Source organism: Ancylomarina sp. 16SWW S1-10-2, from assembly GCF_009669305.1.
Lineage (GTDB): Bacteria > Bacteroidota > Bacteroidia > Bacteroidales > Marinifilaceae > Ancylomarina.
Genome location: NZ_SADB01000007.1, coordinates 173,015 through 230,685, shown reverse-complemented (window position 1 = coordinate 230,685; position 57,671 = coordinate 173,015). Strand labels below are relative to the sequence as shown.

General features: G+C 33.6%; 52 protein-coding genes (2 of these 52 running past the window's edge). 33 read left to right on the top strand and 19 right to left on the bottom strand.

Going from position 1 to position 57,671, the window contains the following annotated elements:
• The 3 genes from EMN46_RS07965 to EMN46_RS07955 form a co-directional block, all read right to left on the bottom strand.
• On the bottom strand, nucleotides 1-1,289 hold the 5' portion of the coding sequence (locus EMN46_RS07965) for a TonB-dependent receptor (RefSeq protein WP_195715216.1). 1,096 nt of this gene lie to the left of the window's left edge; 1,289 of the gene's 2,385 nt are visible here — the first part of the coding sequence; its start codon is at nucleotides 1,287-1,289; its stop codon lies off the left edge, out of view.
• A 226-nt stretch (nucleotides 1,290-1,515) separates the two neighbouring features.
• Nucleotides 1,516-2,463: a phosphoribosylaminoimidazolesuccinocarboxamide synthase gene (locus tag EMN46_RS07960; protein ID WP_154200267.1), complete on the bottom strand. Its 948-nt coding sequence runs from the start codon at nucleotides 2,461-2,463 to the stop codon at nucleotides 1,516-1,518.
• 85 nt (nucleotides 2,464-2,548) lie between these two features.
• Nucleotides 2,549-3,523, bottom strand: a complete 975-nt coding sequence (locus EMN46_RS07955; protein WP_154200266.1) for a PhoH family protein — start codon at nucleotides 3,521-3,523, stop codon at nucleotides 2,549-2,551.
• 162 nt (nucleotides 3,524-3,685) lie between these two features.
• Here EMN46_RS07955 and EMN46_RS07950 point away from each other — a divergent pair, with 162 nt between their 5' ends.
• Genes EMN46_RS07950 through EMN46_RS07935 form a run of 4 tightly spaced genes read left to right on the top strand, consistent with a single transcriptional unit; the run spans nucleotide 3,686 to nucleotide 6,958 of the window.
• The gene (locus EMN46_RS07950; protein ID WP_154200265.1) at nucleotides 3,686-4,474 is read left to right on the top strand and encodes an S-adenosyl-l-methionine hydroxide adenosyltransferase family protein; all 789 of its coding nucleotides are present in this window, start codon (nucleotides 3,686-3,688) and stop codon (nucleotides 4,472-4,474) included.
• Nucleotides 4,464-4,745, top strand: coding sequence for a putative quinol monooxygenase (locus tag EMN46_RS07945; protein WP_154200264.1), 282 nt, complete (start codon nucleotides 4,464-4,466; stop codon nucleotides 4,743-4,745). Before EMN46_RS07950 ends, EMN46_RS07945 begins: the two co-directional genes overlap by 11 nt.
• A 33-nt stretch (nucleotides 4,746-4,778) precedes the next feature.
• Nucleotides 4,779-5,558, top strand: a complete 780-nt coding sequence (gene mazG / locus EMN46_RS07940) for a nucleoside triphosphate pyrophosphohydrolase (RefSeq protein ID WP_154200263.1) — start codon at nucleotides 4,779-4,781, stop codon at nucleotides 5,556-5,558.
• Between the two features lie 47 nt (nucleotides 5,559-5,605).
• Nucleotides 5,606-6,958, top strand: a complete 1,353-nt coding sequence (locus EMN46_RS07935; RefSeq protein WP_154200262.1) for a peroxiredoxin — start codon at nucleotides 5,606-5,608, stop codon at nucleotides 6,956-6,958.
• Here EMN46_RS07935 and EMN46_RS07930 read toward each other — a convergent pair.
• The 5 genes from EMN46_RS07930 to EMN46_RS07910 form a co-directional block, all read right to left on the bottom strand.
• The gene (locus EMN46_RS07930) at nucleotides 6,955-7,464 is read right to left on the bottom strand and encodes a hypothetical protein (protein WP_154200261.1); all 510 of its coding nucleotides are present in this window, start codon (nucleotides 7,462-7,464) and stop codon (nucleotides 6,955-6,957) included. The genes EMN46_RS07935 and EMN46_RS07930 overlap by 4 nt on opposite strands.
• A 35-nt stretch (nucleotides 7,465-7,499) precedes the next feature.
• Nucleotides 7,500-8,405: a hypothetical protein gene (locus EMN46_RS07925; protein ID WP_154200260.1), complete on the bottom strand. Its 906-nt coding sequence runs from the start codon at nucleotides 8,403-8,405 to the stop codon at nucleotides 7,500-7,502.
• 44 nt (nucleotides 8,406-8,449) lie between these two features.
• Complete coding sequence (locus EMN46_RS07920) at nucleotides 8,450-9,391, bottom strand: pyridoxal-phosphate dependent enzyme (RefSeq protein WP_154200259.1); 942 nt, start codon at nucleotides 9,389-9,391, stop codon at nucleotides 8,450-8,452.
• Nucleotides 9,392-10,169: 778 nt separating this feature from the next.
• On the bottom strand, nucleotides 10,170-11,465 hold the full coding sequence (gene hemL, locus EMN46_RS07915) for a glutamate-1-semialdehyde 2,1-aminomutase (RefSeq protein WP_154200258.1): 1,296 nt from the start codon (nucleotides 11,463-11,465) through the stop codon (nucleotides 10,170-10,172).
• 12 nt (nucleotides 11,466-11,477) lie between these two features.
• Nucleotides 11,478-12,179 (bottom strand): uroporphyrinogen-III synthase, encoded by a 702-nt coding sequence (locus EMN46_RS07910; RefSeq protein WP_154200257.1) that lies wholly within the window; start codon nucleotides 12,177-12,179, stop codon nucleotides 11,478-11,480.
• Between the two features lie 295 nt (nucleotides 12,180-12,474).
• Here EMN46_RS07910 and EMN46_RS07905 point away from each other — a divergent pair, with 295 nt between their 5' ends.
• Nucleotides 12,475-14,667 (top strand): bifunctional (p)ppGpp synthetase/guanosine-3',5'-bis(diphosphate) 3'-pyrophosphohydrolase, encoded by a 2,193-nt coding sequence (locus tag EMN46_RS07905; protein ID WP_154200256.1) that lies wholly within the window; start codon nucleotides 12,475-12,477, stop codon nucleotides 14,665-14,667.
• Nucleotides 14,668-15,395: 728 nt separating this feature from the next.
• Here EMN46_RS07905 and EMN46_RS07900 read toward each other — a convergent pair.
• Nucleotides 15,396-17,009, bottom strand: a complete 1,614-nt coding sequence (locus EMN46_RS07900; protein ID WP_154200255.1) for a dipeptidase — start codon at nucleotides 17,007-17,009, stop codon at nucleotides 15,396-15,398.
• Nucleotides 17,010-17,335: 326 nt separating this feature from the next.
• On the opposite strand from EMN46_RS07900, the gene EMN46_RS07895 reads away from it, so the two are divergent.
• Both EMN46_RS07895 and EMN46_RS07890 read left to right on the top strand, forming a co-directional pair.
• On the top strand, nucleotides 17,336-18,496 hold the full coding sequence (locus EMN46_RS07895; RefSeq protein WP_154200254.1) for an iron-containing alcohol dehydrogenase: 1,161 nt from the start codon (nucleotides 17,336-17,338) through the stop codon (nucleotides 18,494-18,496).
• A 74-nt stretch (nucleotides 18,497-18,570) separates the two neighbouring features.
• Nucleotides 18,571-18,996 (top strand): DUF3592 domain-containing protein, encoded by a 426-nt coding sequence (locus EMN46_RS07890; RefSeq protein WP_154200253.1) that lies wholly within the window; start codon nucleotides 18,571-18,573, stop codon nucleotides 18,994-18,996.
• 32 nt (nucleotides 18,997-19,028) lie between these two features.
• Here the strand turns inward: EMN46_RS07890 and EMN46_RS07885 are convergent, their stop codons facing one another.
• The gene (locus EMN46_RS07885; protein ID WP_195715215.1) at nucleotides 19,029-19,298 is read right to left on the bottom strand and encodes a transporter suffix domain-containing protein; all 270 of its coding nucleotides are present in this window, start codon (nucleotides 19,296-19,298) and stop codon (nucleotides 19,029-19,031) included.
• Nucleotides 19,299-19,483: 185 nt separating this feature from the next.
• On the bottom strand, nucleotides 19,484-20,695 hold the full coding sequence (locus EMN46_RS07880; protein ID WP_154200251.1) for an L-serine ammonia-lyase, iron-sulfur-dependent, subunit alpha: 1,212 nt from the start codon (nucleotides 20,693-20,695) through the stop codon (nucleotides 19,484-19,486).
• Nucleotides 20,696-21,369: 674 nt separating this feature from the next.
• On the opposite strand from EMN46_RS07880, the gene tnpA reads away from it, so the two are divergent.
• The 3 genes from tnpA to EMN46_RS07865 all read left to right on the top strand — a co-directional run bounded on the left by tnpA (nucleotide 21,370) and on the right by EMN46_RS07865 (nucleotide 26,433).
• Complete coding sequence (gene tnpA, locus EMN46_RS07875) at nucleotides 21,370-21,705, top strand: IS200/IS605 family transposase (protein ID WP_229130306.1); 336 nt, start codon at nucleotides 21,370-21,372, stop codon at nucleotides 21,703-21,705.
• A gap of 482 nt (nucleotides 21,706-22,187) precedes the next feature.
• On the top strand, nucleotides 22,188-23,960 hold the full coding sequence (locus EMN46_RS07870; RefSeq protein WP_154200250.1) for a DNA polymerase III subunit gamma/tau: 1,773 nt from the start codon (nucleotides 22,188-22,190) through the stop codon (nucleotides 23,958-23,960).
• 241 nt (nucleotides 23,961-24,201) lie between these two features.
• Entirely contained in the window at nucleotides 24,202-26,433 is a 2,232-nt protein-coding gene (locus tag EMN46_RS07865; RefSeq protein WP_154200249.1) for an NADP-dependent isocitrate dehydrogenase, read from the top strand.
• A gap of 136 nt (nucleotides 26,434-26,569) precedes the next feature.
• On the opposite strand, the gene EMN46_RS07860 is transcribed toward EMN46_RS07865, so the two are convergent.
• Complete coding sequence (locus tag EMN46_RS07860) at nucleotides 26,570-26,914, bottom strand: P-II family nitrogen regulator (protein WP_154200248.1); 345 nt, start codon at nucleotides 26,912-26,914, stop codon at nucleotides 26,570-26,572.
• 189 nt (nucleotides 26,915-27,103) lie between these two features.
• On the bottom strand, nucleotides 27,104-28,423 hold the full coding sequence (locus EMN46_RS07855; protein ID WP_154200247.1) for an ammonium transporter: 1,320 nt from the start codon (nucleotides 28,421-28,423) through the stop codon (nucleotides 27,104-27,106).
• A gap of 336 nt (nucleotides 28,424-28,759) precedes the next feature.
• Between EMN46_RS07855 and EMN46_RS07850 the strand changes: the two genes are divergently transcribed.
• Together EMN46_RS07850 and EMN46_RS07845 are read left to right on the top strand one after the other, a co-directional pair.
• Nucleotides 28,760-29,797: a rhodanese-related sulfurtransferase gene (locus tag EMN46_RS07850; RefSeq protein WP_154200246.1), complete on the top strand. Its 1,038-nt coding sequence runs from the start codon at nucleotides 28,760-28,762 to the stop codon at nucleotides 29,795-29,797.
• 238 nt (nucleotides 29,798-30,035) lie between these two features.
• The gene (locus EMN46_RS07845; RefSeq protein ID WP_154200245.1) at nucleotides 30,036-30,251 is read left to right on the top strand and encodes a DUF2007 domain-containing protein; all 216 of its coding nucleotides are present in this window, start codon (nucleotides 30,036-30,038) and stop codon (nucleotides 30,249-30,251) included.
• Nucleotides 30,252-30,339: 88 nt separating this feature from the next.
• Here EMN46_RS07845 and tpiA read toward each other — a convergent pair whose 3' ends face one another.
• The 3 genes from tpiA to EMN46_RS07830 are packed head-to-tail and all read right to left on the bottom strand — an operon-like array spanning nucleotide 30,340 to nucleotide 32,962.
• On the bottom strand, nucleotides 30,340-31,095 hold the full coding sequence (tpiA, locus tag EMN46_RS07840; RefSeq protein WP_154200244.1) for a triose-phosphate isomerase: 756 nt from the start codon (nucleotides 31,093-31,095) through the stop codon (nucleotides 30,340-30,342).
• A 5-nt stretch (nucleotides 31,096-31,100) separates the two neighbouring features.
• Nucleotides 31,101-32,345: a BT_3928 family protein gene (locus EMN46_RS07835; RefSeq protein ID WP_154200243.1), complete on the bottom strand. Its 1,245-nt coding sequence runs from the start codon at nucleotides 32,343-32,345 to the stop codon at nucleotides 31,101-31,103.
• Between the two features lie 47 nt (nucleotides 32,346-32,392).
• A complete protein-coding gene (locus EMN46_RS07830) occupies nucleotides 32,393-32,962 on the bottom strand; it encodes a DUF1599 domain-containing protein (protein ID WP_229130305.1) in 570 nt (189 codons plus the stop codon).
• Between the two features lie 179 nt (nucleotides 32,963-33,141).
• On the opposite strand from EMN46_RS07830, the gene folP reads away from it, so the two are divergent.
• The 3 genes from folP to EMN46_RS07815 all read left to right on the top strand — a co-directional run bounded on the left by folP (nucleotide 33,142) and on the right by EMN46_RS07815 (nucleotide 35,503).
• A complete protein-coding gene (gene folP / locus EMN46_RS07825; RefSeq protein ID WP_229130304.1) occupies nucleotides 33,142-34,011 on the top strand; it encodes a dihydropteroate synthase in 870 nt (289 codons plus the stop codon).
• A gap of 116 nt (nucleotides 34,012-34,127) precedes the next feature.
• Nucleotides 34,128-34,919 carry a diadenylate cyclase CdaA gene (gene cdaA / locus EMN46_RS07820; RefSeq protein WP_154200242.1) on the top strand — a complete coding sequence of 264 codons (792 nt, stop codon included), beginning with the start codon at nucleotides 34,128-34,130 and terminating at the stop codon, nucleotides 34,917-34,919.
• 203 nt (nucleotides 34,920-35,122) lie between these two features.
• The gene (locus tag EMN46_RS07815) at nucleotides 35,123-35,503 is read left to right on the top strand and encodes a hypothetical protein (RefSeq protein WP_154200241.1); all 381 of its coding nucleotides are present in this window, start codon (nucleotides 35,123-35,125) and stop codon (nucleotides 35,501-35,503) included.
• A gap of 398 nt (nucleotides 35,504-35,901) precedes the next feature.
• Here the strand turns inward: EMN46_RS07815 and EMN46_RS07810 are convergent, their stop codons facing one another.
• The gene (locus EMN46_RS07810; protein ID WP_154200240.1) at nucleotides 35,902-37,380 is read right to left on the bottom strand and encodes a sulfatase; all 1,479 of its coding nucleotides are present in this window, start codon (nucleotides 37,378-37,380) and stop codon (nucleotides 35,902-35,904) included.
• A gap of 1,489 nt (nucleotides 37,381-38,869) precedes the next feature.
• On the opposite strand from EMN46_RS07810, the gene tssD reads away from it, so the two are divergent.
• The 10 genes from tssD (at nucleotide 38,870) to EMN46_RS20415 (ending at nucleotide 47,161) form a co-directional block, all read left to right on the top strand.
• Nucleotides 38,870-39,562 (top strand): type VI secretion system tube protein TssD, encoded by a 693-nt coding sequence (gene tssD / locus EMN46_RS07805; RefSeq protein ID WP_154200239.1) that lies wholly within the window; start codon nucleotides 38,870-38,872, stop codon nucleotides 39,560-39,562.
• On the top strand, nucleotides 39,562-41,535 hold the full coding sequence (locus EMN46_RS07800) for a hypothetical protein (protein WP_154200238.1): 1,974 nt from the start codon (nucleotides 39,562-39,564) through the stop codon (nucleotides 41,533-41,535). The genes tssD and EMN46_RS07800 overlap by 1 nt, the downstream gene beginning before the upstream one ends.
• Nucleotides 41,525-42,268, top strand: coding sequence for a tetratricopeptide repeat protein (locus tag EMN46_RS07795; RefSeq protein WP_154200237.1), 744 nt, complete (start codon nucleotides 41,525-41,527; stop codon nucleotides 42,266-42,268). The genes EMN46_RS07800 and EMN46_RS07795 overlap by 11 nt, the downstream gene beginning before the upstream one ends.
• Nucleotides 42,265-42,987 (top strand): hypothetical protein, encoded by a 723-nt coding sequence (locus EMN46_RS07790; protein ID WP_154200236.1) that lies wholly within the window; start codon nucleotides 42,265-42,267, stop codon nucleotides 42,985-42,987. Before EMN46_RS07795 ends, EMN46_RS07790 begins: the two co-directional genes overlap by 4 nt.
• 114 nt (nucleotides 42,988-43,101) lie before the next feature.
• On the top strand, nucleotides 43,102-43,629 hold the full coding sequence (locus EMN46_RS07785) for a hypothetical protein (RefSeq protein ID WP_154200235.1): 528 nt from the start codon (nucleotides 43,102-43,104) through the stop codon (nucleotides 43,627-43,629).
• A gap of 114 nt (nucleotides 43,630-43,743) precedes the next feature.
• Entirely contained in the window at nucleotides 43,744-44,385 is a 642-nt protein-coding gene (locus EMN46_RS07780; RefSeq protein WP_154200234.1) for a hypothetical protein, read from the top strand.
• Complete coding sequence (locus EMN46_RS07775; protein WP_154200233.1) at nucleotides 44,386-44,919, top strand: hypothetical protein; 534 nt, start codon at nucleotides 44,386-44,388, stop codon at nucleotides 44,917-44,919. It begins immediately after the preceding gene.
• 574 nt (nucleotides 44,920-45,493) lie between these two features.
• A complete protein-coding gene (locus EMN46_RS07770) occupies nucleotides 45,494-46,144 on the top strand; it encodes a DKNYY domain-containing protein (RefSeq protein ID WP_195715214.1) in 651 nt (216 codons plus the stop codon).
• A 3-nt stretch (nucleotides 46,145-46,147) separates the two neighbouring features.
• Complete coding sequence (locus EMN46_RS07765) at nucleotides 46,148-46,657, top strand: hypothetical protein (protein WP_154200231.1); 510 nt, start codon at nucleotides 46,148-46,150, stop codon at nucleotides 46,655-46,657.
• A 312-nt stretch (nucleotides 46,658-46,969) separates the two neighbouring features.
• Nucleotides 46,970-47,161, top strand: a complete 192-nt coding sequence (locus EMN46_RS20415) for a transposase (RefSeq protein WP_368667508.1) — start codon at nucleotides 46,970-46,972, stop codon at nucleotides 47,159-47,161.
• Between the two features lie 89 nt (nucleotides 47,162-47,250).
• On the opposite strand, the gene EMN46_RS07755 is transcribed toward EMN46_RS20415, so the two are convergent.
• The gene (locus EMN46_RS07755; protein WP_154200229.1) at nucleotides 47,251-47,496 is read right to left on the bottom strand and encodes a hypothetical protein; all 246 of its coding nucleotides are present in this window, start codon (nucleotides 47,494-47,496) and stop codon (nucleotides 47,251-47,253) included.
• Between the two features lie 424 nt (nucleotides 47,497-47,920).
• Between EMN46_RS07755 and EMN46_RS07750 the strand changes: the two genes are divergently transcribed.
• The 8 genes from EMN46_RS07750 to EMN46_RS07715 all read left to right on the top strand — a co-directional run bounded on the left by EMN46_RS07750 (nucleotide 47,921) and on the right by EMN46_RS07715 (nucleotide 56,745).
• Complete coding sequence (locus EMN46_RS07750) at nucleotides 47,921-49,252, top strand: TolC family protein (RefSeq protein WP_195715213.1); 1,332 nt, start codon at nucleotides 47,921-47,923, stop codon at nucleotides 49,250-49,252.
• Between the two features lie 63 nt (nucleotides 49,253-49,315).
• Nucleotides 49,316-50,599 carry an efflux RND transporter periplasmic adaptor subunit gene (locus EMN46_RS07745; RefSeq protein ID WP_154200227.1) on the top strand — a complete coding sequence of 428 codons (1,284 nt, stop codon included), beginning with the start codon at nucleotides 49,316-49,318 and terminating at the stop codon, nucleotides 50,597-50,599.
• Between the two features lie 115 nt (nucleotides 50,600-50,714).
• Nucleotides 50,715-51,473: an ABC transporter ATP-binding protein gene (locus tag EMN46_RS07740; protein WP_154200226.1), complete on the top strand. Its 759-nt coding sequence runs from the start codon at nucleotides 50,715-50,717 to the stop codon at nucleotides 51,471-51,473.
• Nucleotides 51,474-51,496: 23 nt separating this feature from the next.
• Nucleotides 51,497-52,717 carry an ABC transporter permease gene (locus tag EMN46_RS07735; protein ID WP_154200225.1) on the top strand — a complete coding sequence of 407 codons (1,221 nt, stop codon included), beginning with the start codon at nucleotides 51,497-51,499 and terminating at the stop codon, nucleotides 52,715-52,717.
• Nucleotides 52,718-52,758: 41 nt separating this feature from the next.
• Entirely contained in the window at nucleotides 52,759-53,088 is a 330-nt protein-coding gene (locus EMN46_RS07730) for a hypothetical protein (protein WP_154200224.1), read from the top strand.
• A gap of 163 nt (nucleotides 53,089-53,251) precedes the next feature.
• Complete coding sequence (locus EMN46_RS07725; protein ID WP_154200223.1) at nucleotides 53,252-54,310, top strand: sensor histidine kinase; 1,059 nt, start codon at nucleotides 53,252-53,254, stop codon at nucleotides 54,308-54,310.
• Nucleotides 54,311-54,476: 166 nt separating this feature from the next.
• On the top strand, nucleotides 54,477-55,211 hold the full coding sequence (locus tag EMN46_RS07720; protein WP_154200222.1) for a LytTR family DNA-binding domain-containing protein: 735 nt from the start codon (nucleotides 54,477-54,479) through the stop codon (nucleotides 55,209-55,211).
• 376 nt (nucleotides 55,212-55,587) lie between these two features.
• Nucleotides 55,588-56,745, top strand: a complete 1,158-nt coding sequence (locus EMN46_RS07715; protein WP_154200221.1) for a DUF6051 family protein — start codon at nucleotides 55,588-55,590, stop codon at nucleotides 56,743-56,745.
• Nucleotides 56,746-57,031: 286 nt separating this feature from the next.
• Here the strand turns inward: EMN46_RS07715 and EMN46_RS07710 are convergent, their stop codons facing one another.
• Nucleotides 57,032-57,671: the 3' portion of an AraC family transcriptional regulator gene (locus EMN46_RS07710; RefSeq protein ID WP_154200220.1), read on the bottom strand. Its footprint extends 266 nt past the window's final position; 640 of the gene's 906 nt are visible here — the last part of the coding sequence; its start codon lies beyond the right edge, outside the window; the stop codon is at nucleotides 57,032-57,034.

The following is a 57,671-nucleotide window of genomic DNA, read 5'->3' as shown; positions in this document are numbered from 1 at the left end:
CTTATTACAACACCGTGAGCATCTTCTGAAAAAGTTGATAGGAATTGATTTGTGTCTTCATCAGCTTTTGTATTGATACTCGTTTGATCACTGTCGTATTGACGGTTTGTGTAATCAATAAATGTATTAAGTTGATGTCCTTTCTTACTGAATTTTTTTAGGTAATTAAAAGTTGTTACGAAGTAATTATTTTTGCTGTCTTTCTTTTCCAATCCATTTTCAAAAGAATGACTGTCTCCTTGCACATATTTATCATACTCTAAATCATTATTACTGTCGAAGAGTTCATTTCCATATTGACTTGTAATACTAATCGAATTAAAAGGATTTATTTCTAAATCGTAAGCACCAGAAATTTTAAGTGTTTTGTTTTTACGATCCATATCTCCAAAGGCATCTAAATGACTTGTAGGGTCAGTGTTTAAAAGTGTTTTGTAGATTTTTCTTTTTCCACCAAGAGCATTAATGTTGTAATTAGCTCCAAAATTTAAATTGCTCTTTTTTTTCTTTAAATTAAACATGGCATCGCTAGAAAAATTCTCATGACTTGCAGGACTCAAGCTAAGAATACCACTAACACCTTTTAGATTGAACTTTTTACTAATGATATTTATAATACCTGCATCTCCTTCGGAGTTATATTTTGCAGAAGGATTGGTAATGATTTCAATGTTTTCTATTTGATCAGTCATAATGCTATTTAAAACTTCTTGAGAGCTTCTAAAAGTAGGGCGACCATCAATTAATACCGTAAAGCCAGTACTTCCTCTAAGGCTTACATTACCATTAACATCAACGCTAACCGATGGAACTGTTTCAAGTACATCAATTGCTGTACCGCCAGCAGCAGAAAGTTGATGATTAACGGGTATTATCTTTTTATCAATTTTATACTCAATATCGTTATTATTAGAGTTAACTACAACTTCTCCTAATGTTTCACATGAATGACTTAATCTTATGATATTTAGATTTGCATCTCTTCGATAACTGCGTATAACAATGTTTGGGATGATTTTTTTCTCATAGCCTATGAACGAAACTTCTATGTAATAATTACCAGCTTTTAGTTTTTTGATTTCAAAAAAACCATTCTCATTTGTAATGGTCCCATCTATCAGTTTTGACTTCTCTTTATTATAAACAGATATTGTTGCGTACTCAATAGCTTTGTCTGTATTGATATCTTTAATTATACCATGAATAATACCAATTTTAGGTGTTGAGTTAAGGGCATAAATAGGCGAGCCTATTAAAAGGAATAAGAGTAGGTAGCTTAGGTGTTTCATAGAATTTCTTGTTGACGAATACATAAATAGCTTATGCAAAATATCAAATTAGTTAGTTAAACGGTTAAATAATGGTCAATACAAATATAAGTTTGTTATTTTAAAACCGAAACATAACTGATGGTTTTTTACATAAAATATTATTATTGTTTAAGGTAATAAGAAAATAAAAAGGCTATTCCCTGTAATTAAGGAATAGCCTTTAAAATATGACAATTAAAATGAATTACATGCTTTTAAGGCAATTTGCAATACCACTTTCAATTCTAGAATTAATGTTATTTGTGTCAGCTTTAACAAACTTTTCTCCAATAATTTGCTCATAAAGCTCAATATATCGTTCAGAAATTTGGTTGATACGATCTGTGGTCATTTCAGGAATTTGTTGTCCATCCTTACCTTGAAAACCGTTATCCATTAACCATTCGCGAACAAACTCCTTAGAAAGTTGTTTTTGAGGCTCATTTCGGTTAATTTTTTCTTCATAGCCTTCAGCATAGAAATAACGAGATGAATCTGGTGTATGAATTTCGTCTATTAAATAGATTTTACCATCTTTTTTACCAAACTCATATTTAGTGTCAACTAAGATTAAATTTTTCTTAGCAGATATCTCAGTTCCTCTTTGGAAAAGAGCAAATGTGTATTCTTCAAGTTTTTCGTAATCTTCTTTGCTAACAATATTTTGAGCAAGAATCTCTTCTTTTGAAATATCTTCATCATGACCTTCCATTGCTTTTGTAGTAGGCGTGATGATTGGTTTCTCAAATTTTTGATTTTCAACCATTCCATCAGGCATTGGCATTCCGCAAAGTGTGCGTTTCCCAGCCTTATATTCTCTCCAAGCATGACCTGTTAAATAGCCACGAATCACCATTTCTACCATAAAAGGTTCAGCAAGGTGACCAATAGTAACCATTGGATCTGGTGTTGCAATTTTCCAATTAGGAACAATATCAGCAGTTGCATCTAAAAATCTTGTGGCAATTTGGTTGAGAACTTGTCCTTTAAAAGGAATACCTTCAGGAAGAACGACATCGAAAGCTGAAATTCTATCAGAAACGACCATAGCAAGGTATTCGTCGTTGATATTATAAACGTCACGAACTTTTCCTACGTATAAGTTCTTTTGTTTTGGAAAGTTAAAATCTGTTTTTACAATTGCTTTGTTCATCTGTACAGATAGATTTATAATTTATAAAATGGTAATTTTTAATAAGTGGGCATCTATAAATGCTCCATTTGCAAATTTATAAGTTTTATTCTTTTTTTTTCCATTTTTCAGCTTCCTTTTCTTCATCAATTTCATATGCGCTCACAATTTTCTTAACAAGTTGATGTCGAACAATATCCGAAGTATCAAATTCTACCATTGCAATATCTTTAATATCTTTTAAAATTCGAAAGGCTTGTACCAAACCCGATTGTTGTCTTCTTGGTAAATCGATTTGAGTAATATCACCCGTAATCATAAATTTACCACTAGTTCCCATACGTGTTAGAAACATTTTTAGTTGCTTGCTTGTTGTATTTTGTGCTTCGTCTAATATTACAAAGGCATCGTTGAGCGTTCGTCCACGCATGTAGGCAAGTGGAGCTATTTGAATAACGTCTGCTTCAAGGTATGCCGCTAATTTATTAGGCGGAATCATATCGAGCAGTGCATCGTAAAGTGGTTGCAAGTAGGGATCAATCTTTTCTTTTAAATCACCAGGTAAAAACCCTAGATTTTCGCCAGCTTCAACAGCAGGGCGACTTAGTATAATACGTTTAACCTCATTGTTTCGTAAGGCTTTTACTGCAAGTGCTACGGCGGTGTATGTTTTTCCCGAACCCGCAGGTCCAATGGCAAAAATCATATCGTTATTTGCTGATTTTTGAACGAGTTTACGTTGATTGGGGGTTCTTGAACGAATTATTTTTCCATTGTTTCCAAAAACGATTATATTTTTTGGATCTTCAGGATCTTCAATTTCTTTGGTGTTTTCAAGTACAATTCTTTTCAGGTTTGCAGCTGTAAGCACATTATACTGATTGTAATGTTGAAGAATAAGATTAATCTTATTTTCAAACAGATCTAAGGATTTTTGTTCACCCTTTACAATTAATTCACTGCCTCTACCCACTATCTGTAGTTTTGGAAAAAGGTCCTTAAGAATCTCGAGTTTGTTATTGTTTATTCCATAAAAATCGAGAGGGTCGATTGAACCTATAGATATATATCTTTCTATCATAAATGTTGTTCAATATTTATTACTTTTGAAATCACAAATTAGTTATTTTTTTTGATTGAATCAGCTTAGTTAGCGTCGATTTGTATGCTTTTTTTTAATATGAAAATGATAAGCAGTTATTTTTGATCATGAAATAAAAATCAATTTATAAAAAATTACTTTATGGGAGTTATTACAATATGTAGCGATTGGAATGATCGCGATTATTATTTAGCAGCATTAAAAGGACGTTTGCTTTCTCTTTGTAAAGATGTTCAAATAGTAGATTTGAGTTCTAATATTGAATCTTATAATATATCTCAGGCTGCTTTTATCGTTAAAAACGCTTATCATTATTATCCCAAAGGGAGTATTCATATAATAACTGTTGCTTCCGAGGCTAGTGCGAAACATCCGCATGTTGTCGTTTACAATAAAGGACATTATTTTATTGGCACAGATAATGGTATGTTTAATCTCATATTTCGAGATCAACCTGAAGCGATTATACAGTTACCGGCAAATGATGAAGAGCCTAACTTGTTGAATTTTCCAGAATTAGCTGTGTTTGCACCGGCTGCTGCGTATTTATATAATAAGGGTAAGATGCCAGAATTGGGTAATAAAGTTGATACTTTATATAATATGCTACCTATACGGGCTCTTATTCAGGAAGATACAATGACGGGTAAAGTGATTTTTATTGATTCATTTAGTAATGCAATCATAAATATTTCAAAAGATCGTTTTTATTCAAGTTTAGAAGGTAGGGATTTCGAAATATTAGTACAGAGTAATCAGCATCTAATTACAAAAATTAGTCATCATTATAATGATGTAGGTGAGGGTGATATTCTTGCTCTATTTAATTCTGCTAATTTGCTTGAGATAGCTATGAATAAAGGAGAGTTGTGTAAATTGTTAGAAATAGATACAAATTCAGATATAAGAGTTAAATTTCATGATTGTTAGATTTGTAAAGTTGAAATTGCAAAGTCAGCATATAGCCGATTTTAAAAAGTTTACAGAAGGAGAGAAGAAAGATATTATTGCTTTTGATGGTTGTTCCTTTTTAGAAATACTACAGGATATTAATAATAAAAACCTTTTTTTCTCGTATAGTCATTGGGAATCAGAAGAAGCATTGAATAGATATAGAGATTCTGCTTTTTTTAAAGGAAATTGGAAACAGGTAAAGCAGTGGTTTGCTGCAAAAGCTGAGGCTTGGAGTCTACAGCGATAAAGAGTGAAAAGAACTGTTATTAAAATTGAAGAAATGAATGAGAATTTGAAGGCTTTTGAAGAGTTACTAAATATAATGGATGAGTTGCGTTTGAAATGCCCTTGGGATAAAAAACAAACCTTCGATAGTTTAAGAACTTTAACAATTGAAGAAACTTATGAATTGACTGATGCTATTTTAAAGAATGATAAAGTAGAGATTAAGAAGGAATTGGGTGATTTGTTGATGCATATTGTTTTTTATTCAATAATTGGTTCTGAAACAAATGACTTTAATATTGCAGATGTATGTAAAGGCGTTAGCGAGAAACTAGTTTATCGTCATCCTCATATTTTTTCTGATGTGAAAGTTGCCAACGCTCGCGAAGTAGAAGAAAATTGGGAACAATTAAAACTTAAGGAAAAAGGTGGTAATCGCACCGTTTTACAAGGTGTGCCTAAATCTTTACCAGCAATGATAAAGGCTACTCGCATTCAAGATAAGGTGAGAGGTGTTGGTTTCGATTGGGAAGAAAAAGAGCAGGTTTGGGATAAGGTTAAAGAAGAAATTTCAGAACTGGAAGTTGAAATGAAGTCGGGTAATCAAAATAATATAGAGCAAGAATTTGGTGATTTATTCTTTTCTATGATTAATACAGCTCGTTTATATGGTGTGAATCCTGAAAATGCGCTTGAAAGAACCAATCAAAAATTTACCAAACGATTTAATTATCTTGAAAGTCATACAATGGGAATTGGCAAAAAATTAAAGGATATGAGCTTAGAAGAGATGGATGTCATTTGGGAAGAAGCGAAACAATTTGATGATAATTAGCCCTTTTATAAATACTGATTATTCTAGAAACATACTTCATTTATTTTATGAGAATATTACTATTAATTTTCCTTTTTATTAGCTTTTCTGCTGTTTCGCAAAAGCAAATGAACTTATCATTAAAAGCCACAGATTATATCTCTGAGCAATTCTATTTGCAAAAGGGAAACGATATGGGAATTGTTACGATCGATAGTTCACGTGTAAAAGCTTCGGGAATTTTAATATTTAGTTGGGAAGGTGCACCAGGTATTTATAGGTTGTCTAATGATGATGGTTGCCTTATCGATTTTAGAATGGATAAATCGGATATGTCTTTTGATATAAAAGGGAAATTTGCCGAAAGGGAGCTCATTTTTGAGCGTGGAGATAAGAACAGTCAATTTCAATATTATATATCCGAATTTGAATATTATAAAACAGAAGCTAAGCGAATTAGTAAAAGTTACGAAAATGTAAATGGAACTGATAAAAAGGAAATTCTAAAAAAATATAAAGATATTCAGAAGGAATATAAGGAATTAGCAAAGGACTTGTGGTCGAAAAAAGATGATGATTGGTCTTTGCAACTAGCTTTAACTTATGCCGATAAAGTGCCTGATTTAAACCAAAAAGATATGGGGCGCTTTTTTGTGGAGCAGTATTTTCAGCATTTCGATTTTTCTGATAGTTTAATATTAGGAACACCCTGTTTTTATTGTAAACTAGATCGTTTTTTTAAGACTAACGAGATTCAATCATTGCTTAAGCGTAATGTTTCGAAAGAGATTGAGATGATGGTGCAGCAAATTTTTTGGCATTCGGAGGTCAATAAATATGCTCAAGAATGCTTAACTAATTATCTCATGACTAATTATCCTAAAGCTAAGTTTCCAAATTTATATGCATCTGTTCTTAATACCTATAAGTTGGCCAACTCCTGTGAATATGTAATGGGAAGTAAGAGTATGAGATCTCGAATTGAAAACGATAAAATTTTTACACCTGGATCGAAAGTCCCTGATTTTGTTTTAAAAAATTGTACGAATATCAATCTAGAATCGTTATCTAGAGTAAATAGTGATTTGACTTTGTTGATTGCGTGGTCGGCACATTGTGAAGTTTCTATTGAGCTTTTGGATAAAATAGAGAAGCTTTATAAGACCTATAATGAAAAGGGCTTTGAGGTTGTTGCAGTCTCCATTGATAATAGTGTGGGATCATGGGAAAACTTCGTTAACGAGCGTGTATATACATGGGTAAATGCTTGTGATAATGCAGGGTTGAAAGGCGAGTTTGCTAAAGCGTATAATATTACGGCAACACCAAGTATGTTTCTTATTTCATCCGATTTAGTACTAGTTGATAAGCCTCTAACTTTTTATCAACTTAAAAATGGCGTGAAAAACTATCTTCATTAAGCTTGTAGTTTCTTAAGCAATTTTCTAGCTCTAGCATTAAATCCAGTTGTGCCATCTATCATACATTCTTCAATAACCAAAGCCAATTCATTTTTGAGATCAGGTTCTTGTTTAGCAAAGTTGAATAGAATTTGCATGGCGTGAACTTTTACTGCAACAGCTGTTGAACTCGATATTAAATAGTCGAAACAACAATTAATGAACTTGCCAGATACATTCTTTGGTAGGGAATCACAGCTGATAAGCTTCAATAGTTGACGCTGCTTACTTTCACATTTTAAGCTAGGAATAAGCTCTATCATTTTTGATATATATGGTCTAATAAGCTCTGGTTCTTCATCATAAACCTTATCCATCAACCATGTTGCTCGCCAAGCTCTTTCGTGCTCGCCTGTAGCAAATTCCCATAACTTGGGCATATGCTTCGGCTCTCTAGCTATTTCTTTAGCTATAAGAACAGCGGCTTCTTTACCCGGGAATGTTGATAGGATTGCTTCGAAGTCCATGTTTAGTTTATTATTAATAAAAAATTTTCTAAACCTTAATTATTAGTTTTGGATATTAAGTCCTGTCTGATAGGATGTTTTCCTTCTTTGATTATAGAATGTAAAATATGCTTGAAATCTGTTTTGTCTCTTATTAAAAGTACTTTCAATTCTTTTGAGACCAGTTGTATTAAAAACAGATTAAAACCGCATAGAAGAAATATTTTCCATTTTATATGTCGACAAAGATATTTTTGATCTCTTAAATTATGTGTTATTCTTGTATAAAAACTTTCATATTTTAGATATAGGAGAAATAGGTAGACAAAAGGTATATATAGGAGTGTAAATAGAGGGCTAAGTAGAAACGATTTTAAATTCCGTATTTTTGCAAAATTATCAAAATCAATAATGACATTGTAGATTGAAAATACCATAACAGTAGTTCCATAGATCATTAATGCTATGTCGAATAATTTTTTAACCTTTTGATATTCAGTTCTTGATTCAGAAAACCCACTTACGATACCAATAAAAAATAATATTGGTATTGTAATTAATTCTGTAACTAAATTGAAAACATATAAATTAGAAACAAACTGCAATATTACAATTAATTTCAAATTATTGTAAAATATGTGTTTAAAGGAACGTTGAGTATTTGTAGACTTACTCATCGACACAAGAAGTATAAATGCAACACCAAAAGTCCAGAAAATAGTTTCCTTTAAAAATGTATAATCCCAAAGGTTCAGTATGATAAATAGAATTACTATTAATTCAATATAGATGATCATCAGATTAACCATTGTAAGGATTTGTCTTACAACGAAATGTTTAACCAAATCGAAAATAGATTCTCTAGTTCCTTTGTTTATTATAAGCCAGGTGATTCCTATGATTACCCAAAATAGAATTGAAATTTCACGGTTATTGAAGATTTTTGTAATCGTATCGTACATTCTGATTTTTTAATTGGAAGAAGGTTTTGAGTTGTCGTAAAATACTAAAAAGGCAAGTTCCCCAAATCTACATTACCTCCCGAGAGGATAATCCCGATCTTTTTACCTTTGTATTTTTCTTTCTCTTTAAGGATGGCTGCGAGAGCTACAGCACTCGATGGTTCCACGACTATTTTCATGCGTTCCCAAATGAGTCGCATGGCTGCAACGATTTCACCTTCCTCAACGCGAACAATTTTCTCAACTAAATCTCGAATAATAGGGTAGGTTTTGTCTCCTAGAGATGTTAGGAGCCCGTCTGCGATTGTCTGAGGATTGGTTTGTGGAATTAGTTCGCTTTTTTCCATAGATTGCCAAGCATCGTCGGCGCCCATAGGTTCACCAGCTATAACTTTTGTTTTTGGCGATAAATAATGAGTAGCAAGAGCTGTTCCCGAAATCAAACCGCCACCACCAACGGGAGCAACAATATAATCCAAGTCTGCATGTTCTTCGATTAGTTCCATTGCAGCTGTTCCTTGTCCTGCAATAACCTGATAATCGTTGTAGGGGTGAAGGAATTTGGCGCCTGTTTCAGCGACTACTTTATTTAAAGTTGTTTCTCTAGCTTCAAGGTTTGATTTACATTCTATAATTTTACCACCGTAACCTTTTACCGCTTTTTTCTTAACCTCAGGTGCATTTTCAGGCATGACGATATAAGCCTTGATATGTTGCATTTTTGCTGATAAAGCAAGGGCTTGAGCGAAATTACCCGACGAATGTGTTGCTACGCCACACTTCTTTTGCTCTTCGCTTAATTGGAGGACTGCATTTAGTGCGCCACGCATTTTGAAGGCACCCATTTTCTGAAAATTTTCACACTTAAAATAGATCTCTGCACCAACTATTTCGTTGATCAAACTGGAACTTAAAACTGGTGTTCTATGAATAAATGGTTTAATTCTTTTGTGAGTTTCTTGTAGGTCTTTCAGTTTAATATGCATGTCGATATTTTTTGTGTGTAGGTGATTGATTTGTTAGATTGGTGAATTTACAAAAATTGTAGAAGAGTTAATTTAATATGGTAAATATTCTAATTAATGTTTAGGTTTTGAAATTTAGTATCCCGCAGATTGTAAAGATTTCCGCAGATTAATTTTTGTTTGCTGTCATGCTATGACTAAAAGTATGTATTGAGAGCCTCAACAAAAAAAGTGAGACTCTCAAATTCCTATTCCGTCATGCTCTGACTATAAGCAAGCTGTAAATGTCAGGGTATGACTAAAAGTATGTATTGTGGTTCTTAAAAAAAAAGAGACAATTTAATATCCCGCAGATTGTAAAGATTTCCGCAGATTAATTTTTGTTTGATGTCATGCTATGACTAAAAGCATGTATTGAGAGCCTCAACAAAAAAGTGAGAACCTCAAATTCCTATTCCGTCATGCTCTGACTATAAGCAAGCTGTAAATGTCAGGGTATGACTATGAATTTCAAATTATATTTGATTCCAACTTTCGAAACCTAAAAGAGTGAGACCCTCAAAGATTGTATTTCGCTAACGAAATAAATAAAACGAGTTGCGAGAACCTTTTTTCAACGGAATAGGAGTCATAATTTTCTATAAGAACTTTTTAATCTGCCTGTTTGCAATTGAATGACGCTTTTAATAGACTTTCAAAATCATATTTAATCAGCGTCTAAAACTGTTCAAATATAAATCGAAAAAAAATCCCAATCTCATTATCTGAAATTGGGATTATATTTAAGGGTTTTAGTTTCTTAAGCTTTCATTGCTTCTAAAGATTCTTTAGCTGCCTGAATCGTTTTGTCAAGCATCTCATAAGTTAGTGTATTCGATAAAAAGTAGCTTTCGAATGTTGATGGTGGCAAATAGATACCACGTTTTAGCATTTCGTGAAAGAACTTAGGGAATAACTCGTTGTTAGCTGTTGACGATGTTTCAAAATCAACAACATCAACATCGGTAAAGAAAATAGAAATCATAGATCCACAACGGTTAATTCTATAATCGAATCCTGATTTAGCAAATTCCTTATCTAAACCTTTATGAAGGTATTCACATTTAGCAGCTAACTCCGTATAAGTCTCAGGTTTGTTATTTAGCTCTTTTAATAGGGTATAACCAGCAATCATGGCAATAGGATTTCCCGATAGTGTTCCCGCTTGATAAACAGGTCCCATAGGAGAAACCACGCTCATAATCTCTTTAGAACCAGCATAAGCACCAACTGGCATACCGCCACCAATAACTTTACCGAAAATGGCTATATCAGCTTTTACGCCAAAATATTCTTGAGCACCACCTTTTGCCAAACGAAAGCCAGACATCACTTCGTCAAAAATAAGTAGAATGTTTTCTTTATCACAAATCTGACGTAAGTCTTCTAGAAATCCTTTTTTAGGTAGTACACAACCCATATTACCAGCTACTGCTTCTACAATAATCGCAGCAATTTCGCCTTTATTATTAGCAATAACTTGTTTTACGTTTTCAATATCGTTGTACTTCGCTGTTAAGGTATCGTTGGCTGTACCTGGTGTAACACCTGGCGAGTTTGGCTCACCAAAAGTACTTGCACCACTACCAGCTTTAATTAAAAAAGAATCGGAGTGACCATGGTAACAACCTTCGAATTTTATGAATTTGTTACGTCCAGTATAGCCACGTGCAACACGAATGGCCGACATACAAGCCTCTGTTCCTGAATTGACCATTCTAACCATTTCGATATTTGGAACCATATCGACAATAAGCTTAGCTATTTGAGTTTCCAGTTTTGTTGGTGCACCAAAAGATGTAGAATTCTCAACCTTATCTTTAATGGCATTAATCACAACAGGGAGAGCGTGACCAAGAATCATAGGTCCCCACGATGAGATATAATCGATATATTCGTTGTCATCCTCATCAGTAAGAATACTACCTTTTGCTTTTTTAATAAAAACAGGCGTTCCACCCACCGATTTGTAAGCTCTTACTGGCGAGTTTACGCCTCCAGGAATGTATTTCTGAGCTTGATCGAAGAGTTCAGAGCTTCTTTTGTATTGGTACATATCGTTTGTATTTTATGAGTTGAAAAATTGATTACAAGTTTGTATTAATGAAAAAACATTAGTCTGATCGGACATCATAACATGGTCGGAATAATCGACTAAAGCAACAGCAGTGGTATTGCCAATAGCAAAACAAGGCTGATTATTTTTGAGTTGGTAGTTCTTAAAAAAACTGTGAACAGCACTCGGACTGCAAAAGCAAATGGCATCATAATCTTCCAAAGTAATCTTTGGTTGAATCATATGCGTGTCGTAAACCTTAATTTCCTTATAAGGACTTTCATGTTCTTCAAAAAAATGTATTAATGTTTTTTGTCGAAGATTTCCGGTGAAATATAGGAAAGGTGCATTAGTATATTCTTTTAGTAATTCAGAAAGAGCTTCAGAATTGTGATGTTTAGGTACAAGTGATGAAATTTCCATTTCAGAAAGTAGATGGGCTGTCTTTTGTCCTACGGCAAAACATTTTTCCATCTTATCGAAATGGATGTGTTCTTTATTAGCTTGTAGGCTTCTAACTGCATTCTGACTGGTGAAAATCCAATTGGGGTATTGACCAGAATTGATTATTTCAAGATTTTCCTTACTGAGTGTACAAAGGTCTATTCTTATAAAGGCATAGTGATCTATTAAACAATTCATTTTCAGACCATATTCAATTTGATCTGTATTTAATGAACGTGTAAATAGAATGCGTTTATTTTTTTTAGTCATGTGTTATAGATAAACCTTAACATTAAAGTAAACAAATTTACGAAATCATCGGATTATTTCATCATTACTCGACTTCAATCTTAGGAAAAATATTTGTTACTTTTTAAAGTTAAAAAAATAGAATCTATTTGCCATTGAGCGTTTGCTTTTATACTTTTAAAGACATTCTGAAAAGGGCAGCTATATTGTTTTTTGTATGGTAAACAAGTGCTTGAATAAGATATAGCATGAAATGAAAATAAAACTGACAAAATAAGATCTTCAGATTTGAATTCTAAATAGTAAACTAAGAATTATGGTGGCTATAACACAGCAAGAAGAAGAAACAAGACATATATTATCTCGATATAAAAAACTCCTTAAATCATGCAAAAATATTATCTCTAGAGATGATATTAAATTGGTCCGTAAAGCCTTTGATTTAAGCCTATTAGATCATGATGGCGAAAGAAGAACCAATGGGGAACCAGCTACATACAAGACACTTGGTATTGCAGAAATTGTTGTTGACGAACTAGGCTTAGGACGTACATCTGTGATTTGTTCTATGCTTTATGATATTGTACAGAAAAAAGGCATTAGTGTAGATGAAGTTAACACCATGTTTGGTCCTAAGGTGACTCAAATTATTGAAGGATTGGTAAAAGTGACTGAAATATACAAGCTAAATCCAACTTTACATACCGAGAATTTTAGAAAGTTACTTTTAAGTTTTGCTGATGATGTTCGAGTGGTACTTATTATTTTGGCAGATCGTTTATTTCAACTTCGAAGCGCAGAGAATAAGAGTTCTGAAATACAAATATCTTTAGCCAAGGAAATCAATTTCTTATATATTCCTTTAGCTCACCGTTTGGGTATGTACCAAGTAAAATCTTCTATGGAGGATTTAGCTTTGCGTTATCTTGAACCAGAAATTTACTTTGAATTAGAGAAAAAACTAAAGGATACCGAAGAGGATCGTGCGGTTTACATTAAGAATTTTGTGGCTCCAATACGTGAGGAGTTAGACCGGTTAGGTATTAAATATAGTATTAAAGCTCGAACCAAATCAATTGCTTCTATTCTTCATAAAATGAAGAAACAACAAGTTGAGTTCGAGGAAGTTTATGATATTTTTGCAATCCGAATAATTATTGAAGCACCCGAAAAACGAGAAAAATCGGAATGTTGGCAGGTTTATTCTGCTGTTTCCGATTTGTATAGACCGAATCCTAAGCGTATGCGTGATTGGATAACTATTCCTAAAACAAATGGTTATGAGTCTTTGCACACAACAGTAATGGGCTTGCAAAATAGATGGGTTGAAGTTCAAATTCGATCTGAGAGAATGAATAATATTGCAGAGAATGGATTTGCTGCTCACTGGCGATACAAAGGAGATAAGGGTGATGGTGGTCTTGATAATTGGCTTCAAGATGTTAGAGAAGTTCTTGAAAGTGAGGAAAATAGTAATATTGACTTAATTGATCACTTTAAGGCAGATTTATACAGTAAGGAAATCTATGTTTTTACACCTAAGGGCGATTTAAAACAGCTAAAATCAGGTTCAACCTTACTCGATTTTGCCTATTCTATTCATTCCGATTTAGGAGATAAATGTATTGGTGGTACGGTGAACCAACGTAATGTTTCCATTCGTCAGGTTCTTAATAATGGAGATAGGGTATCTATAACTACATCCAATAGTCAAAAACCAAAATCGGATTGGTTAGCTTTTGTTGTTACCACTAAGGCAAAAAATAAGATTCGTCAGACAGTTAATGAGGAAAAAGTAAAAGAAGCGGAGATAGGAAAGGAAACTCTAATGCGTCGAATGAAGAATTGGAAGATCGAATTTAGTGATGTCAACATTCGAAAGCTTTTAAGTCATTACAAGTACAAACTAGCTTCTGAATTATACTATAATATTGCAATCGAAACGCATGATCTTTCGGAGATTAAAGATGTTATTACTTATGAAAAAGAAGTGGTAACTGAAGCTTTTGTTCCCAAAAAAGAAACGCCGAAAACAATTGAGCACGCTGGTGAGGATGTTTTGATTATTGATGAAAATATAGCTAATGTGGATTATACCTTGTCGAAATGTTGTAATCCCATTTTTGGTGATGATATTTTTGGCTTTATATCAATAGGAAAAGGAATTCGTATTCATCGCGTATCTTGTCCAAATGCCAATGAGATGATGACTCGTTACCCTTATCGAGTTGTTAAATCGACTTGGTCAGCTAAGGGAAGTGCATCTTACCAAGCGGTTATTCATATTACAGGAGAGGATGAGTTGGGAATGGTTAATAATATTACCGAATTGATTTCTAAAGACCTTAGAGTGAAGATGCGTGCTATTCAGGTTGAAACCAATGCGGGATCTTTTGAAGGACGTTTAACAGTTGTTGTTTCAAATATTGATCACTTGAATAACTTGATTGCTAAATTAAAACTCATAAAAGGAGTAAGTAAGGTTTCACGTTACGATAATGTGGTATAAACCATTGTATTGTGAAATTTTAAATTTCTAAAATAGATATTAGTTGAAAGCCTTTAGTGTATAGCATAACACTAAAGGCTTTTAAATTTTCATCAGATTATGAACAAAAATACTACCATTCCTAACGGAACTATAAAGAGTGAGAGCTACTAAATAACTATAAAGGAAAGTTAAGAGAGGTGAAAGAGGTAGATGTGCCGTAGCTCTTGCAGATATGTTATCTACGGGTGCAGAGTTAAGAATTCTAAATCTTCAACTTTATAAAAAGCTCGTAGAGCTGGAAGTGGTATATGGATAGCAAAGATCACGGAAATTAACCTATGGATCAGTGTATCGCTCCTACGGAGCTATAAAGATTTTTGATGCAAATTGTTCTACCATACCTGCGTTCCTACGGAACTATAAAATAAATGAACCAAATTTTCTGTTATACTAATCTTCAGAAGGAGCTAAAGAATAGAAGTATAAAGTGATAATGAGTTTTAAAGCTCGTAGAGCTGAAAGTATGGTAGAAATATCATAATCCAAACAAAATAAAGTTTCATAGGAACGACAGATAAATTATTAAGGGTTTTCAATTTCCAAGTTAAAAAAGCTCTTAGAGCTTGAAGTATGGTAGAAGAATTTAAATACAGATTAAAAAGTCCCGTAGGGACGACAGATGAAAATAGAAACGCCCGTTCCTCTGTGGAACGGGCGTTTGTGTTATATAGGGTAGAAAGTTTGATTTAGAATCCTAAGCCAAATTTAGCCCAATATTTGTTTTCTAACTCTTTCCAGCAAAGTATTGTTGCTCCAGTAAAATCTTTTGTATGTCGGTTTAAAAGTTCACGAGCTTCTTTTTGTTTACCATCTTTAATTAGTTTCGATATTTTCTTTTGAAGAATAGTATCATCTTCAAAACCTTTGTTTTCGAAATGAGCAACATCAGCCATCATTTCTTCACGCGTGGTTTGCCAAGCAAGTGTTGCTAGTTTATTTGCTTTACGATAAGCCCAAATAGTTGCATCGGCACGGTAACGTTTTTGACCACAGTAGTTGAACGATTCTGGAAGCTCACTTGTTCCTGCATAAATAGGAATTCGTGGACTTTGACCTGGATTATCGAATGATAACCAAGCAACACCACCAACTGCATCAGGTAACCAATCTCTCAATTGTGTTATGAATGAGTAAGAACACCACGAAACAGCAACTGTACGTTGGTACTCAATAGTTCCTTCCTTAAGAAAATTATTAAGGTTTCGTGTGTTTCCAGTAGGCCATGGGTGTGCGTTAGGGGCGATCAAAGTATCAGTAGAAATAACTTCTCTCTCCTCATTATATTTCTTTTTTATAATCTTTAGATTTTGAGTCATATCATACTTTGTACCTTCGTAGGTTTCTCGGTACATTGCCATTACATCCTTAACAGATATTTTGTTGTCAGGTTTAACCGAAAATGGTAATTCGTCAGCATCAAAATCAAGCTTTAAAGAAGGAGCAAAGTGATTCAGAATAAAGAATTCTCGAATTTTAAATGGCTTATCAGCACCACCAAATACTTCCCAAAATTTGAATTCCTTTTTGCCATTCCAACGTTTTAGGTTTTTAGCAGCTTCGTAAATATTATCCGATGCCATAAAATAGTCGGAATTCTTAAGATCAAGTTTCCCAATACGTGAGATATTAGCCGAAACTCCAATATGACCATCAGGAATACGTTGAGCAGCCCAAACACCACCAATTTTATCGGGACCTTCACCAACAATCTCCAATTGCCAAACTTCTTTTTTATCAGCAATAGTTATGCACTCACCCCAATCGCCGTAGCCGTGCTTCTTTATCAATTTACCGATTAGCTTAATCGCATCACGAGCATTTGTACAACGTTGTAAGGCAATTCGTTCCAATTCTTCAATTAGAAACATGCCTTTTTCATTAACTAGCTCTTTAGGACCAACAAAAGTTGTTTCTCCAATAGCAAGTTGCTTTTCGTTAAGACAAGGGTAAGCTGTGTTTAAATAAGCAAAAGTTGAATCAGCTTGATCAATTTCACCTGCTAGGGTTACTTTTCTTTGATCCCAAGCCGTCTCGGTTTTCAAAGTGCCTTTGTAAACTTTATGTGTCGCTTTTTTATCAAATTTTTGTGCCTTTTCAAAGGTCATCCATGTACGGTAACGTCCATCGCAAGTGTGACTTGTAATTACAGATCCATCGGTAGTTGCTTTTTTACCTACCATTATACTGGTGCAACTTTCACCAAAAAAAGGATCGTTTTTCTGTTCTGAAACGCCTTGAGCATAAGTGAATTGCAGGGCAATACTTAAGCTTAAAAGACTTAGTAAAAATGTTTTTTTCATGTGTTGTTAAAGTGTTTATTGTTAAAACCTAATTGCTTTGATTATACATGATAGAATTTGAAGGCTCAAGGTAGTATTTTCAAATTGTATTTATAGTTTATAAGTGATATTTAGAGGCAGTTTTGATAAAGCAATTGTTTAAAAGGATTTTCTAACTTGATATTTTATTTGTTGTTTAGCTTGCGTGTATTAGTATAAAGAAACATGCAAGTGTTAAATAATGCTTAAGTCTTGTAGATCTTTTTTAAATACTTGAAAAAAACTTAACTTGAGGTCTCTAATAATAAATTATCATTCGATAAAAAATATAATATAAACAACAGATTATGAATAATTTTGATTTCTATAACCCAGTAAAAATTATTTTTGGAAAAGGGAAAATTGCCGAATTAAAGAAGCATATTCCTACTGATGCAAAAATTTTAATCACTTTCGGTGGTGGTTCAATCAAGAAAAATGGGGTATACGATCAAGTCATTGCTGCTCTTGATGGTTTTAATGTTCAAGAATTTGGAGGTATTGAGTCAAATCCTCATTTTGAGACTTTGATGAAAGCTGTAGAGATTGTAAAATCAGAGAAAATTGATTTTCTCTTGGCTATTGGTGGCGGTTCGGTTATTGATGGAACAAAATTTATTGCAGCAGCTTCTTGTTATAAAGGTGAAGATCCTTGGGATATTCCTGCAAAGCATGTTCCATTGGAATCAGCAATTAATCTTGGAGCTGTTTTAACATTGGCTGCAACGGGTTCTGAAATGAATAATGGAGGTGTTATTACCAAATTGGCTACCAAGGAAAAACTTTCATTTAGTTCGCCAATATTATTTCCGAAATTTTCTATTTTAGATCCTGAATCAACTTTTTCATTACCTAAAAGGCAGATTGCCAACGGTGCTGCCGATGCCTTTGTTCACGTGATAGAGCAGTATTTAACTTATCCGGTTAATTCCCCTGTTCAAGACCGTTTCTCAGAAGGTTTATTAGTAACCTTAATTGAGGAAGGTCCCAAGGCATACGATTCTAAAACACCAAATTACGATGAATATGCCAATATTATGTGGGCAGCCACTATGGCTTTAAATGGTTTGATTGGCGTTGGTGTTCAAAACGATTGGGCAACGCATACGATTGGTCATGAATTAACTGCTTTTCATGGTATCGATCACGCTGTAACCTTGGCTATTGTTCTACCAGGATTAATGACTCATCTTAAAGATAAACGAAGTGTAAAACTATTGCAATATGCCGAACGTGTTTGGCATATAACCGAAGGTAGTGACGAAGAAAGAATCGCCATGGCAATTGTCAAAACCGAAAGTTTCTTTAATCGATTGGGTATTAAAACTCGACTAGGAGACCACCATGTTGGTCAGAAAACAATTGATCGAATTATTAAGCGATTTAAAGATAGGCAGCTTCCACATATTGGTATGTTACCTGATATTAAAATTGAAGATGCAGAAAAGATTTTAATAGATAGATTATAAAAATAACAAAGAGCTTGCATTTGATTATGTAAGCTCTTATTTTTAACTGTCTCTTTTAACTAAAACCAGACTAAATGAAAATTCTCCGTTATTTATTTATCAACCTTTTAATTATTCTAGCACCTATTTATGGCAACTGGGATTTAATAAGTAAGGGTGAGCGTTGTCAAGGTACTGTGTTTGAAATTAAAGAGATGAAGCAAGATCTTTTCTACGAGACTTATTCTCAAATAATCTATCGGGCAGGAGATAACAGTTACACAATTCAAGGTCCTGAAAATGTAGAATATCCAATAGGAAGTAAACTTGAATTGATTTATCCACATGATAAGCCTTCAGAAGCCATTATATACTCTGTGTCTGGTTTCCTAAGTCAGTGGTATACCATTATGGCTTTTGTTCTTTTCATTTTGTGGAATGCATTCTATTTAAGTTTTCTAAGAGGAAAACCAAAATATGGAGATTCATATACGACTAATAAGAATCAGTTGAATAAATAGCAATAAACTATAAAAGTAGCTACTCCACTAATTTATCTTGATTTAATTTTCTGAATTTTTAGTACACGAAAAATAAATTTCTCAGCCCAAGAGGGAAGGTATGAGGCTATTTTTACAATGATTTGTTTACCCAGAAAATACAAGGCAGAATAAAAAAATACTTTGTTGATTATGTATGTACCTGCAATAATCAGTAGTTTGTTTTCGGTAGGTAAATTTAAAAAAGGGAATATAAGGTATAATAGGAAAGTAATACCTGCAAAACCCATTAAAATATAACCAATCAATCTCTTCGAATCCATACGCCACATTTTGGTAATATTGTTATAAAATTGAACTAGGAGGATGAGTTAATTTATACAACATGGTGGCCAATGTAGTATTTATTTGGATAAACGGCACTGTTTTGAGTGTTAAAAGATGTGAAGTCTTTTGAAATGAAGGCATTTAAAATAGCGTTTTAAACGCCTTCTTCTTTACAATATACTTAAGCTTTTTTTATTATAGGGCGAACAATTCGAGCTAATCCCCCAAGGCTTGTTTCACGATATTTCGATTGCAAGTCTTTTCCTGTTTGCATCATCGTTTCTACCACCTGATCGAAGGAAATTTTATGCGAACCGTCAGAGAATAATGAATAAACAGCACAGTCTCTAGCTTTTTGAGAGATAAAAGCATTTCGTTCTATACATGGTATTTGTACATAACCTTCAACAGGATCGCAGGTTAAACCTAAATTGTGTTCAAAACCCATTTCGGCAGCATACTCAATTTGCTTAGGTGTTCCTCCCATAATTTGTGCAGCAGCACCAGCAGCCATAGCACAAGCTGTTCCTAGTTCGCCTTGGCAACCAACTTCAGCTCCAGAAATAGAACCATTGGTTTTTACAATATTTCCAATTAATCCGGCTGTAGCCAATCCTCGAATAATTCGTTTGTCACTAAACCCTTGATCTTCCGTAAGAAAATAGAGGACGGCAGGTACGACACCCGATGCGCCACAAGTAGGAGCAGTTACTATTTTACCACAAGCCGCATTTTCTTCGGCAACAGCAAGAGCTGCAGCGAATAATAGACCTATGTTGCCTGTAGAACCGGTGGTTGTTTTCGAACGGATATAATAAGAGCTAGCCTTACGAGCTATACGCAAAGTTCCAGGTAAAACACCTTCTTCTTCAAGTCCTCTAACTATAGATTCTTTCATTATAGACCACACATTAGCTAGAAAATCCCAAATCTCCTTGCCCTCACAAAACTCTACATATTCCCAGAATGAACGACCTTCTTCTATACACCACGCTAATATATCATCCATCGTATTTAGATCATATACTTTGCTAGCATCGTTCAATAAGCCTGTATTATCTCTTAAATCGCCACCACCCACAGAGTATACTTCCCATGAATCAACAGCTTTATCATTTTCCAAGGCTTCAAAAATTAAGCCGTTGGGATGAAGTGGTAATTCAACTTCTGGTTTCCAAATGATTTCAACTTCGCGCGGATTAATCATTGTTTCGATAACCTTATCGGTACCGTGGCCAACACCCGTTGCAGCAAGACTACCGTAAAGTGTTACACGAAATTTCTTGATATCAGGATGTTTAGTGCTAAACATTTTGGCCGCACGTCCTGGTGCTATAGTATGGCTACTGGATGGTCCATAACCTATTTTATATAGTTCTCTTAATGATTGCATGTTTGTTGTATTTATATGTTGCTGGCAAAAGTAAGAAATTCCATAATATTGAGGGTGTAATTGTAATAATTAGTCGTGCTGATAGAGATTAAACGTAACACAAGTGGTGTTATGACTCTAACTCGTTGAGATTATCATGTTACAGAATGGCATATTAAAGCTTCTTATACAGATGTTTTGATGAGGATTTGGATGGTTTAAATAAAAAACGAATACTAGCAAAGCCAATATTCGTTTTAATTTTCAGGTATCTATCCACTGTCTCGTATTACCTTCCAGCCGGGAATGTCATTGGATCGAGATTATAAAATAACTCACACCCCGATAAGAAGGAATAGAAAACCAGCCAACGCGGCAAAGATAGAAAATAGAAAATGATATTAAAGAAGTATTCTCGATTAAATAGTGGAGAGTTTGGTGGAGCTATTTTCCTGTTGAACTATTGAAGACGAAGTCGAATAAGTCATTTTCTATTAAATAAAAGTTGGGCAGAACCAAGGCTGAAAAGGTCTTCTTTTTTTTTATTCTTACTATCATATATCTTCATGGAAAATATAAATTAGTAAAAAAATAAGGGGCGTTGGCCTAATGTCTTCGTAAAAAGCGTAAATTGATATAAATCGTAGGGGCAAAGCCCTGTAATCATAATAGGGACGTAATATCAATTTTAGATCATGGCAAATACATATACCCAATTGTATATTCAATATGTGTTTTCGGTTAAAGGCAGGAAAAACCTGATAAAAGAACATTTTAGGGATGAGTTGGAAAAAGTAATGTGTGGCATTATTACCAATCAAAAATGTAAAACCTATGCCATATATAGTAACCCAGACCACACCCATATCTTTGTAGGTATGCATCCCAATATTTCCCCATCAAAATTGATGGAACAGGTCAAATCAGGCTCATCCAACTGGTTAAACAAAAAAAATATATACCTGGTAAGTTTTCATGGCAGAAAGGTTATGGTGCTTTTACCTATTCAAAATCGCATATCGATAGGGTAGTTAAATATGTTTTGAATCAAGCCGAGCATCATAAAAAGCTAACGTTTAAGGAAGAATATTTATCGTTCCTTGAGAAGTTTGAAGTTGATTATGATCCTAAATATCTTTTTGAATGATACAATAGTGTAGGTATCAGGGCTACGCCCCTAAAAATAACCGTAAAATGTGATTTTACGAAGAGGATAGGTCATTGCCCCAGAATGTTATTCAACAAACACTAATAAACACGAAGGCAAAAACATGAGATATTTGGTGACTTTTCATTAGGTTTAAAAATTCGAATTAAGATGTAATCTAATAGCTTTCGATAAGCAAATTACAACTCAGCACTTTTTCTCCATATCGTCTGTAGGGTCTTTATCCTTTTTGCGTATTTCCTTTCATTTTTTTGTCTTATATAATCGCTTATTTTGGAAGATTGTTTACCTTTGAGTTTCTTGAAAAGTAAGAATAAGAACTAATTATTTCGTTTACACCTTAGTATGGAGAATTTCATCGTTTCAGCACGAAAATATCGCCCTTCAAGCTTTCAAACAGTCGTTGGTCAGCAATCTATTACCATTACCCTAAAAAATGCGATTAAAAACGCTCATTTGGCACATGCCTATTTGTTTTGTGGTCCTCGTGGGGTTGGTAAAACATCATGTGCGAGAATATTTGCTAAAACAATTAATTGTTCCAATGTGGGCGATGATTTTGAAGCATGTAATGAGTGCGAATCCTGTTTGGCCTTTAACGAAAATCGTTCTTATAATATACACGAACTTGATGCAGCGTCGAACAATTCTGTAGATGATATTAGAACCTTGATTGATCAGGTTCGGATACCGCCTCAAATAGGAAAATATAGCGTTTATATTATCGATGAGGTTCATATGCTGTCGCAGCAAGCGTTTAATGCTTTTCTAAAAACCTTAGAAGAACCGCCAGCTCATGCTATTTTTGTTTTGGCTACTACCGAGAAGCATAAAATTATTCCAACAATTCTTTCTCGTTGCCAAATATTCGATTTTAGTCGAATTAAGGTAGGCGATGCAGTTAAACATTTGCAGCATATTGCTGAAATTGAAGATATCAGCATTAATGAAGAAGCGCTTAATGTTATTGCACAAAAGGCTGATGGCGCTATGCGTGATGCCTTATCTATATTCGATCAAATTGTAAGTTTCTCAGGAAAAACGATCACTTTTGAAAATGTGATTCAGAATTTGAATGTATTAGATTACGATTACTATTTTAAAATGGTTGATGCCTTTTTACAGGGTAAAGTAACCGATTCGTTGCTTTTATTTAATGAGATTGTTGAAAAAGGATTCGATGGTCATCATTTTGTGGCTGGTCTAAGTTCTCACATAAGAGATATATTAGTAGGGAAAGATGTAGCAACGCTTCAATTACTTGAGGTGAGTGATAGTGTAAAAGAAAAGTATACCGAACAATCTAAAAAATGCGAAGTCGACTTTTTGTACGATGCTTTGGGTATTCTCAACGAATGTGATATTCATTATAAAGGCAGTCAAAATCAGCGCTTGCTTATAGAACTTACCCTAATTCAATTATCCCAGATAGTTGAATCAAAAAAAAAAGGAGTTAGTCTGAAAAAGAATTTTCGAAGACTATTAAAAATACGAGTTGAGGGACATGCCTCAGCTCCTAAAACTGCAGGTGCTAAAGATAAAGCGCCTATTCATCCTCAGCAAGAAGCTCATAAACCGGTATCAAAATCCTCTGTGCAAGCTTCACAAAGCATTTCTCACACATCAAGTCCCAATCATCCTTCAATATCTATAAAAGCGGCTATGCGTCGTGGGATAGTTAATAGACCTGCTTCATCATCAAAAAAGCAAGAAAGTAACTTGAAAGAGGTTGACACAAAATATACCGGCGTTCAAAATAAGCCATATACTGTAGAGTCTGTTGTTAAAAAGTTAAAAGAATATGCGATATCACGTAAGAAAAGTGAACGTGTACGATTAGCTATAGCTAGTTGTGAGGCCGAAATACATGAAAATGGTCAGCTTGCTGTTAAAGTGTGCAATCAGATACAGGTCGATGATTTGACTATTGTAAAAAACGAAATGGTCAATTATTTGAAAAGAGAATTGGAGAACTCTACAATTGATTTTGTAATTGAAATAACACAAACTGTAAACAAAAAAAGATTATATACCGATACGGACAGATTTAAATATTTATGTGATAAAAATCCACTACTTGAACAGTTAAAGCAGAAATTCTCCCTCGATTTTGAGTAATTTAAATTAAATAGCTCTAATTTAGCTTGAAGTTTAAATAATTATCAAATTATATTGAGGTATTGTGCTGATTATAAGCGATATTGTTTTAAGTAAAAAAAGGCTTAAAAAGAAGATTTTTTTTATTTTGTATTAAAAAAAATATATATGTTTACCTCTGAATTGAACCTAGTTTAATTCAAAATAAACACACACAATCAAATTGATTTTTTATTAAAAATTACACAAAACACTAACTAACATGTCAACAACATCAAAAATCATCTACACCAAGATTGATGAAGCACCGGCTCTTGCAACGTATTCACTTTTACCTATTATTAAGGCATTCGTTGAAGCGTCAGGTATCGAAGTTGAGACCAAGGACATTTCTCTACCTGCGAGAATTATCGCTAACTTTCCTGATAATTTGAATGAAGATCAAAAGATTCCGGATAATTTAGCAGAATTAGGTGCTTTAGCACAAACACCAGAGGCAAATATTATTAAGTTGCCTAACATTAGTGCATCAATTCCTCAACTTAAAGCTGCAATTGCTGAATTGCAATCTAAAGGTTATAAATTACCTAACTATCCTGAGGAAGCTACAACTGAAGAAGATAAGGCTTTACAAATTCGTTTTGCTAAGGTTCTTGGTTCGGCAGTAAATCCTGTTTTACGTGAAGGTAATTCGGATCGGCGTTCTGCTGCTTCAGTTAAAAAATATGCTCAAAATAACCCTCACCGCATGGGTAAATGGTCTGCAGATTCAAAATCGCATGTAGCTTGCATGACCGAGAAAGATTTTTACGGTAGTGAAAAGTCAGTTACAATGGCTAAAGCTACTGATGTTAAAATTGAGTATGTTGATGGCAATGGAGCTGTTACTGAATTGAAAAAACTAGCCTTATTAGATGGCGAAGTAATTGATACTTCGGTAATGAATGTAAAAGCATTACGTGCTTTTTACGCTAAGGAAATTGCATCGGCAAAAGAAGAAGGTTTATTATGGTCGCTACACCTAAAAGCTACTATGATGAAAATTTCTGATCCTGTTATGTTTAAGCATGCAGTTGAAGTTTTTTACGAAGAAGCAATTGCTAAGCATGCTGATACAATCAAAAAATTAGGCGTAAACTTTAATAATGGTTTAGGCGATCTTTACAGTAAAATTCAAAGTCTTCCAGAAGCTAAGAGATCAGAAATCGAAGCTGACATTATGGATGTTTATAAATCTCGTCCTGATATAGCAATGGTTGATTCTGATAATGGAATTACGAACCTACATGTACCAAATAACGTGATTATTGATGCTTCAATGCCAGTAGTTGTTCGTGATGGTGGTAAAATGTGGAATAAAGCAGGTGAATTACAAGATACTAAAGCCTTAATTCCAGATCGTTGTTATGCAACTATCTATCAAGTTTGTTTCGACGACTGTAAGAAAAATGGTGCATATGATGTTGCAACTATAGGTTCTGTATCAAACGTAGGTTTGATGGCTCAAAAAGCTGAAGAATACGGTTCTCATGATAAGACTTTTATTTCTGAAGGAAACGGTACTATTCGTGTTGTTGATTGTGATGGAACACTTATAATGGAACAAGCTGTTGAAACAGGTGATATTTTTAGAATGTGCCAAGCTAAAGATGCACCTATTCAAAATTGGGTGAAATTAGCTGTAAATAGAGCTAAGGCAACACATACTCCAGCTATTTTCTGGTTAGATGATAAAAGAGCTCACGATGCTCAAATCATCAAAAAAGTAAATACATATTTACCTAACTACGATACAAAAGGTTTAGATATTCGTATTCTTACTCCAGATGAAGCCATCGCTTTCTCTTTAAAACGTATGAGAAAAGGAGAGGATACTATTTCGGTTACTGGTAACGTTATGCGTGACTATTTAACTGACCTTTTCCCAATTATTGAGTTGGGGACATCTTCAAAAATGCTATCTATTGTTCCATTGATGAATGGTGGTGGCTTATTTGAAACAGGTGCAGGTGGATCGGCTCCTAAACACGTTCAGCAGTTCTTAAAAGAAAATCACTTACGTTGGGATTCTCTTGGTGAGTTTCTTGCTTTAGGTGTTTCTTTAGAGCATTTAGCACGAACTACAGGAAATAAAGAAGCTCAGTTATTTGCTAAAACACTTGATTTAGGTGTTAGTAAATTTTTAGAAGAGAAAAGATCTCCTTCTCGTAAGGTAAATGAGTTAGATAATCGTGGTTCTCATTACTATTTGGCTACATATTGGGCTGAGGCTCTTGCTGCACAAACCGAGAATACTAAAATTCAGGCTCGTTTTGTTAAAGTTGCTAAAGAATTAGCTGCTAACGAAGCTAAGATTACTGAAGAGTTAATCGCTGTACAAGGAAAACCAGTTGATCTTGGTGGTTATTACTTAGCTGATGAAAAATTGGCTGAAAAGGCAATGCGTCCATCAGTAACATTAAATAAAATTATCAACGAATTAGCTGTTTTGTAAGCTAAATAAGATAACTAAAAAAGATAGCCTTCCAGAAATGGGAGGCTATTTTTTTGTTCGACTGATGCTTTTCTTAAGCCTTTATAATATTGTCTGAAGTTACTATCAAATGGGGATGTTATTTGAACTAATGCGTTTAAATAGCATCGCTACCACGTTCACCGGTTCTTATTCGAATACAATCATCAAGAGGTGTGATGAATATTTTGCCATCGCCAATAATACCATCGCCACCGCCACTGGCTGATTCTAAAATGGCGGCAACAGTAGATTCAACAAAATCATCATTGACTGCAATTTCAATTCTCATTTTTGGTGTTAGTCCAGGTACAACTAATTTACCTCTATATAGTTCTGTCTTTGTATGACGACCATGTCCTGCGACACGGCTTACGGTTATTCTTTCGATTCCTTTTTTTACTAAACTTTCGCGAACTTGATCGAGTTTATTGCTTCTAATTATTGCTATGATTAGTTTCATTTGCTTATAATTTAATACTATTATCTGTTAAGAATAGGAGGTGAAGTTCTTAAATATATAATACTTGATAATGGGCAGTATATCAGTGTTTAATGATAAAAACTATTTATAAAATATTCACCTATATTTCACTAACTATTGTTCTAATGCCTTTTAGTGTAAGTATAATCTTTGGAACATTTATTCTCATTAATTTGGAGTAAGCATACCGTATCCACGTTCACCGTGATATGCATAATCCAAGCCATCAAGTTCATCGCAAGGTTTTGCTTTAAAACCAACTGTTTTTTCAACAATAAAGATAATAATTAGTGACCCAGCAGCTGCATAAACTATTGCAATACCAACGGCTGCTGCTTGTATACCTAATTGTTGAAAGCTACTCCAAGTACCTCCATTTGCAAGGGCTGCTTCTGTCATCCAACTATCTCTTATGAAAAAGGATAAAGCTAAAGCACCAACAATTGCTCCCATACCGTGTATTCCAAAAGCGTCTAAACTGTCATCATAACCCAATTTGTCTTTTAGAATAACCGCTAGGTAACAGACCATTGTTGCGAGAATTCCCAAGGCAATTGCGCCAATTGGTTGAACAACACCTGCTGCAGGTGTAACGGAAACTAATCCTGCTAACACACCCGATACAAATCCGAGGGCAGTTGCTTTGCCATGATGAAAACTTTCGATAATAATCCAACTAACGGCCCCAGCTGCAGCTGCCACTTGAGTTGCAGTAAGTGCTTGAGCTGTACCTAATCCACTTGAAATACTACTTCCGGCATTAAAACCGAACCATCCTACCCAAAGTAATCCAGCTCCCATTAGGGTCATAACTAAATTATTAGGTCGTAAATGGTGATTTGGATATCCTCTACGTTTGCCTAGGTAAATAGCAGCAACTAAACCGCTTATTCCAGCTGAAATATGAACAACAGTACCTCCTGCATAATCAATAGCACCCATAGGCCCTAAATTATATAGAAATCCATCTTCGGCCCAAACCCAATGACATAGAGGATTGTATACAAATATACCCCATAGTATAATAAATAGGACATAGCCTTTAAAAGAAACCCGTTCGGCAAAAGCTCCAGCAATTAAGGCTGGGGTAATAATGGCAAATTTGCCTTGGAACATGGCGAAGACTAATTCAGGTATTCCACCTTCCATTATGGATTCATCAATACCATTTAAAAATAGGTAATCGCTATTCCATCCAATCCAACCACCAAGCGTATTTTCACCAAAGCACATACTGTACCCAACTACTACCCATAAAAGGCTCATTACACCCATGGCTACAAAGCTATGCATCATTGTTCCAAGTACATTTTTAGATCGCACCAAACCACCGTAAAACATGGCTAAGCCAGGTATCATTAATAGAACTAGGGCTGTTGACATGATCATCCATGCAGTAGCACCAGAGTCAATTTCATTTGTTCCGGAGGCAAATGCGCTTAAGTTGAAACTTAACAGGATTAATAGTAAGAGGTAGGATTTTTTCATGGTTTTAAATTGTGGTTAATAATTAGATGATATAAAAATAGTATAAAATAGGGGTTGTTCAAAATAAACGTACAAAATAACAATGCAACCCCCTTTTGATAAGGGTGTGTTGTTGAAAAATAAGTATTGTTGTCGTTTGAGCCTTTATTATTACAGGAGTATGCGTTTAATTTATTAAAATAGAAATATTTATTTTATTCTTTTTTTTGAAATCCATTTTATGCTATTAGATTAAAAACTATTTAAGACCTTTAGGTCTGATTTATTTCTTAAATATTTGTATCTCATTTATAATCCTTTATTTTTGTGCCTTTAATTATTCTAAATAAAAATAAGATGCAACTCCATAATAAATTAAATAAGGCAGAAGCTATGGAAAAACTTCATGCCGAAACCTTTAAGCGAACAACGCTTTCTTTTTATCGTTACGTTATACTTGAAGATCCTCAAAGTTTCAGAGATAATTTGTTTGTGGAATGGGATCAGCTCGACTGCTTAGGACGAATTTATATTGCTAGGGAAGGTATAAATGCACAAATGAGCGTACCAGAGCATAATTTAGAGGCTTTTATGATGGCTTTGAATGTTCGGGAAGAACTGAAAGATATGCCTATTAAATGGGCTGTTGAAGATGATGGCAAATCTTTCTTTAAATTAAGCATTAAACTCCGACCCAAGATTGTAGCCGATGGGTTGGATGATGGTAGTTTTGATGTAACCAATGTGGGAAAGCATCTAACACCCATAGAATTTCACAATTCGTTAGATGAGCCAGATACTGTTGTTATCGATATGAGAAACCATTACGAGAGTGAAGTAGGGCGTTTTGAAAATGCAGTTTGCCCAGATGTGGACACTTTTCGTGAAGAAATTCAATTGGTAGTTGACGATTTTTCTGATAAGAAAGATAATAAAGTTCTACTCTATTGCACTGGTGGGGTGCGATGTGAAAAGGCAAGTGCCTATTTAAAGCATCATGGGTTTAAGGATGTAAACCAATTGCATGGAGGTATTATTGAATATGCTCGTCAAATAAAACAAATGGGAGTGAAATCTAAGTTTATCGGTAAGAACTTTGTATTTGATGAACGTTTGGGAGAAAGTATAGATGGCCAGGTGATTAGTAAGTGTCATCAATGTGGTGGAGCCTGCGATACACACACAAACTGCGCTAATGATGATTGTCATTTGCTATTTATTCAATGTAAGCGTTGTAGCGAGCAATATGATGGTTGTTGTACCGATGAGTGTAAGGAGATAATTGCTTTACCAAAAGAGGAGAGAGTTGCATTACGATCGAAGTTTCATGATAAATATTCAAAGAGTCAGATTTATCGTCAACGAATTCGTCCTAAATTGGATCATTTGAGATAAATACTTTTCCTATTTTTTGTATATTCAAAAGAAAAGATGAGTTATAGATTGGCTGATTGAAAATGACTGTTAGTTTTTATAAAAATGAAAGTATCTCACAAAAAAAGCAAGCATGCATACTATTTGCTCCTATTTTGAATGAAAGTTGGCTAAATATAATATCAACACTTTTTGATATTAAGCGTTAAAACATTATCTTTAATAGAAATAATCGTCTCACACACTAAACTGATATATTATGACTGAAGGAAAAGAAAGTGTTTGCGTATATAGGGGATCTTTAATTGATGTTAATTATTATAAAGAAAGACTAGAGGAAATGGATATACCTTCCTTTGTTAAGGATGATTTTTATGATGGATTTAGAGAAGTATTGCCCGATTCAGCTGAACTAATTGTAGACGCTGAAAATGCTGACAAAGCTATTGAAGGGATTCAGAAATTGAAAGAATAATTAATCTCAAGGCTTATTAAAAGGACATAAAAAAAGTCGAGAAACATCATGTTTCTCGACTTTTTTATAATTTTCAATTACTATCTTATTATGCGGTAATAATTCCCATAAAGTCTTCTGCAACTAGCGAAGCGCCACCAATAAGACCACCGTCTACGTCTTCGTTGCTAAATAGCTCTTTTGCATTAGATGGTTTACAGCTTCCACCGTAAAGAATAGAACAATTTTCTGCAACTTCTTTACCATATTTCTCAACTAGAGTTTTACGAATAAAAGCGTGCATTTCTTGTGCTTGATCTGCTGATGCAGTAACACCTGTTCCAATTGCCCAAACTGGTTCGTAAGCTAAAATTACTTTACCGAAATCTTCAGCAGAAAGATGGAATAAACCTTCAGAAATTTGAGATTTAACAACATCAAAATGTTTTTCGCTTTGACGTTCTTCAAGAACTTCACCAATACAAAAGATAGGTGTTAATTTGTTCTCAAGGCAAAGATTTGTTTTCTTAACTAACTTTTCGCTAGTTTCACCATAATAACTTCTACGTTCTGAGTGACCAAGAATTACGCATTGAGTTCCTGTAGACTCAATCATTGAAGCTGATATTTCGCCTGTATAGGCTCCGCTTTTCTCGTCGGCACAGTTCTGAGCCGAGATACGGATTTTATTGCTGGTGATAGCTTTGTTAAGCTCTGTAAGGTGAATAAAAGGAGCACCAATAATAACTTGTACATCTTTAATATCAGTAGCTTCTACCAAGCTATTAATTTCTTTTGCTAACTCGATACCTTCTTGAAGGTTTTTGTTCATTTTCCAGTTTCCTGCAACAATTTTTTTTCTCATAACTGTCATCTGTTTTTTACAGCCCCAAATCGGAATTTAAGCATAAGGAAGCACCCGATTAAAAGCAATAAAGTTGTTGTAATACTTAAAATAACTAACTTATTAATTAGTGTTTGATGTTGTGTAATTGAATAGGCTGCTAAATTAGCCTTTATTTCTGTTGTTTTTGGTATATCTTGCCAATGCCATTTGTTTAAAATCGTTCCATTTTGCAAAAGCATTAAGCCTGGGTTCGAACGAATCATTGTTTTTAGTTGAATTTCATCTGTAGCATAAAAATCAAAATTTAAAGGATGATCTTCTTTAAAGGTTTTAATTTTATCCTCTGAAGAGGCTGTTAAACAAATGAAATTGTAATCGTGGTTATTTGCCCAAGAAGCTAGTTCGTTAATTTGTTCTATGCCCTTTATATCAATTTCGCTTAAATGTCGGCTAATAAACAAAAAGGTATATGAAGGATCTGTTAGGACTTGATCGGTTATGTCTCCTTCGGTTTCATTAGAGATAGAAAAATCGTGAATAGGAGCCTTATAGCCATCTTTAATCTTAATTTGTTCTACATCGACATAAACCCACGTTGAATCTTGCCAAGGGTAGTTCGTTTCGTCAAACTCTTTAATAACACCATCTTTTTTGTACTTAAAAATAGATTTATACTCATCAGTTGGTACGCCTTCTGGAATAATCATCCCATCTTGAATATTTGCACCTATGTGATAAGGTCTAAAATCGATTAAAGGCAAATGATTGTATGAATAATAGGAACAACTTAATGCAATAAATAGCGAAAAGGCTAACATTAAGTTATGTATGGGTTTAGAACTTTTATCTTTTTCAATTTTACGAGTGAAGAATACAACTAGGGTTAGTGCTAGTATAATAATGTTTTTTCCAAAAGTTTCCCAATTGGATAATATTAATGCATCACCAAAACAACCACAGTCACTTACCGGATTGGTAAGAGCCAATATCAGCGTAAGCGGCGTAAAGAAAGACATGAATAAAAGCGCTAAGCTTGAAGTCGTTTTCTTATGAACATTAAACAGGATAAGTATTCCAATAGCAAACTCAAGCGTTGAAAGAACAACAGCAAGAGGAAAGGCTAGTTCGGATAATGCATCCATTCCAAAAGCTGCGAAATAGTCTTTAAACTTAAAGGTTGATCCCATGGGATCAATAGCTTTTACAAATCCCGAAAAAATAAAAAGGAATCCGACAAGAAATCGGCATATAGTTCTAAGAAATTTCATATTATTCTAATACTTTGAGTGTTTAAGTAAATAGTGTGCTTAATAAATTACGCTTCAAATTCTAGTTTAATTAAACCGAATACTGAATAGTTAATCATATCGTAATAATTAGCATCTATTCCTTCAGAAATAATGGTTTTCCCTAAATTATCTTCAATCTGTTTTGTCCGATTGATTTTCATTAAAATAAGGTCTGTATAAGATGAAACTCTCATACTTCTCCAAGCTTCATCGTAATCATGATTCTTTTTTTCCATAAGGATTTTAGCCTCATGAAAGTATTTTGTATATAATTCTAGAGCTTTATCAGCAGCTAAAGGTTTTTCTGAGGTTCCCAATTCAAGTTGAATAATGCCCATGATTGAGTAATTAACGATACCAATAAACTCCGATCGAATATCATCTTCGATCTTACTCATCCCTTTTTCTTCTATACTACGAATACGTTGGGCTTTTATATAAATTTGATCGGTTATAGAGGTTGGACGAAGAATGCGCCAAGCTGTACCATAATCTTTCATTTTTTTTGTGTAAATATCAGTACAAATCTTTATAATGTTTTCGTATTGATCGTTAGTCGTCATGTTAGGTATTTGAGTTTTTATATTAGTAGTCATTGCTATTTTTGGCTATATTTCTTAATCAATCAGAATAATAATTCTAGTACTTAAGTTTAATTCACCAATGTACTATTATTTCAATTAATAATAAAAATTGGCTAATCTCAATGTATATTGAGCGTTTTGACAATTTTCTCTTATTTTTGTTCTGTTTTTAGACCGAAAATTATTTTCATATGCAAAAATATAAAACAAATTCTTCAAATCAGAAGATCGAATCAATTATGTGTGCTAAGAATTTAATATCCTTTGATAAACCTTTGGTAATGGGGATTTTGAATTTAACACCAGATTCTTTTTTTGATGGAGGACAATATATAGACACAGATTCAATTTTAAAACGAGCAAAGCAGATAGTGGATGAAGGTGCCGATATGATTGATTTGGGCGCTTATTCGACTCGACCTGGCGCAAAAAATATTGATGTAGAAGAGGAGTGGAGAAGAATGCAACCCGCTTTGGCCTGTATCCGAAAAGAATTTCCAAACGCGATTTTATCTATTGATACCTTTCGATCAGAAATAGTTAGGCGTACAGTCAACGAATTTGGGCTTTGTATCGTAAATGATATCTCTGGAGGTTTGCTTGATGATAAAATGTATGCAACCATTGCTGAATTGCAAGTTCCTTATATTATGATGCACATGAAAGGAACACCTCAAAACATGCAAACTCATACGGATTATAAGGATTTGATGAAGGAGATTGTCCAATTCTTCAGTAATGGAGTGAAGCAATTAAATGATTTGGGAGCTAAGGATATCATTATTGATCCTGGTTTTGGATTTGCTAAGACTTTAGATCATAATTATGAGATTATGGCGAAGCTAAGTGATTTTAATTCTTTAAAATGCCCCTTATTAGTTGGTATTTCTCGCAAATCGATGATTTATAAGCTAGTTGGTGGAGCGGCTAAAGATAGTTTAAATGGGACAACAGCTTTAAATATGACAGCCTTAATGGGTGGCGCCAATATTCTTCGTGTACATGATGTAAAAGAGGCTGTTGAATGTGTGAAGATTTATAATAAAATACAGTTTCAATAATTGAGATTTTCTTTTAAGGAATATCTATTATAAATTTCTACTTTTGTTAGGTAGGCATTTATCTAAATGCTCAACAATAATTATTATCAAGCCTAAATTGGCATAATACTTTATATATGCTCCTAGCTTTTATAACGCTAAGTTTTTTCGATGTACTAGATATTCTCTTAGTTGCATTTTTACTTTATCAAGTTTATATGCTGATAAGGGGAACTGTGGCTATTAATATATTTGTGGGATTATTCCTTTTCTATTTAATGTGGTTGATTGTAAAAGCATTAAATATGGAACTCCTGAGTAGTATTCTTGGGCAGTTTATTGGAGTTGGAGTTATTGCTTTGCTTATTGTGTTTCAGCAAGAGGTTCGTAAATTTCTACTTCACTTGGGATCTCGATATAATATAAGCCAAAAATTTTCAATTGAAAAATGGTTTTATACCGATGAAAAATCTGTTAAAGATAAGGAGATCGATGCTATAATTGAATCGTGTGAGCATATGTCTAAATCGAGAACGGGTGCTTTAATCGTTATTACAAAACGTACTAATTTATACAGTTTTGCTGATACGGGACAAATTCTTAAAGCTCGAATTTCGTCTAGTTTACTTGAGACAGTATTTTTTAAAAATTCACCATTGCATGATGGTGCTTTAATTTTGGATAATAACCGTATACTTGCCGCACGATGTATTCTTCCCGTATCTGATAATCCTAATATACCAGGTAGCCTCGGATTAAGACATAGAGCTGCTATTGGTATTAGTCAAATGACCGATTCTCATGTGATTGTTGTTTCGGAAGAAACGGGAAATATTTCTTATGTGATGGGTGGAAAAATAAAGGTGAAAATTAGCTCCAATGAACTGCGTAGTTTCTTAAATGCCGATTTCTCTAGCTTTGTTTCCTAAAGTATAAATAATGCGTTATTAGATAAATGAAGTCAGTTATTTATTAGGGGTAAGCTTTTATTTAAATATACTCTCAACATAATTTCTTTATGTGTATTAATAATTGACGAATAGGCTTGTATTAGTGATAAACATGTTACTATATATAGAGATTTTTATGTCAAGGTTATTACATTTATAATACACTATTACAAGCATTGTACATGATATATAAGTTTCTCATCATATTCCAATTAATTGGGTTTCTTTCTATAGTTCCTTCTTCTGAAGAGGCTAAAGTTAAGGCCTGGATTGAGATAGAAGGGGAGTTAGATACCATGTCGATAAGAGCTCTTATTGAGAATGATAGTGACCAAAATATGTTTCTGAGTTATGAATTAGAAACATATAATTATTCCCGTATAAAAGATAAAAAAACACTGCAAAAAGGTAAATTTAGATCTTTAAAAGAGTCTATTACTGATTTGAAAGAATCTAGACTTAACCTTAGATCAACACAAAAGTTATGTGTCCGGATTAGAGTTTTAAACGACAATAAAATTGTTGCTTCCGACTCGGTTGTATTTCAGGGGGTAAGTAGGTAAGTGCATTTTTTTGAATGATATATAATCCTCGTAAGTTTAAACTTGCGAGGATTATTTTTGCTCAGAAACTGTTTAAATGTCTTGTTTTCAGTATAACTAAATTCGTAATTAATAATTCATCATTCTTAATTATTTTATTCCCTCACAGAATTTCTTCAGTTCGTATCGCAAGCTTCATTTAAAATGGTGTAGATATCGTACTCGTTAAATTGGCTTAGGTTTTGCAACTGCAACTAAAATTATCGGCATACATATTCAGGTAAGAAAAATCGCTACACGAGCGCAAAAGGTTTGTTGCATAAGGCGTAAGTAATTTTGAGAAAAAACAACTAAAAAAAATGCAGTTTGAATGATAAACATCCAAACTGCATTGCTTTATGTATTATTAAATTACCTTATTACAAGTCAACACCTGTTCCTTGCATTGAATCATCATGATCCCACATTATAAGCCAAGGGTCACTTGTTTTTTGTTGAAATGTTTTCAATTTCGCTTTCATATTTTCCAAAACTTCAGCATAGTTCTTATCTCCAGCTAAATTTTTAGCTTCCCAAGGATCTACCGATAGGTCGAATAGCTCAAATTCGGCACGATTCAAATAATCCTCTACTTTTCTGGTTCCATAATACTCTTCGTGATTTCGATAAATGCCTTGCCAAGTAGACGAAGCCCAAAGATCTGATGCGAAAGGATACTCCAAACGATGGGCTATATTCCAAATCAATTTATAGTTACCATCTCTAACCACACGCATAGGGTAATACATGGTTATTTCGTGGAAGGTATGCGATGCATAAATCTCATTCCATCCCTTTGCTTCTGGTTTCCCAATTATATCCTTAAAAGAATGGCCATGAAAATCTTTAGCTTTATAATCAACATCTGCAATATCTAAAATGGTTGGGGTTAAATCCACCCACGATATCATAGCATTATTCTCTATTCCTTTAGCAGATACCTTAGGATCTTTAATGATACATGGCAATTGAATTCCAGGTTCGTATACTGTCGTTTTAGCTCCTGGAAAAGCCATACCATTATCCGAAATATAAATAATTACGGTGTTATCCATTTTTCCACTTGCCTCAAGCATGCTCATCAGCTTACCAAAACCTTGATCTATTCTCGATATACTTTGGTAATACTCAGCAATCTCTTCTCTACTTTGTTTTGTATCTGGTAAAAATTCGGGTACAATAACATCTTTAGGATCGTATACTATTGTTTTTACACCTTTATATCCTTCTTTCTTGTTCCCAAAGTTGTTGGGCATATCCCATTTTTCAGGTTTAAATGGAGCACCACGGTGCGGATCGTCAGTACAGAAATATAAAAAGAATGGTTTTTCGGAATTCAAGACATCACCACACTGTTTAGCCATCTCAACGGTATTACGTGGATCTGCTTTTAACACTTCCTGAAAATGATATACCGATTCTGGTGCTACATGGTATTTTCCAATACGAGCAGTTGCATATCCTGCTTCCTCCAAAAGAACTGGCAAAGATTTCACATAATCGAATGTACTAAAGTGATGATAATCGTGAACATGACCATACGATCCTGTTGCATGACCAAACAAACCTGTTAAAATAACCGAGCGACTCGCTGCACAACTTGCACTGGTACAATACGCATTATTAAACAAAACACCCTTAGAAGCTAATTGATCTAAATTAGGTGTTTGAATTACAGGATTTCCATAGCAACCCAAGGCATCTTTTCCATGATCATCCGACACAAAAAGAATAACATTAGGTTTTTGTTCTGCAGAAGTAGACAGACTCGTTTTAGTAGCTTGCTTTTTGCAAGAATACGTTAATAATAAGGCTGCACATGCTGCAACTAAGCTTAGTTTTGAAAAGACTTGCTTCATGAATTTATAATATTTTGTTTTAATGACATCTGATTTATTCGAATCTTAAATTAAGAATAATATAGAATACAAAGATTATTATTCGCTTTTACGAAAATTCTTGTCCTACTTATTATAGTCCGAAAATATCTATATCTGACATAAAACTTGTATTTATGGATTCATTTGGCGTATCTGTAGGTATAAATTGTGCTTATTCTTCAATTTCTATGGCAATTTTGCCCATTATTAACTATTGCTTTCTCAATATGTTTAATTCTATGTTTGTGAAGAATTATTCATTATTCCCATTCACAAATATGTTTCTATAGTGCAATTATCTTCATTTCATATCTAACAAGGCTCACAAAAGATACAACTGTAAAACAAAAGAATTACTTAAACGGAATTACCTCTTTAAATTCTAAATCGAGGCGTGTTGGTTCCTTACCAAAACTTCATAAATGGCAGTCAAGTATTCCTGATTTTGTAAAATACGTATTGATAAAATTAAGACCATTGAGCGAGATTGTATTCTTTTCGGAAAAGAACGCATTCCAATCAGCAAACAGTACAAATAGGTAAGTTAATGGCTTTAAAAGAGTCTACTATTGAGTTGTCAGAAGCTAGACTTAACCTTAGATCAACACAAAAGTTATGTGTTAGGATTAGAGTTTTAAACGACAATGAGGTTGTTGCTTCCGACTCGGTTGTATTTAAGGGTGCAAGTAGGTAAGTGCGATTTTTTTGAATGACATATAATCCTCGTAAGTATTGCTTACAGGGATTTTTGTTTGTTATAAGTGTCTTAAATATTTTGTTCCCAGCATAACTAAATCCATAATTCATCATTCTTAATTATTTTACCCTTTCACAGCAACTCTCCAACTCGTATCGCAAGCCTCATTTAATATGCTGTACATATCGTATTCCTTAAATTGACTTAGGTTTTGCAGTTGTTCACTAAAATTATCGGCATACATGTTCATTAAGAAAAATCGCTACCCGAAGACAGTATATTTTTAGCATAAGGCGTAAATAATCTCACAAACTTTGTAATAAGTTCTCAAATACCGACAGTCTTTTACTTTAACCTTTTATTCTTTACTTTATCCTTTTTCTGGGTTTTCCGTTTCTACTCCTTACTCGCTTGGGCTCTTTGCGTGGTAACACTTCAACCCCTAATGCTTGGCAACCTAATTTTACAGTAGTTCTCAATTATAAGTACTGTTTTTCTTGTGTTATAATTCTACGCTTGTCTTTTTTTGTTAAATAATTTTCAATTATTGGAATGTTACATGTTGGTATGTTTTTTATTACAAGATGTATATGCTGAGCTATGAGTTTTTAAAATAAAAATTATTAACAATAATCCATACCTGTTCAATGTACATAATTTAATTTTATTACCTTTACTAATCAGTAAAAGTAGTAAACAATAGAATACTGTTCTCCAGCTCAGGTTTTATGGGGAAAGTTATCATCCTTTTAAAGTTAAGCGAATTACAATATGAGTGTAAAAGGAAAAATGTATGTAGACGATATGGTTTACAACATACGAAGATTAGATTTTGGTTTCGATCAAAACATCAATACAAATGGTACTGCTTCCACGCAACCTTTAGGTGGATTATTCAATATAGAAGTAGAAAGTCCTAAGAATACCCATTTGTATGCATGGGGAGCGAGTAAGCTCGATATGAAGTATATCAAATTGGTATTCTCACCCGTAACACTTGCTTCCAAAAGCCGAACCATCGAGCTGTACGATACGCTCTGCATTGGTCATCACGATTACTTCTGTAGCACCAGTAAAGATCCAATGATAAGTATTCTCAAACTCTCTCCAGCTATCATCGTTCAAGATGGCCAAACCATGGTCGAAAAAAACTGGAAAGTGAGTGATTTGAGTGCCCAAAATACTGAGCCTACAGCTTTGCCAGAGAATCCTGAAATATTGGAATGTTTCTTTGAAGATGAACAAGGCAATGCTGTTTCAAGACCCAAAAAGGACCAAACTATTTTCTTAGTGGTTAATACAAAAGAAATGGTAGGCAAGGGAATTGATATTGACTTAAGCGATGACCGAATTGACTATGAATATAATGGATCTATTCTAGATGACGATTTAATTCATGGACTTAATGTTACTGCAGATACAATGAAAATTCAGTTAAAAACAATTAAACAAAGGAGATCATAATGGCTATAGTAACACAAACAGAGGGTGGTGGAAGTAGTGCAGATTCTGGTGGATTGCTGATGGATGAGTTTTTGCCAATAGTCAGTTTTAATAATAGTCAGTTTCTCGAAGATAATACAGATTTTGATGAGCCCACTTCGGTAAATGGCATTGAATTAGACAATTTATTGACAAATATATCTCCTGAAGATGATAAGGTATATACCATTAAAAACTGCAACGATGAAATTGTCTTGCCCTTTACGGTAATAAATGGTACTGGGGAATCATTAATGGATGAGGATGGTATTGTAAAAGTAAGCTTATCAGAAGAAACAGACGGAATAACGTTTAATCAGGAATCTTTTGAAACTGGATTTGGCAAAGAATTCAAGCTTATTATTACTAAAACGGATCCTTTATTAGAAAAAGAAGTTGAATTATTATTTCTAGCACGAGATAATGATGCATTATTTGATAATACAGGAGAACTTAAAGATGTATTGTGTGGACGATTAAAAATTAAGTTTATTAAAAGTATTGAATATGTCGATTTGGACATTAAAATTAATAATCTAGCCAATAACCAAGTTTTAGCACATGCAATGGTTGAGAGTTATAAGGTTGAAGGAGCCTTTACTTACGAGCAAAGTTTTTTACACGGACAGAAGTTACCTCAATCATCAAAACCAATAAGGAAAAAACAGGTGTATTTAAAAAACTTAGGTTTATATAGTGGTGAAATTGATGGAATCGATGGTGATGGTTCAAAAGCTGCTTTTGAAAGTTTTTGGAGTAATAGGGCTTATGATACAGATAAATTCACCCAAGAAGAGTTGCTAAAAGGGATAGAAAATGAACATGGAAATAGATGTACAGATGAAAATGGAGAAATTAAATTTAAAATATTAAAATCGGCATTAATAAGCTCCGACGTTTTATTAACAATTTGTCTAAAAGATATACAAAGTTCATTAACAAGCAACAACTATACCGACTCTATTGAGATTAAAATTAAGAAGAACACTGTTGTATTTGATTCATTCGATGGTGTTGATGTTTCGGATACAGGAATAGTAGAAATTAATGTTAATGCCCCATGTGCTTGTTCTAGAGGCTTAACTAAAATTGATTTTGAAAATTTAGCACCAAATGCAACTGCTTCCGATAGAGATACTTATTTAAAAGGTATAAATATTACTTGTAATGATTTTGGAATACATACCTGTTTAGAAAAGGCGCATTTTATTGCTCAAATTTTACACGAGTCAGCAAATCTATCAGCTACTACAGAAGGAAATGTATCAGCTACTGCTTATGGTGGTTTCCCTGGTAGAGGTTTAATGCAGTTAACCAGTGAATTAACTTATCAAGAATATGGACTTTTTGTTGGAGATGATTTTACATTAATCGAGAATAGGCAGAAACTTGAAACAGCTCCACATTCTTATCTTTCTGCTGGGTGGATTTATACAGAAGGTAAAAATAATTACCCTTACAATGCTGCCAAAAATGATGATTTTTTAGAAGTGACAGCAAGAATAAATGGTGCATTTAATGGGTTTAATGATAGAAAGACAAAGTTGACAACCTGTAAAAATTATTTAAGGGATTTATGTTCGGAGGGAATGTTGACTAATAACACTTATAATTTCGAAGATAGTGGAATCTCTTCAAATACATTATATAGTTTTGCTTGGGGAATATGGCACGATTCAAAATTTACCTGTAAAAGAGGAATTACAAAAGATGATGAAAAAGCTATAGAGGGGTATCAAAAGGTAATTGATTCTAACACCACTAGAAGGGATAATTATAATATGCTTACTGAAAATGAATTTAGTGATTTTAAGGTCACCGAAAATGGAATTGAGCATGTTTATTTAAAGACAGTAGCTACTCAACGAAAAGATTCTTTAGAAGGAGTTACTGAAGAAGAAAGCGATATTAATCTTACAGATAATGAATTAAATCCAAGCACAAATGAAGACTAATTTATTGTTATTTAAAGTTATATTATTTTTCACATTAAATATTTTCGCCATAGAAACCAATGCACAAAAGGATGTGGATTGGAGTAAAGTCTATGCGGATAAATACTTTTTTTCATATGAACGTTCTATGAAATCGGTAGTCATTTATGCTCGTAGAGATACAATGATTGAGGTTTGGGTTAATGGACAAAAAGATATGGGCGACTACTCAGAAGGGAGAGGTAAAAGATCAAGGCCTGATTATTTTGAGAGTTGGGATAATGGGGTCGGTTACCTTTTAGAAATGTATGGAGATGGTCGGTTAAATGTCAAATCAAGAGATAATGTGGGAGATGGATTAGAATATCAATATGATGCTGAAATGGAAGCCAATATATTTGGTAATATTGTACTTTATGATTGCTCCAATTTCTCTGTTGAAAAATTGGATACGCATGATATAAAACCTTATGAAATATTTAATTTAAATAATGTAGCCTACTATTTATACAATTTAGAACCTGATGAATGTCGTGAATGCGCCATCTCAATTTTGGAAAAAATAATAACACTAGCCCCTGAGGTGGAAGTGCTATATCTTAATTTGGGAGATGCCTATCTAACCGTCAATGATACAAATAAAGCAAAAGAATACTATAAGAAATATATCGATTTAATGAAAAAGAAGAACAAAGCAGTTAGAATACCTGTGCGAGTAGACGAACTGTTAAAAATTAAAACAAATATAGAATGAAAACTAATTTAAAAATAAGAAGCATATTTATTTTATTATTGTTCTTTATTAGTATTGAGTACACAAATGGGCAAGAAAATCAATACATTGAAGATGTATTTGCTGATAAGTATTTCTTTTCTCATGAAGAATCAAAGAAGTCAATAATAGTTTATGCTCGACGAGATACTGTAATTGAGGTTTGGGTAGATGGATTAAAAGATGTAGCTAAATATACAAACAATTTTATGGACAGATCTTTTTATAGTGATAAGAGTGAAGTAGCATATGAATTCTATGATCGAAGGATTTGTTCTGTTGCGGCTATATTTGATGGTGATGAATTTAGACCGCAAATAAATCCTCAGGTTTTTGGAGAGGTTACACTATACGATTGCTCTAAGGTTAACGATGAATATTGGGAATATATATCGCCAGAAGAAGTTTTAAACTTAAACAATATTGCGTACTATTTACAACAATTAGAAGATCCTAAATGTAATGATTGCATCATACTAATATTAGAAAAAATAATAAAAGCTTCTCCTACTCGTATTGTTGCGTATTTAAATTTAGGTGATGCTCATTGGAGCAATAAGAATTATACTAAGGCCAAGTCTGCCTACGCCAAATACTGTGAATTAATGCAAGCAAAAGGAAAAAAAACTAAAATTCCTAAGAGAGTTTCTGATAGAATGAAAATATATTATATTCCATTTGAAATCGGATTTGAAAAATAGAATCAGCCTACGTGAATAAAATAACAGTTCTAATTATTTTTTGAATACTTATTATTCAATGCGCTAGCTCTAGAATCCAATCATATGAAAGTAGAAATTGCAATTGAAAAATAAATGAAGTCAGCTTACGTACATAAAGTAGTAGTCATACTCCTATTTTGGGTGTTTATCATTCAAAGCACCTACTCTTGTGTGCAAACCAATATGCAAGCCATACAATTTATCCCGAAAGAATTTAGTGATATAGAATCAAAGTTTGATACGAATGCAGAGCATTCTTTGACTCCATTTTACCCTCATTTTTTTTGTGAATTGAATAATATTAGAATCAATGCTCCTGAAAAAATAATTGTTACAGCAATGGATTCTAGTTCTAAGCTTATTATTCCTTTGTGTGGTTTTTGTAGTTTGTCAATTAAAAGAGCTATGAAATATGTGGATCAAGAAGCCTATTTAATTCACATAAAAAAAATAGAGGCGGAAGATTGGTTTTGTGGAGAAATTAGGAAGCCTGCTAGGCCTTATAATTTGGAGGAAGAGCCAGTAAATGAAGAGGAAAGACAAATTGAAATTGAAAAGGCGAAGAGCTATACTGACGATGAATTGGATGAAGGGGGGGGGCTGCAGAAGCTTTTAATGTAGATGTGTTGAAGTTTGTACAATTTGTTCCTGAATCGGGTACATATGAAATTTATGTGAGTACAGTTGGTCTTGAGTCGAACCATATGCAAGTAGAAATTATAATTGAAAAATAAGATGAAGTCAGCTTACGTACATAAAGCAATAGTCATACTCCTATTTTTGGTGTTTATCATTCAAAGCACCTACTCTTGTGCGCAAACCAATATGCAAGCCATACAATTTATCCCGAAAGAATTTAGTGATGTAGAATCAAAGTTTGACACGAATGAAAGGCATTCTTTAACTCCATTTTATCCTCATTTTGTAAGTGAATTTAATGATTTAGCTATCAATGTTCCTCAAAAAATAATTATAAGGGCAATGGATTCTAGTTCTAAACTAATTATTCCTCTGTGTGGTTTTTGTAGTGTGTCTATAAAAAGAGCTATGAAATATGCAGAACAAGAAGCCTATTTAATTCATATAAAAAAAGTAGAGGCGGAAGATTGGTTTTGTGGAGAAATATGGAAGCCTGCTAGGCCTTATAATATGGAGGAAGAGCCAGTAAATGAAGAGGAAAGACAAATTGAGATTGAAAAAGCGCAGAGTTATACTGATGATGAATTGGATGAAGGGGGAGGGGCTGCAGAAGCTTTTAATGTGGATGTGCTGAAATTTGTTCAATTTGTTCCTGAACCGGGTATTTATGAGATTTATGTGAGTACAGTAGGTCTTGAATCGAACCATATGCAAATAGAAATAGCAATTGAAAAATAAATGAAGTCAGCTTACGTACATAAAGTAGTAGTCATACTCCTATTTTTGGTGTTTATCATTCAAAGCACCTACTCTTGTGCGCAAACCAATATGCAAGCCATACAATTTATCCCGAAAGAATTTAGTGATGTAGAATCAAAGTTTGATACGAATGAAAGACATTCTTTAACTCCATTTTATCCTCATTTCGTAAGTGAATTTAATGACATTATGATTAATACACCTCAAAAAATAATCGTCCCAGAAGTAGATGCAAGTTCTAAACTTATTATTCCTTTGTGTGGTTTTTGTAGTGTATCCTTTAAAAGGATTGCTAAATATATTAAGCAGGTATCATATTTGATTCATATAAAAAAAGTAGAGGCGGAAGATTGGTATTGTGGAGAAATATGGAAGACTCGTGTCGATAATGAAGTAATCGATACTGAAGATGAAGAGGAAAGACAAATTAAGATTGAAAAGGCAAAAAGTTATACTGATGATGAATTGGATGAAGGGGGGGGGCTGCAGAAGCTTTTAATGTGGATGTGTTGAAGTTTGTACAGTTTGTTCCTGAATCGGGTTTTTATGAGATTTATGTGAGTAAGTCAGGTCTAGAATCCAACCATATGCAAGTAGAAATTGTATTTGAAAAATAAGATGAGGTCAGCCTATGTACATAAAGTAGTCGTTTTACTTATATTTTGGGTGTTTATCATTCAAAGCACCTACTCTTGTGCGCAAACCAATATGCAATCCATACAATTTATTCCTTCATCATTTCCCTATCAGGTGTAAAACGAACACCTTTACTCTTCAATAATTGGGTACAAACATGTAGTTTTATGGATTACTCCAAAGATGTATATTTTTAAAAATGGCAATGGAAATGCATACAAAAAGATGTTTTTAGTAATTTAAATCCAAATAATGGAACCTACAATATTTACGACCAACATTTTCACACAAGTTCTAATGGAAGTCTAGAAGATTTAATGGACGGATTACGAATACAAACTAGTTGGACATTTGCAAATACTTGCTTAAACAGATTTAAAAGAGGAGCAAATCAGTCATGGGATGCGACGAATACTAATTTATTTAAAATTCAACGAAAATGAGGATATGTGTGTGTGTAATAGTATTAAGCTTTTTTATAGCTTGTAATAATAGTCCAAAATCTAAAATAGTAGTTGAAAAAGAGAAGGTTTTAGTAACAGAATGGGGGGGGATTGATTCGTTAGGGAGTATGTATTTGACTTTACCTGATAGTTATTATAAAAAAGAAAAAAAAATCATCGTATCCACAGTAACAACCAAGAGTGGTCATAAGGTTAAAGTTGATAGTTTGATTCAGATTAAATCCTTTATCCCCATTTCAAGCTTAAAAGAATACGCCTTCAAGACTAAAGATAAAAGACAATTAGAATATGAGCACTATGATTTGTTTACTGATAGTATAAGGGTCTTTCATTGGTATTATTGTAGACAAGAAAAAACCGAAATATTGAAGGAATTCTGTTTTTTTAAAGACTTTCAGATATTAGATTACTGTTACTTTAAAGTAAAAGATGAAATTTACTACTATAAATCAAAGATAGAAGGTGCTGATACGGCTACATTTCGCACTTTTCTACGAATGCAGAATAAAAGTGAATGGCCTGCAACTCTTGCAAGAGATAAAAATCATATATACGGAGGTAGTTTAGTTCTGGAAAAAAAGAGAGCACATGAGAAGTATTTCTTTTATGCAGATTCGCTACAGCATTTATTAAAATAGACCATGAAATTTATCATCATATTTATAACTGTTTTTGAGATATTTTCGATCTCTGGGTACTCCCAAAATCAAGCCTACTCGAACTATTTACTAAAGTTAGATAAAAGTAGAATAGAGTTTAGTGTTAAATATGCCAATGCAAAAAATAAGGATTCTGTTATAAAGGAAGCTAAAGAGTTTTTGTTTCGAAGCTATCAAAGTATTTTTGAATATTGGTATGGAACAAAATGGGATTTTAATGGAACCACCCGAATACCTGGACAAGGAAGAATTGCTTGTGGGTATTTTGTAACGAATACCTTGGTAGATCTTGGTTTTAACATCCCCAGAATAAAGTGGGCACAAGCTGCTTCCGAAGTTTTTATTACAAAATTAGTCGACCGAAAAGATATCAAAAGATTTAGTAATCAGAATGTTTCCGATGTACGAAAGTATTTACTTTTAGGAGGTAAAGGAATTTATTTAGTTGGGCTAGATCAGCATGTTGGTTTTGTGTTGGTGGACTCAAACTAGATGAGGTTTATTCATCCTAGCTACTATTATCCCGAAAAAGGAGTTATGTCCGAAACGCTTAATTCAGAAAATCCATTTAAACATTCTAAATACAGGGTGATTGGTAAGCTATTCTCCGATAAAATGGTAATTCACTGGATGAATAAAATGATCTATTAGGTGTACTATTTAAGTAAGTCTATTTTTTTATTGCGTTGTTACTGTTTACCACCAATCGAATTCCCTTGCCTCCAGAGTTTTCGAGAGATTGAAAGGATCTGCCGTATATTGAAGTTTGCGAAGATCAAACTTAATCCCTAATGGACGAAATTAATAGCCTTCTTCAAGCGAATGATCCGAAACAAAGCATATCTCTTCAATTTTTTATCAGATCCATCAATTCCCCCAGACAATAATGCTTTCGAAAGAGCTATTCGAAAAGTAAAAGTAAAAGTAAAACAAAAGGTCAGAGGTTTTTTCAAATCATTTAAGGGTTCTGAAAATTATGCAACCCTTAGATCATGAATTGACACGGCTTTAAATCAAGGCATAATTCACTGGAATAAGCTTTGTGAAATTGCAGCTCTATAGTAAACTGAATAGTTACAATTGTTTTATCTTCTCACAGCAACTCTCCAGCTTGTATCACAAGCTTCATTTAAAATATTGAATATATCGTATTCGTTAAATTGGCTTAGGTTTTGCAGTTGTTCACTAAAATTATCGGCATACATATTCATGTAAGAAAAATCGCCCCCCGAAGTGAGTAGATTTTTAGCATAAGGCGTAAATAGTCTCACAAGTTCTGCTATAAGTTCTTCTCTACTCATTTGCTTGTGTATGGCTGATAAATCGATCATATAATAATGCTTTTCTGTTATTAAAAACGAGCTTAAATCTAATTAAATATTATGGTCTATGTTGGTTTAGCTTGGTAATATGTTTTTTAAGCTTTTTTTTTTATAAACCCTAATTCATAAATTTCTTTTATGGATGCAGCTTGCTTTACAATAAAGGGAATAGATCAAACTTATAGCCTGTTTTCACATTTCATTCATCGAATAATTAATGTCATTCTTCTAGACTTTACTGTTATCAGTCTAAAGTTATTGTGAGACAGATGTGAATAGTTCAAATTTGCTATTGTAAAAATATGATAGAAGAATAAATATTAGAGTTTTATTATTTGTTGAACTCATGAATTCGAAAAACAGAATATACTGAGTTCATGATGATTTAATTCCAATTTGAAGAATAAATAAACTGAATAAAAAATTAAAAATGATGGATACTTTATTAAAATCAGGCTTGCTATTGTGTTTGAAGATAAGTTTATTTGTACTTCCTGTAAATGCACAGGATAAAGCCTTTACCCTTAATAATTGCATTGAATATGCATTGGAGAACAATACGACTATTGGTAGAGCTAATAACAATATAGAGAGTCAAAAATCTTATCTGGAACAACGAAAAGCAGCACAAGGACCAGATTTGTCAATATCGGCAGCAGATACCTGGTCGTCGAGTAAATCTCATAGTAATACCTATGGTACATGGAGTAAAAGCACGGGGACAAATCTTTCAGTAGGTTTGAATTCAAGTGTTACTCTATATAGTGGTGCATCTCTTAAAAACGCCATCAATCAAGGAAAGTTAAATCTTTCGGCAGCCGAAATTAATGTGAAAACCCAGAAAGAACTACTTTCTTTGGATGTATTAGCTGCTTATATTGATGTTATGAAAGCCAAAGAGCAGGTTCAAAATAGTCAACTACAAGTTGAAATTACTCAAAAAGAACTGGATGAGGCTAGTATTCGTAGCAAAGCTGGTGTAATGGCTCCTGCTGATTATTTGAATATTAAATCGGAATATTCCTCAAATAAGGCAGCTCTTGTAAGTTCTCAAAGTGACTTGAGAATAAGCCTTGTTTCTTTAATGCAATTGATGAACATGCCAATAAGCAGTACTTTTGATATAGAAGATGTAGATTTGGAAGCTTTATTACAGGAAAATCCAATTACCGATCCAACATCAGTTTATACCCTTGCCATAGGCTTACAACCTTCCATTAAAACGGCCGAGCTCGATGTGGAGAGTGCTGATTTTGATATTAAACTGGCTAAGGCTGCAGCTTTACCAACTTTGAGCTTAAATGGAAGTTTATATAGCTACTACAATCACGATACGGATGTAAATTTTAGTGGACAGTTATCACATGCTATCACTCCTTCGTTGGGTTTGTCATTATCTATTCCAATTTTTCAGCGCAAAACAGTTAAGAATAACATAAAACAAGCTGCGATTCAAAAACAAGCTTACGAATTTGATTTATTAGATATTAAAAATGATTTACGTAAGGCAATAGAACAAGCTTGTACCGACGCACAAACCGCTAATATGACTTTTGCCTCTTATCAGGAACAATTAGAAGCGGAACAAGAATCCTATAAATTGGCTAAGAAAATGTTTGCCGAAGGCTTGCTTAGTTCAACGGATTTTCTGACTTCTAAAAATAACTTATACGAAGCTGAAATCAATCTAACGTCTTCGAAATACAATGTGCTTCTTGAAAATGAAATTATAGAATACTATATGGGAGAAAACATAGGCTTTTAGCTTTATTTCTCTTCGATTTTAGGCAGAATAATTAGATAATTAGTAAAATAAAAAGTTCAAGATATGAATAAGAAAAGATTAATTTATGCATCTGTTGTGGCCCTAATAGCTGTAGCGGGAATTGTGTTTTTCCTTACAAAAGACAGCAATTCAAGTTATATTTTTGACACTGTAAAAGTCGCTCGTGGTACTATCAGTAATACAGTAACCGCTACAGGAACTCTAGAAGCTACCGAAACTATTGATGTAGGTTGTCAGGTGTCGGGTGTGATTGAAACACTTTATGTGGATTACAATTCGATTGTGAAAAAGGGACAACTTATTGCAGAATTGGATAAATCTACTTTGTTGTCGACACTTAAAACGGCCGAAGCTCAGTTGGAAGAAGCCGAAGCTGATTACGAATATCAAGGTAAGAACCTAAAGAGGATGAAAACCTTGTTTGATCAAAATGTTTTAGCAGAAAGTGAATACGACCAAGCTGTTTATACTTATAAATTAAGTAAAGCCTCATTAAAGTCGGGACAAGCAAGCGTAGAAAAAGCCAATCGTAATTTAGGTTATGCCAGTATTTATTCCCCAATTGACGGAATTGTGAAGGATGTAAAAGTGGAAGAAGGAAATACCGTAACCGCTGGTTATAGTACGCCCGAGTTGTTCATTATCACCAATGATCTTTCCGAAATGCAGGTTGAAGCCGATATTGATGAGGCTGATATAGGACAAATTAAATTGGATCAGCGAGTAGAATTTACTGTGGATGCTTTTTCTGATGATACTTTTACGGGTAAGATATCCGAAATTCATTTGGAGCCTACCGAGGAATCAAACGTAATTACATATACTGTGATTATTTTGGTTCAAAATCCAGATAAGAAACTTAAACCGGGTATGACAGCTAGTATTACAGCCTATGTTCAGGAAGCAGAGAATGTTTTATTGGCTTCAGGTAAAGGTGTTCGTTTTACACCTGATAGGGAAATGATGAAGGAATACATGAGTAGTTTGCCCGATAATCAAAAAATGGAACATCCTAATGGTGGAAAAGGCAGGGTAACTGGTATGAGATCATCTACTTCAGGTGAAAGACAAAGACCGGCTGCAATGGCAGAAGAAGATGATTCTCACAAAACATTTTGGATTAAAGAGGGCGAAATTATTAAACCGGTACAAGTGGAAATTGGGATTAGTGATGGAAGTCAGATTGAAATTTTATCGGGATTAAAAGAAGGTCAGGAAGTGGTTGTATCTATGAAAAAAGGTAAAGCAGAAGAAACAACGGAAGTAGAAGAAGAAAAGGAAAGTAATCCTTTTGCACCAACTAGACCAGGACGCGGAAAAAAATAGCATGTTCACAGCTAATGGGTGACAGAGAGCAAGGTTTATCTATAGTATAAACAGCGTAATTTTTAAGTGTCTGTTGCTTTTAAGTGAATTGGATTTTAACCAAATATTTTGGAAAATGAGTAATAATTCGATTATAGAAATAAAAAACTTACATAAGAACTATCAGGTTGGTGACGAAATTGTAAGAGCTCTACGTGGTGTAGATCTGACAATTGATAAAGGAGAATTTGTTGCCATAATGGGTACCAGTGGTTCCGGTAAATCAACGCTATTAAATATTTTGGGTTGTTTAGATACAGCCTCAGAGGGAGATTATTTTTTGGATGGTAAAAATGTAAAAACCTTAAAGAGAAACGAATTGGCCGAGATTAGAAATACCAAGCTGGGTTTTGTGTTTCAATCCTACAATTTGTTGCCACGAACCAGTGCTTTGGAAAATGTTGAATTACCCTTGCTATACAACGGGGCAGTGAATAGTAAGTTACGACGAGAAAGAGCGGAGGAAGCTTTAATTGCTGTGGGGCTAAAAGACAGAATGAAGCATTTGTCTAATCAAATGTCAGGAGGACAGCAGCAGCGTGTAGCTATTGCGCGTTCCTTGGTGAATAATCCGGTGATTATTTTGGCAGACGAAGCTACAGGAAACCTTGATTCTCGTACTTCTTTTGAGATTATGGCCTTGTTTCAGGAACTAAATGAAAAGGGTATTACCATTGGATTTGTAACCCACGAAGCGGAGATTGCTCGTTTTACAAAGCGAAATGTAGTTTTTCGAGATGGTAGACTTATAAAAGATATGATTGTGAAAGACCGAGGTGATGCCAAACAATCTATTCTTGATTTAAAAGATGATGATTATAACTTTTCATCCTAATCACACATTGAAAAATAAGAGATATGAAGATTATTAATCTGTTAAAAATAGCCATTTCGGCTATTAGACGAAATAAATTGCGGTCCTTTCTTACCATGTTGGGAATTGTGATTGGTGTAGGAGCTGTTATTACCATGCTAGCCATTGGTCAGGGATCAAACGAAAGCATTAAAAGTAGTATTGCTTCTATGGGTACAAATCTTATTAACGTGATGCCTGCAAGTCGTAATAGAGGTGGCGTTCAGCAGGGTAGAACAAGCTCGCAAACCCTAAAAGAAAAGGATGTTGCTTACCTGTCTAAAAATTGTACGATGGTTACAGCTATCTCTCCAGAAATGAACACTTCGGGACAGGTGGTTTCTGGTTCAAATAACTGGCCTACGAGTATTAATGGTGGAAATGAAGAATATATTACAATTAAGAAATATGAGATTTCTTCGGGGCGATTTTATACGGCCAAGGAAATTAAAACAGCAGCTAAAGTTTGTGTTTTGGGTCAAACTATTGTTGATAATATTTTCCCCGATGGGACTGATCCGATAGGACAGACCGTGCGTTTCGAAAAAATTCCCTTTAAGGTGATTGGTGTATTTAAAGAAAAGGGCGATAATACTTTTGGCGACGACCAAGATGATGTGATCTTGGCACCTTACTCTACCATCATGAAAAGGATTACTCGCGAAACGTATTTGCGAGCCATTGTATTTTCGGCAAAATCGGAAGATAAAATTACCGAAACCAGTGCCGAAATTGAGGAACTCTTGCGTAGTAGTCATGGATTGAAAGATGCTGAAGATAATGATTTTGAAATCAGAACTCAGGAAGAACTCATTAGTAATTTTGGATCCATATCGGAACTTTTGGTTGTTTTATTAGGTTCCATATCGGCCATATCCTTATTGGTAGGTGGTATTGGAATTATGAATATTATGTATGTGTCTGTTACTGAAAGAACACGTGAAATTGGCCTGCGATTAGCAATTGGTGGAAAAGGGAAAGACATTCTATGGCAATTTTTAATTGAAGCCATGCTTTTGAGTGTTTTTGGTGGAATTATAGGTGTTCTATTGGGCTATTTAGCCTCCTTTATTGTTGAACATGTCATGAACTGGCCCGTTTTAATCACCGAAAGTTCTGTTGTAATGTCCTTTATGGTATGTACATTTATCGGTGTTTTCTTCGGTTGGTATCCAGCCCGAAAAGCATCGGCTCTCGATCCTATTGTTGCTTTGCGACATGAGTAATTTAATTTTCAATATATTTATAAACTTTAAATTTTAGTAAAATGAAAAAATTTCTTTTTATTGCATTAGTAGGTTTTATGACCTTAAACGTAAGTGGACTAATGGCTCAGGAACGACCAGAGAGAAAACCACGACAAGAGCAAGTAGAAACACTTACTACCAAACAAATAAAAAAAGTAAACAAAATTTTAGCTAATTACGATAGTGAATCTTTGACTGCCGATGATGCTAAAGCTCTTATGAAAGAAATAAGAGAGGCCAAAATCCCTGGAGGAGAAGGCGTTGAAAAAGCATTCGATGAAGCTGGTTTTGATTTTGAAAAAATTAAAGAACTTGCACCACCAGCAGAAAGACCTAATAGAAGACGATAAGAATTCTTATTAGAGTACAGTAAAGCCCATTAGGTAATTTATAAATATCGAAAGTTATTAAATTATCTACTGGGCTTTCTCATTTGAATTATTAAAACACAAAAGCAATAAAATCATTTAGTGCATTGTATCAGTCATTCTTTAAAAATAGTAAATTTACAATATGGAAATTCCTAAAAACAGAATAGAAAAGTGGTTGCCACATATGATTGGCTTATTACTTTTTATGATTCTTCCAATTTTTGTGTTTGACAGTAATAATGATCGAGCAATTTTTTGGATTTATAGTTATTACTACCAATTAAGCATTATGATTGTGGCGTTCTATGTTAATTATCTAATCATTACACCTCATTTCTTCTTTAATAAAAGGAAGGTATACTTCTTTGCTGTTTTATTGCTCTTTGCATTTACATTACTTTTTGCTTCACAGCACCTTTACGATTTATTTCAGCTAGATAATTTAAGGCCTTTGAAAATTATAGAAGGCAAAGAAATTCCTCGCAAAAATGCCTTGGGTTTGCACCCTAAATTGGTTGATAATTTTTTATTATTGATTATTGTACTCGGATTTAGTACAGGCATGGCAAATCTACAACGTTTGACACACAATAAAGAGGAACAAAAAGAAATAGAAAAGGAACGCCTTAATACGGAGCTAGCCTTTCTGAAAATTCAGATTAGTCCACACTTCTTTTTTAATGCTTTAAATAATATTTATGCACTTATAGCCATTGATGGGGATAGGGCTCAAAAATCGGTAGAAAAACTTTCTGGTTTGATGCGCTATTTGATCTATGATTCGGATATTAAACGGATAGAGCTAAGTAAGGAGTTTGAATTTACCAGAAATTACATTGAGTTAATGCGACAACGTTTAAACTCTAAGGTTACTTTAGATGTTGATATTCAGGAGAATGTTGTGAATGTAACGATTCCTCCTCTATTATTTATTCCTTTTATAGAAAATACCTTTAAGCATGGTATTAGCTATCGTGAAAAATCATTCATAAGAATTTCGCTTACAACAGAGAATAATAAGCTTAAGTTTTATTGTGAAAACAGTATTTCATCGCAAAGTTCGCAAGAGCCAAATAAAAAGGGTGGATTAGGAATTACCAATGTAAAGAAAAGACTTGATTTAATGTATGGAGATAAGGCCAATTTAAAAATGGATATTCATAACAATACATTTATTGTAGAATTAGTCATCCCCATTTAGTTTGTCTCTATTATCTTTACCAGCCTTAGAATTTTTGGATTTGGTTTGGATAGAATTTTAATACACAAACTCTTTGATGATCGATTAGGATGTGGTTTTCTAGTCTTTTTTGGGTGATGATAGGGGAATTAGTAGTTTTATTGAATAACGAGCATAAATTGAAGCGATGAAGAAAATTACCTGTATAGCAATTGATGACGAACCTTTGGCATTAGGATTAATGGTTTCACACATAAAAAAGACCCCTTTTTTAGAACTTATGGGTGAATTTGATAACCCCATTGATGCCATGGAATTTCTTCAAGATCATGAGGTTCAGCTTATTTATTTAGATATCCAGATGCCTGATTTAACAGGTGTTGATTTTGCTAGAACACTTCATGGCGATAATAAGGTGATTTTTACCACTGCCTACGAAAAATATGCAGTAGAAGGTTTTCAGCTACATGCCCTAGATTATTTATTGAAACCTGTTAGTTACGAAGTTTTTTTTAAAGCAGCGATTCATGCAAAAGAGCAATTTGATTTAATAGAATCTGCCTCCAATACATCATCAGAAAGTGAAATAAGCACAAATAATGATTATTTGTTTGTGAAAGCCAATTATCAGATTCGACGAATTAATTATCAGGATATTATTTATATTGAGGGATTGAAAGATTATGTGAAAATTTACCTGGAATCGGAGAATACACCTTTGGTTATTAATGCAACCATGAAATCGTTCGAAGATAAACTCCCCAAAGAAAATTTTATGCGTGTTCATCGTTCCTTTATTGTCAATCTCGAAAAGGTGACAACCATTGAACGATATCGGATTGTTTTTGGTAAAGAGCACATTCCTGTTAGTAGACAGTATAAAGAGGGTTTCGACGAATTTGTTAAAAAGAAGTTTCTATAACCTATCCTGATTGAGGTTTAAATGTGCCTACATCGTCGAATACAAGTCCATTTAATTTCCAGCTTAAGTTTGTTAATTGAAAGCCCACATACAGCCATACATTCATGAAAATTTGTTTGTGCAATGCATTTTACCGACCTCTAAAGATAATTATGAGGAGTTGATGTACTTATAGTTTAGCGAATTGTATTCTATTTGAGGATATAATTATTAATAAAAGATATTGTATTTTGATAGATTAGATTTTATAAAACTTATATGTAAGATGTTGTTGGTGCTTAATACTAAAGCTGAATTAGCTTCAAATTTATAGGAAAACCTAACATAAAAAGCAATCAAAATTTTTAAATTTGTTAGCGTTTTAAACAAAGGAAATATGAATGACGAAATTGAATTGAAAGAATACAAATTTGAATCTTTAGCTTATAAAATACTTCCTGGAGTCCTAGACTATCATTGTACTACGCATAATAAAGATTTTAAGCATAATCCTCCTTTTTTTACTGAGGTTGGAACCATTGAAGATAATGTTCATATTAAGGATATTTGTGTTGAAGAAAACCGTTTTTTCAAATATCATATCGTAAAACCAAAAGGCATAAATACTTCCAAAAAGGTAATCTTCTTATTTCATGGTTTTAATGAAAAAGATTGGAACAAATATTTACCATGGGCAAACTCTATTTGTGAAGGTACGGGGAGTAGCGTCGTTTTATTTCCAACAGCATTTCATATGCAGCGAGCTCCAAAGCATTGGAGTAGTAAAAGAGATATGTACTCATTGAGCGAGCAGAGAAAACAAAGGTATCCTAATATTTTACAATCAACGTTGTCAAATGTTGCCATTAGTATGCGTTTACATTCAATGCCACAGCGTTTTATATGGTCAGGTTTACAAACCTACTATGATGTTCTTCAGCTAATTGAAGAATGTAAAGCGGGTGAGCATGCTTATATCAGTAAGGATTTTGAATTTGATTTTTTTGCCTATTCAATTGGGGGATTTCTTGCTCAAACCCTTAAATTAACGAATCACAATAATTATTTTTCTAATACGAAGGTCTGCTTGTTTTGTAGTGGTGCAACATTTAATCGTTTATCACCAGTTTCTAAATTTATTTTGGATAGTGAAACTAATGTTGCTTTGTATTCATTTTTAGTTGAACATATTGACAAAATTTTACAAAAAGACGATCTACTTAATCATTATATGAAAGAACATTTGGAAGGAAAAATATTCTATTCATTGCTCGATTATCAGAAGATAAGAATTTTTAGAGAGGGATTGTTGAAAAAACATGAAAATGAAATTTATGCCATAACGCTTAAGAAAGACAGTGTCATACCATCTTACGAAGTAATTAATACCCTAAAAGGAGCTTATCGTGATATTGATATTAAAGTAGACGAACTAGATTTTGATAGGGAATACACTCATGAAAATCCATTTCCAACAAGCAATGTAGCATCAAAACAGATTGACGAAGATCTTAAGTTTGTATTTAAAAAGGTTTGTGATTTTTACAATGAATAAGCATTCATAATAATTTATGTTTGCAGTAAATTAGTGCGTTGTAAGTTTATGATTAAAGTATTATTAGGCAAACAATAAATAAATAGGAGTGAGGATTAATTGGCTACAGAATGAGACATTAATTGGATATATTTAGAATAAAGATGATAAAGTCGATTTATTAAGGGAAGGTTTTATCCATTAAAAATGGGAGGCGATTTATTTTATGATTATTGCTTCGATCCTAGCCGTAGATCTATAATGTTTCAATTTTCTATGCTGCTAAATGCCAATTTCTCTTAATCCACTAAACTATTCTTTGTTTTTTTCGAAACTGACTTGCTGTGATTCCTGTATTGCGTTTAAAAAATTGATTAAAATTAGCCGCTTCATTAAAACCTAGAGAGTCGGCAATATCAGCTATGGATTTTTCCTCTTGGTGAAGTAGTGTTTGAGCATACAAAATCTTATAATCAATAATAATCTTCTGCGCACTTTTACCTGTAGCCTTTTTTACGCATTCCGTAAGGTATATTGGGCTAATATTCATTTTTGAAGCATATTCGTTTACTGATAAAAACGTATTGTCGTTCGAAAGAATAATTTGTTCGAATTTAGACATGATGGCATCATAACGATTCATGCTTATAATTCCTTCGTTGTTCTTAGTTATTCTTTTTATTTTATACAGAAAAACGAGCAGTAAAGATCTTATAATCTCTAAACTATGCATCTTATTGCTTGTTGCCTCCCTATACATTTCTGCTGCAATGGGCAAAATTTCCGCAAAATCATCCTTGGTCAAGTAGTACAAAGGTAAAGTGTGAATCTTAAAAAAAGGAAATTGATTTTGTACTTCATAAGTTTGATTCAAATTTTCGAAAATAGAAGTTTTAAAGTTGATTACATATCCCTCATCATTATCATCTTCTTTGTTTTTACCATAA

Excerpts from the sequence above, each read along its gene's own strand:
- EMN46_RS07775 (WP_154200233.1), top strand. The coding sequence starts at position 44,386 with ATGAAGTCAGCTTACGTACATAAAGTAGTAGTCATACTCCTATTTTTG.
- mazG (WP_154200263.1), top strand. The coding sequence starts at position 4,779 with ATGAATGAGAATTTGAAGGCTTTTGAAGAGTTACTAAATATAATGGAT.
- EMN46_RS07785 (WP_154200235.1), top strand. The coding sequence starts at position 43,102 with ATGAAGTCAGCTTACGTACATAAAGTAGTAGTCATACTCCTATTTTGG.
- EMN46_RS07865 (WP_154200249.1), top strand. The coding sequence starts at position 24,202 with ATGTCAACAACATCAAAAATCATCTACACCAAGATTGATGAAGCACCG.
- EMN46_RS07890 (WP_154200253.1), top strand. The coding sequence starts at position 18,571 with ATGAAAATTCTCCGTTATTTATTTATCAACCTTTTAATTATTCTAGCA.
- EMN46_RS07725 (WP_154200223.1), top strand. The coding sequence starts at position 53,252 with ATGGAAATTCCTAAAAACAGAATAGAAAAGTGGTTGCCACATATGATT.
- hemL (WP_154200258.1), bottom strand. The coding sequence starts at position 11,465 with ATGTACCAATACAAAAGAAGCTCTGAACTCTTCGATCAAGCTCAGAAA.
- EMN46_RS07810 (WP_154200240.1), bottom strand. The coding sequence starts at position 37,380 with ATGAAGCAAGTCTTTTCAAAACTAAGCTTAGTTGCAGCATGTGCAGCC.
- EMN46_RS07815 (WP_154200241.1), top strand. The coding sequence starts at position 35,123 with ATGATATATAAGTTTCTCATCATATTCCAATTAATTGGGTTTCTTTCT.
- EMN46_RS07945 (WP_154200264.1), top strand. The coding sequence starts at position 4,464 with ATGATTGTTAGATTTGTAAAGTTGAAATTGCAAAGTCAGCATATAGCC.
- EMN46_RS07715 (WP_154200221.1), top strand. The coding sequence starts at position 55,588 with ATGAATGACGAAATTGAATTGAAAGAATACAAATTTGAATCTTTAGCT.
- EMN46_RS07845 (WP_154200245.1), top strand. The coding sequence starts at position 30,036 with ATGACTGAAGGAAAAGAAAGTGTTTGCGTATATAGGGGATCTTTAATT.
- EMN46_RS07885 (WP_195715215.1), bottom strand. The coding sequence starts at position 19,298 with ATGGATTCGAAGAGATTGATTGGTTATATTTTAATGGGTTTTGCAGGT.
- EMN46_RS07870 (WP_154200250.1), top strand. The coding sequence starts at position 22,188 with ATGGAGAATTTCATCGTTTCAGCACGAAAATATCGCCCTTCAAGCTTT.
- EMN46_RS07720 (WP_154200222.1), top strand. The coding sequence starts at position 54,477 with ATGAAGAAAATTACCTGTATAGCAATTGATGACGAACCTTTGGCATTA.
- folP (WP_229130304.1), top strand. The coding sequence starts at position 33,142 with ATGCAAAAATATAAAACAAATTCTTCAAATCAGAAGATCGAATCAATT.
- EMN46_RS07960 (WP_154200267.1), bottom strand. The coding sequence starts at position 2,463 with ATGAACAAAGCAATTGTAAAAACAGATTTTAACTTTCCAAAACAAAAG.
- EMN46_RS07880 (WP_154200251.1), bottom strand. The coding sequence starts at position 20,695 with ATGCAATCATTAAGAGAACTATATAAAATAGGTTATGGACCATCCAGT.
- EMN46_RS07835 (WP_154200243.1), bottom strand. The coding sequence starts at position 32,345 with ATGAAATTTCTTAGAACTATATGCCGATTTCTTGTCGGATTCCTTTTT.
- EMN46_RS07780 (WP_154200234.1), top strand. The coding sequence starts at position 43,744 with ATGAAGTCAGCTTACGTACATAAAGCAATAGTCATACTCCTATTTTTG.
- EMN46_RS07790 (WP_154200236.1), top strand. The coding sequence starts at position 42,265 with ATGAAAACTAATTTAAAAATAAGAAGCATATTTATTTTATTATTGTTC.
- EMN46_RS07740 (WP_154200226.1), top strand. The coding sequence starts at position 50,715 with ATGAGTAATAATTCGATTATAGAAATAAAAAACTTACATAAGAACTAT.
- EMN46_RS07910 (WP_154200257.1), bottom strand. The coding sequence starts at position 12,179 with ATGACTAAAAAAAATAAACGCATTCTATTTACACGTTCATTAAATACA.
- tpiA (WP_154200244.1), bottom strand. The coding sequence starts at position 31,095 with ATGAGAAAAAAAATTGTTGCAGGAAACTGGAAAATGAACAAAAACCTT.
- EMN46_RS07795 (WP_154200237.1), top strand. The coding sequence starts at position 41,525 with ATGAAGACTAATTTATTGTTATTTAAAGTTATATTATTTTTCACATTA.
- EMN46_RS07755 (WP_154200229.1), bottom strand. The coding sequence starts at position 47,496 with ATGATCGATTTATCAGCCATACACAAGCAAATGAGTAGAGAAGAACTT.
- EMN46_RS07905 (WP_154200256.1), top strand. The coding sequence starts at position 12,475 with ATGGTGGCTATAACACAGCAAGAAGAAGAAACAAGACATATATTATCT.
- EMN46_RS07745 (WP_154200227.1), top strand. The coding sequence starts at position 49,316 with ATGAATAAGAAAAGATTAATTTATGCATCTGTTGTGGCCCTAATAGCT.
- EMN46_RS07930 (WP_154200261.1), bottom strand. The coding sequence starts at position 7,464 with ATGGACTTCGAAGCAATCCTATCAACATTCCCGGGTAAAGAAGCCGCT.
- EMN46_RS07950 (WP_154200265.1), top strand. The coding sequence starts at position 3,686 with ATGGGAGTTATTACAATATGTAGCGATTGGAATGATCGCGATTATTAT.
- EMN46_RS07850 (WP_154200246.1), top strand. The coding sequence starts at position 28,760 with ATGCAACTCCATAATAAATTAAATAAGGCAGAAGCTATGGAAAAACTT.
- tnpA (WP_229130306.1), top strand. The coding sequence starts at position 21,370 with ATGGCAAATACATATACCCAATTGTATATTCAATATGTGTTTTCGGTT.
- cdaA (WP_154200242.1), top strand. The coding sequence starts at position 34,128 with ATGCTCCTAGCTTTTATAACGCTAAGTTTTTTCGATGTACTAGATATT.
- EMN46_RS07860 (WP_154200248.1), bottom strand. The coding sequence starts at position 26,914 with ATGAAACTAATCATAGCAATAATTAGAAGCAATAAACTCGATCAAGTT.
- EMN46_RS07925 (WP_154200260.1), bottom strand. The coding sequence starts at position 8,405 with ATGTACGATACGATTACAAAAATCTTCAATAACCGTGAAATTTCAATT.
- EMN46_RS07935 (WP_154200262.1), top strand. The coding sequence starts at position 5,606 with ATGAGAATATTACTATTAATTTTCCTTTTTATTAGCTTTTCTGCTGTT.
- EMN46_RS07800 (WP_154200238.1), top strand. The coding sequence starts at position 39,562 with ATGGCTATAGTAACACAAACAGAGGGTGGTGGAAGTAGTGCAGATTCT.
- EMN46_RS07735 (WP_154200225.1), top strand. The coding sequence starts at position 51,497 with ATGAAGATTATTAATCTGTTAAAAATAGCCATTTCGGCTATTAGACGA.
- EMN46_RS07955 (WP_154200266.1), bottom strand. The coding sequence starts at position 3,523 with ATGATAGAAAGATATATATCTATAGGTTCAATCGACCCTCTCGATTTT.
- EMN46_RS07750 (WP_195715213.1), top strand. The coding sequence starts at position 47,921 with ATGGATACTTTATTAAAATCAGGCTTGCTATTGTGTTTGAAGATAAGT.
- EMN46_RS07895 (WP_154200254.1), top strand. The coding sequence starts at position 17,336 with ATGAATAATTTTGATTTCTATAACCCAGTAAAAATTATTTTTGGAAAA.
- EMN46_RS07920 (WP_154200259.1), bottom strand. The coding sequence starts at position 9,391 with ATGCATATTAAACTGAAAGACCTACAAGAAACTCACAAAAGAATTAAA.
- EMN46_RS07830 (WP_229130305.1), bottom strand. The coding sequence starts at position 32,962 with ATGACTACTAATATAAAAACTCAAATACCTAACATGACGACTAACGAT.
- EMN46_RS07855 (WP_154200247.1), bottom strand. The coding sequence starts at position 28,423 with ATGAAAAAATCCTACCTCTTACTATTAATCCTGTTAAGTTTCAACTTA.
- EMN46_RS07730 (WP_154200224.1), top strand. The coding sequence starts at position 52,759 with ATGAAAAAATTTCTTTTTATTGCATTAGTAGGTTTTATGACCTTAAAC.
- EMN46_RS07765 (WP_154200231.1), top strand. The coding sequence starts at position 46,148 with ATGAAATTTATCATCATATTTATAACTGTTTTTGAGATATTTTCGATC.
- tssD (WP_154200239.1), top strand. The coding sequence starts at position 38,870 with ATGAGTGTAAAAGGAAAAATGTATGTAGACGATATGGTTTACAACATA.
- EMN46_RS07900 (WP_154200255.1), bottom strand. The coding sequence starts at position 17,009 with ATGAAAAAAACATTTTTACTAAGTCTTTTAAGCTTAAGTATTGCCCTG.